Origin of the sequence: Kaistella jeonii (assembly GCF_000812865.1) — a bacterium.
In the GTDB taxonomy this organism is placed as follows: Bacteria; Bacteroidota; Bacteroidia; order Flavobacteriales; family Weeksellaceae; genus Kaistella; species Kaistella jeonii.
This window is the reverse complement of sequence record NZ_JSYL01000002.1, coordinates 346029-403699: the sequence shown is the minus strand read 5'-3', so window position 1 is coordinate 403699 and position 57671 is coordinate 346029. Positions and strand designations below refer to the sequence as shown.

The following is a 57671-nucleotide window of genomic DNA, read 5'->3' as shown; positions in this document are numbered from 1 at the left end:
TGGATTAAGCGTTTCGGAAACAGCAGAGATTTTAGGAATTACCGAAAGTAACGTGAAAGTTCGCCTAAACCGAGCAAAAACTTTTCTTAGAGCCGAGATCGAAAAATCTTACAATAAAGAGGAGATTTTCGAATTCAATCTAATTTATTGTGATGATATGGTGAATAGAGTCATGAATAAGATCGCTTCAATTTGAAGATTATTTATCTGAGCAGTCCTTCGCCTTTGATTCCTTTTAAAATTTGATCAATTTCTTCAGGAATATTTTCGGGTTCGAGCCAGCTTAAAAATAATCCGTTATGAAGCGTTAATTGTTCCAGACTTTTATTCTGGATGATTTGTTTTTCAACTTCTTCAAAATTTTCTCTCAAATCTAAATAGTAATCTGGATCTAATTTCTTGGTTAAAACTAAAGACCGAAAAATTTTATTGAGGAGATAAATGTACAATTTATAGTGATCACCAGTTTTTGGTACGTTTTTTAAAGTTTCGCTGATCAATAAAAGCGTTAAAGAAACTTCACCAAATTTATCAGTTGTTATTTTTACGTGTTCTGTTATTTTAGCGCTAATTTTCCGAATTCCTGGAAGGAAATATTTAGTTCGTCCAAACCTTTTTGCAACAATAGAAATTTCTTCTTTAATTGAAATCTCCATCTGATTTCGTTTATCATCGGCAGTTTCTGGGTCGATCAATTCGAAATATAATCGGTGTGATAAAATCCGGTCTTTTTTAAGCAAACGGATGATCAGTTTGTCTTTTTCGCCAGAAGTAAAATTGGAGATCGCCTCTTTAAATTCTTTTGAATACTCCATTAATTAAACATTTTAGAATATTTCATAAATCCGTTTAAAGCCCAGTTTATGGTGTAATACCAGGATTTCAAAGTAGAAAAATGCATGTAATCCTTGTAAACTAAATATTGATCTTTCATTATATTGGTCTTCTTTCTGGAGATGCTGCTTGAATGCATTCTGTATTTTGCCATGGTTTTGTTAAGCGGTTTTCCGACGGGAATTTTCTTTAATAAATTCAACCACATTACGTGATCTTCTCTTTTGCTTCCGGCTGGAAAAAATTCTTTTCCTACTCTTTCAGAATCGTACATTGAACTTAATAATGACAGACGACAAGTTTTCAATAAATTATTAAAAGTCACCTCTTTATCAGCGTTGAAATCTGCAATTTTCGGATTTAAATTTTCATCACATCGCGCATAGTTAGAATAGGCGATTTCAGCCTTTTCTTTTTTCATGAATGCGATCATTTCCTTTAAAAAATTCGGTTCCCAAAAATCATCAGCATCTAAAAAGGTAATATATTTTCCTGAAGCTTTTTCTAATGATAAATTCCGTGCGTGACCTGCACCGCCATTTTCTTTTGCGACGGTGAGAACAATTCTTGGATCATTAATTTTCTTAATAATTTCAACAGAATCATCCGAGGAGCAATCATCGGTAATAAGCCATTCCCAATCAGTAAAATTTTGAGTGAGAACCGATTGAATGGTCTCATCTAAAAATTTTCCAGAATTATAACAAGGCGTGATGATCGAAACTTCGGGCATTTTAAATTGGTCTTTTGTGGCACAAATTTACAATATTTAGTTACATTCAAAAATTCGTTGTAAAACCTTAAATTTGTGACTTATTTAAATTTAAGAAATGTTTTACGACCATAAAAAGATAGAAAAAGACTGGCAGAAATTCTGGGAAGAAAATCAAACCTACAAAACTACAGACAAGACTGATAAACCGAAATTCTATGTTTTAGATATGTTTCCTTATCCTTCAGGAGCAGGTTTGCATGTGGGACATCCATTAGGTTACATTGCCTCAGATATTTATGCACGTTATAAAAGACATGAAGGATTCAATGTTTTGCACCCGATAGGTTATGACTCTTTCGGACTTCCGGCGGAACAATATGCCATTCAAACCGGTCAACATCCTGCGGTAACAACCGAAGAAAATATTGCGCGCTACGAACAGCAGATGCGTAAAATTGGTTTTTCATTTGACTGGAGTCGCGAATTGAGAACTTCCGATGCTTCTTATTACAAATGGACGCAATGGATATTCATTCAGCTTTTTGATTCGTGGTATAATAAATCGACCGATAAAGCGGAACCGATCTCTGAATTGATGCAACATTTCGAAAATGAAGGAAGTCAAAATTTATTAGCATTTCAAAATGACCAGTTAAATTTCACTTCAGAAGAGTGGAAGAGTGCTTCTGAATTAGATCAACAAAATATTTTATTAAATTATCGTCTGGCTTATCGAGCTGAAACAACTGTGAACTGGTGTCCAGGATTGGGAACTGTTTTAGCAAATGATGAGGTAAAAGATGGAAAATCTGAAAGAGGAAGTTTCCCTGTTTTCCAAAAGAAAATGATGCAGTGGAGCATGAGAATTACTGCTTACTCTGAAAGATTGTTGAAAGGTTTACAAAATTTAGACTGGCCACAACCTTTGAAAGATGCGCAGGAATACTGGATCGGAAAATCTCAGGGAGCGATCGTAACTTTTGATGTTGAAGATTCTGTAGAAAAAATTTCAGTTTTCACCACGCGTCCGGACACCATTTTTGGAGCAACCTTTATCGTTTTAGCGCCGGAAAATCCTTTAGTTGAAAATTTAACGATTGAAGGTCAAAAAGAAGAAGTTGAAAATTATATTGAACAAACTTCGAAGAAAACGGAGCGGGATCGTATGTCTGACGTGAAAAACGTGAGCGGCGCCTTCACCGGAACTTATGCTTTGAATCCCTTTACCAATCAGGAAATGCCAATTTATATTTCCGATTATGTTTTGATGGGTTATGGAACTGGAGCGGTAATGGCGGTTCCTGCGCATGATGAACGGGATCATCGTTTTGCGAAGAAATTCGATTTGAATATTGTAAACGTTATTGAAAACGATAATGATATTCAGCAAGAGTCTTTTGATTCGAAAGATTCGGTTTGTGTGAATTCAGAATTTTTGAATGGATTAAAATATGATGAAGCCAAATCATTAATTATCGCCGAAATAGAAAAGAAAAATATCGGTCACGGCACAACAAATTACAGACAGAGAGATGCTATTTTTTCCCGTCAAAGATATTGGGGAGAACCTGTTCCTATTTATTATAAGGATGGAATGCCGTATTCTTTGCCGATTTCTGCGCTTCCTTTAGAACTTCCGGAAGTTGAAAAATATTTGCCGACTGAAGATGGCGATCCACCTTTAGGAAACGCTAAAACATTTGGTTGGGATGAAGCGAATCAAAAAATTGTGTCCACAGACTTAATTGATGATGAGAATGTTTTCCCTTTAGAATTATCGACAATGCCTGGTTGGGCAGGAAGTTCCTGGTATTTTCTAAGATATATGGATCCGAATAACAAAGAAGTTTTCACCGATAAAAATCTTTCAGATTATTGGGGACAAGTTGATCTCTATATTGGCGGAAGTGAACATGCGACCGGACATTTATTGTATTCCCGTTTCTGGAATATGTTTATGAAAGACCGAGGTTACATTAATCATGAAGAACCATTTAAAAAACTCATCAATCAAGGAATGATTTTGGGGATGAGCGCGATGCCAATTATCGCGATTCCAAAAATTCACAATTTAGATGTTGAAAAATTTTATGAATTCAATGCAAAAAATATATTTGTATCAAAAGATTTAATTCCAAAAGTCGACCATGAATATTTGTTGTCAGAATTAGATATTAATCTAGTTGATGAATTAAAGGATTTGATGGGATTAAATAATTTTAGTGAAAATGAATTGTATGCTTTTGCGTTTCAGCCATTAGAATTACATATTCCAGTTGAATTTCTGTCTTTATCAAATGAGATTGATTTTAATAAAACTAATTCAGATTACAGACTTTTCAATTTAGAAAAAAGTTGTATTAAAAATTTAGAAGGCAAATTTATAGCACATCGTGAAGTTGAAAAAATGTCCAAATCAAAATATAATGTGGTCAATCCGGATGATATTTGTGAGGAATATGGTGCCGACTGTTTGCGTTTGTACGAAATGTTCTTAGGACCTCTAGAACAGTCAAAACCCTGGAATACGCAAGGTTTGAGTGGAGTTTATGGCTTTTTGAAAAAGTTTTATAATCTTTACTATAATGAAGATGTTCTAGAAATTTCCGAAGAAGAACCAACCAAGGAAGAATATAAAATCCTGCACACTTTAATTAAAAAAGTAGTTGCCGATATTGCGAATTTCTCCTTTAATACTTCGGTCTCTTCATTTATGATCGCAGTGAATGAATTTCAGAAACTGAAAACGAACAAGAGGAAAATTCTGGAATCTTTGGCAATCGTCGTTTCTCCTTACGCGCCTCATATTTGTGAAGAGTTATGGCGCAATTTGGGACACAACACTTCGATTGAGTTTGAGAAATTCCCTGAATTTGAAGGCAAATATTTGGTAGAAGATGAAATTCAATATCCGGTAAGTTTTAATGGGAAGATGAAATTCAAACTGGCGCTTCCTTCAGATTTAACTGCCGTCGAAATTGAAGAAATTGCTTTAAAAGAGGAGCGTGTTTTACAACAACTTGCCGGAAATCATCCTAAAAAAATCATCATAGTCCCAAAAAAAATCATTAATATTGTTTTTTAAACAAATAATAAAAAATATTTTACTGTAAGTAATCGTAAAATAAAGTCTATTATGCTTTCAAATTTTTAAAAGTATTTTTAAAATCCAAAATTATAATCAAAATTCAATTCATATTTTACAAATTCTGTAATGTTAATGAATCTTAACGTTAGAAAAAATGACTGTAATAGTTTTGAAAGACTTGCATTATTAAATATTTTGACTTTATTTTACAACTCGAAAATTAAAAAAATAACAATTATAATTTAGTTAAGTATGGAAATGAATGTTTCAAACAACGAGGAGCAAGTAGTTGCTAAAAAAGTAGGTGGATTAAATCCCGCATTAATAATTCCTATTCTAATTTTAATAGGTATTGCCATTTACATATTTGTATTGGGTAATCCAGGAAATTTCAAGGCTGATCCAAGGCTAAATGGTCTTTCATCTGTAGCATTTTCAGGTTTAGAGACCAAAGAATTGCATCCGGGTGGTGGTTTTATGGGAGTTATCTATATGGGTGGACCAATCGTTCCAATCTTGATTTCCTTCATGATCATCGTAATCGTGTTTTCTATTGAAAGAGCTTTAGCATTGAAAAAAGCAGCTGGAAAAGGAAATGTTGATACTTTCGTTTTGAACGTAAGAAGATTATTGAACCAAAATAAAGTTGATGAAGCAATCGTAGAATGTGATAATCAAGAAGGTTCTGTGGGGAATGTAGTAAAAGAAGGTTTAACAACTTACAAAGCTTTAGCTCACGACTCATCAATGAATAAAGAGCAAAAAATGGTAGCACTTAACAAGTCAATCGAAGAAGCTACAACTTTGGAGATGCCAATGCTTGAGAAAAACATGATGATCCTTTCAACTCTGGGTACTGTTGCGACTTTGGTTGCTCTACTTGGAACTGTAATCGGGATGATCAAGGCATTTAGCGCATTGGGTTCAGGAGGAGGTACTCCAGATTCAGCTGCATTATCTATCGGTATTTCTGAAGCGTTAGTAAATACTGCTTTGGGCATTGGTACATCTGCTGTTGCAATTATTCTTTACAACTATTTTACTTCTAAAATTGACGGATTAACGTTCAAAATTGACGAAATCGCAATGTCAATTCAGCAGTCTTTCGCAGAATTCCACTAAGAATTCTCGACCGATTGGAGGTCTTTGATTTTTAGAGGATCTCAAAAAGCAGAAGTTTAATAAAAAATAATTTACAATGGCGAGAGTCAAACCAAAAAGACATAATATAAGGGTAGATATGACGGCCATGACCGATGTATCATTTCTACTCCTTACATTCTTTATCCTCACGGCTCAGTTTGCAAAACCTGATGTTGAGACGATTACCACGCCATCTTCTATATCTCAAAAGCTTCTTCCAGATGCGAGTTTGATGACTATTTTGAGCACAACGGACGGGAGATTCTATTTCACACCAGTTGAGAACGGAACCGAAAGAATCGCTCTGTTAGATAAAATGGGAGAGAAGTATGGTATGAAATTTACTGACAAAGAAAAAGTAGCTTTTTCTAATGCGCAGTCAATAGGAGTTCCTATGAATCAGTTGAAAGGTTACTTAGACCTTTCAGATGAAGACCGGAAAGCTTATAAAAGCAAGACCGGAATACCAATGGATAGTACCAATAAACAATTAATTGATTGGGTACAGCAAAGTTTAACTGTAAACCCAGATTACAAATTAGCGATCAAGGGAGACGTTCAGACAAAGTATCCTAAAGTTAAATCTTTATTTGAAGGATTAAGAGATATTGATTTCTTGAAGTTCTGGTTAATAACAAGTCAAGAAGTGGCACAATAATTAAGAAATGGCAGAAGTACAAGTAAAAGACAACGGCGGGAAAGGCGGAAAGGTACGCTCGAAAAAAGCGGTACCTCACGTAGATTTAACTCCCATGGTGGATTTGGCGTTCCTTTTGATCACATTCTTTATGTTAGTGACAACTTTCAACAAACCGAATGTGATGGATTTAGGACTTCCGGCAAAACCGAAAGACAACGTAAAACCACCTAATACAGAAATTGATTTATCGAATTCGATATCATTAATTATTGGAAAAGACAACAGAATTTTTTATCATCAGTTAGATCAGGCAGGATTGAACGATCAAACTTTGCAGGAAACAACTTTTGATAGAAATGGAATTACAAAAGTAATTGAGCAAGCAAAAGCCAACGCGAAAGATCAAACCAAATTTACGGTGATCATCAAGCCAACGGACGATGCAGTATATAAAAATTTCGTAGATATGTTAGATCAAATGGCGATTACCAAGAATGAAATATACGGTATTACCGATATTAAGCCTTGGGAAAAGCTGGTTTACGAAAGAAAAGTAGGTGGTTCAGCAGCAACTCCAGCAGCGCCTACTAATTAACTTTTAATATTTAAAAGAAAGAATAATGGCAGATGAAAACGCTTACAATCCGAATCCAACTTTGGATGAGATTGTATTTGAAAATAGAAATAAAGCTTACGGCGCATTTGATCTAAGAACGCAATATCGTTCCGTGCTTACTAAAGCGTTCATACTTGGTACTATTTTATTCGTGGTTGTTGTATTGACACCATTCATAATTATGAAGATCAAGGAGATGAATGCCAAAGATACTACTGAGGTAAATGCAAAGTTGATAGATATTCTTCCAGACAATGTAATCATTGAGCAACCTAAAGAAAAGGAACCACCTCCACCACCGCCACCAAAAGAAGAACCTAAACAAGAGGTTATTCAGAATGTGGTACCGGAGCCGGTAAAAGCGCCCAAAGTAGAAACTCCACCGCCGCCAATTTCAAAGCAGCTGGAAACTACAACAGGTTTGAATAATCAGGAAGGTGTAAAAACCCCTGCTTATACACCACCGCCGCCACCTCCAGGTCCAGGTAAATCTACAACAGTAGAGGTTAAGCCTCAAGTTTCAGAAACTCAGGTTTATACAGAAGTTGAGCAATTAGCAGAATTTCCAGGAGGGATCAATTCCTTTAGAAGTAAAGTTAATGGCAGTTTCGATACCTCGGTAATGGACAGTGATGCGGGAACGGTGAAAACAGAAGTGATCTTCGTTGTTGAAAGAGATGGTAGTATTACTGATGTGAAAGCAAATGGTCCTAATAAAGACTTTAACGCAGAAGCAGTAAGAACTGTAAAATCGATTAAGAACAAATGGGCTCCTGCGAAAATTAATGGTCAATCTGTTCGATACAGATTTAGAATGCCATTAACAATGCAGTTCGAGTAACGAAAACTGTTTATTATACTACAAAGAGAAGCGAAAGCTTCTCTTTTTTAATTTTTTTGTATTTTTGCTTTTATGATGTTTAATTGGTTGTCTTTAGTTACAGGTTTCTTTTATATGGTATTAGGAATTGTGGTAATAATTTACAAGTTCTTTGTTATTTTTTTAGAACCCAATATCGCTTATCCTTTAGGCGGTCTTTTAATCCTGTACGGAATGTTTAGAATCGGTAGAGCTATTTATAAAATTAGACAAGACAAAAATGAATTATAAAGTATTCTTTGTAGCACTGTTCTTTCTTACAGTGTTAGTATCATGTAAAAAAAAATCGGAGCGAATTGCAGATGATCCACAACAAGGAACAATAACTATATCTGCCGATGAGTCATTTCGTAGTGTTTCGGAAGCGCTTACCGAAAGATATATGGCATTAAATCCTAAAACTAAAATTAATTTGGTGATCAAAAAAGAAGATTTAGGCTTCCTGGATTTACTGGAAAATAAAGTGCGCGTAATTGTGATGTCACGTGAATTGAGCGCTGAGGAAAAAGAAGCTTACAAAAAAAAGATAGACATGAAGATGGAGCCAGGAAAATTTGCAGCTGATGCCGTAATTTTCATCGTTCCTAAAAATTCTGCCAGAGAAAGCATATCGATGGAGGAGCTTAAAAACGAATTGAACTCAGATCAAAAGAGAATTATATTTGATGGAACCAATTCCAGTAATTTAAATTTTGTAGCCCAAAAATTAGGTAAAGTTCCTAATCAATTGAAATTTTCGGTCATTAGTGGAAATAAAAATGTAGTTAAAGAAATTAGTCAGTATTCAGATAAAATCGGGGTAATAAGTTTAAATACGATCAGTCGACCTTACGATAAGGAGTCTGAGGAACTAAAGAATTCCGTCAAAATTCTTCCTGTCATTTCAAAAAATAAAACCTTTGAGCCTAACATCACGAATATCAAAGCGATGACTTATCCATTTACCAGAGTTTTATATTTTCTTACCAATGAGCCCTATTATGGATTAGGAAATGGTTTCATCCGTTTTTCTTGTCAACAGTTAGGTCAGATCGTAGTTGAAAAAGAAGGCTTGCAACCTTATACTATTTTTAATAGAGAGGTGCAAATGCGCTAAATTTTATTAAGAAAATTTCGATATTTAAAAAATTGGAATATTTTGGTATAAAAATTGGGTTAAAAATTACTCGTAAACATTAAACAAATAAAAATGAAAGATATAATGAATTTATCAAAGAAAATTGCATTCGGTGCAGCAGTAGGATTTTTTTCGAATTTTGCTTTTGCACAAACTTTACAAGATGGTGTAGCAAATGCAGATAGTCACAAATACGCAAAAGCAAAAGAAGTTTTTACGGAAATGATTGCAAAATCTCCTACAGCCGATAATTTTTTCTATCTAGGAAACGCATATCTTACTCAGTTTGAGCCAAATTTTGAAATGGCGCAAGAAAATTTTAACAAAGGATTAGCAGAAGATAAGAAAAGCAATCTTAATAAAATAGGTTTAGCCTCTGCGAAATTAGGAAAAGGAGATAAGTCTGCGATTACCGAAATCCAAAATATTGTAAAAGATTCACGAGATAAAGATGCAGAAGTTTTGTACAGAGCCGCTGAAGCTTTAACTCTTTTTGGTGGACCGCAAAATGCAGACCTTGCAATCGATTATTTAAATAGAGCTATTGATAAATCGCAAAAAGGAGGAACTCCTGCCTATTATTATTACACTTTGGGTGATGCTTACCGTTTAAAATTGACGAACAGTCCACAAGTTGCAGGTTCTGCGATGACCGCTTATGACAAAGCCCTACCTATTGCCAAAAATAAAGCTTCAGTTTATACCAGAATTGGAACACTTTGGATGCAAGCTCAGCAATGGCAAAAAGCAAAAGAAAGTATTGAGCGAGCCATTGCATCAGATTCAACGTATGCGCCGGCTTATAAAGCAAAAGCAGGATATGATATTAAATATCAGCAAAATGCTTTAGCAACACAAGATTTGGTTAATTATGCAAAATATGCAGATGAAGATCCTGATACTCAATTAGAGATTTCTAAATTATTCTTTACTAATGAAGACTATGGAAATTCAAAAATGTATTTAGACAAAGTATTTGATAAGGTAAATGATCCTATTAAATACAAATTGAGATCTTATTTATTATATGCAGATCATGATTATGACAATGCTAAAATGAATATGGATCAGTTTATTTCTAAAGCTGAAAAAAGTAGAGTTCAGCCTGCAGATCAAGGTTTGCTAGGATTGATTGCTGCTGGTTTAGCACAAAAAGAAACAGATGCAACAAAAAAAGCAGCTTATATGCTGGAATCTCAACAAAAAATTGCGATTGCTAAAGCTGCAAAAGATGAAACCCTAAACTGGGACGAGGAACTTGTGAAGATAAAAAGTGGTGGCGGAGTTACTCAAGCCGCTGTTGATGAAGGTCCAACAACCCCTGAAATTGATGCAGCTAAAGTAGAAGTAGCAGCAAATCCTCAGGATACTAATGCGCTGTTTAAATTAGCTAATGCTTACCAAGCAGCTAAAAATTATAATGGTGAAATACAAGCATGGAAAAAAATGAGCGGATTATTGCCAGATTGGGCACCAGCTTATTATAGCCAGGGAATTGCATACCAACAATTAAAAAATTACGAATTGGGAAATATTGCTTTTGAAAAATATGTTTCGGTTGTTAAGCCAACGGAGGAAGCTACGAACAAGCAAGCTTTGGCTTATGCATATTATAGCATAGCTAGCTATATAAAGGATAAGGACCCAGTAAAAGCTAAGGAATACATTGATAGATCAGTAATGTTTGATTCTACATCACCAAATGCAGTGAAATTAAAAGAACAACTCGATAAATAAAATTTTTATTTAAATTAAATCCCACTTTTTTAAAGTGGGATTTTTTTTGGTGTTTTCTTCATTTTTTTGCATCATAGATGTTGTTTTGTGGATAGCTCTTTTCCATTTTGGCTCAGAGGATAATTTCAGATATCTCGATGCATTTGAATTTTTTTCATATTTCTTATTGCAATATATATGTAGATGATACATTTTTATTTTACAAAAGAGGTTTGATTTTATCATTTCAAGATTTTTCCGATCTAATTATATCACATCAGTAAATATTATAGCATTATAATTATTTAAATAAGTACTTATTTAAAATAGGTATAGTCAACAGCTTTGTAATTTTTATAAAAAATTTTGTTGACTTTTTGATTTATAGCGTAAGATATTTTTGATTATTTGGCAATTCCGTATCCATTTTAAAGCTTTATTAAAATGCAAGGTGCTTTGTACTGGCCGTTTTCTGATGATTAAAACCACCTAAAAAGATGATTTGACATAATGTGGATAACTTATATGTAGTATTAGTTGACTATGAATCAATTTATTAGAGGGCATTTTTTCGAGCGGTTACAAATAACATGAAAAAACATTTGCGAGATAAATAGTGTAGGTATATCTTTGCACCACTTCAAACAAGAAGTAGCATAGTAGAGCGTTTCAGGTAGATATGATGTTAAATAATAGGATCGAAAGTTTCTAAAATTTTTTTTCAAAAAAGCTTGTAGATTAAAAAAACCTTCTTATCTTTGCAACCCCAAACGAGAGTAACGGGAAGCGAAGTAGAAGCAGATTGAATGATTAGAGATGGTAATTTTTAAGGCTTAGAAAAAAGTTTTAAAATTTCTTCAAAAACATTTGGTCAATTAGAAATAAGTTTATACTTTTGCACTCGCAATTCGGAACCAACGACAGAAAGAGTTTCCGAAAATAAAGCGAGAAGAATAGAGATCATTGACATACAAATAACAACCAAAAAAGTAAGGAAAAACTAAAGCGTAAATAACTTTTGAGTGAGTCAGACAAACATACAATGGAGAGTTTGATCCTGGCTCAGGATGAACGCTAGCGGGAGGCCTAACACATGCAAGCCGAGCGGTATTTATTCTTCGGAATAGAGAGAGCGGCGTACGGGTGCGTAACACGTGTGCAACCTACCTTTATCAGGGGAATAGCCTTTCGAAAGGAAGATTAATACTCCATAATATATTAGATGGCATCATTTAATATTGAAAACTCCGGTGGATAAAGATGGGCACGCGCAAGATTAGATAGTTGGTGAGGTAACGGCTCACCAAGTCAATGATCTTTAGGGGTCCTGAGAGGGAGATCCCCCACACTGGTACTGAGACACGGACCAGACTCCTACGGGAGGCAGCAGTGAGGAATATTGGACAATGGGTGAGAGCCTGATCCAGCCATCCCGCGTGAAGGATGACGGTCCTATGGATTGTAAACTTCTTTTGTATAGGAATAAACCTAGATACGTGTATCTAGCTGAAGGTACTATACGAATAAGCACCGGCTAACTCCGTGCCAGCAGCCGCGGTAATACGGAGGGTGCAAGCGTTATCCGGATTTATTGGGTTTAAAGGGTCCGTAGGCGGACCGATAAGTCAGTGGTGAAATCTCATAGCTTAACTATGAAACTGCCATTGATACTGTCGGTCTTGAGTAAATTTGAAGTGGCTGGAATAAGTAGTGTAGCGGTGAAATGCATAGATATTACTTAGAACACCAATTGCGAAGGCAGGTCACTAAGATTTAACTGACGCTGAGGGACGAAAGCGTGGGGAGCGAACAGGATTAGATACCCTGGTAGTCCACGCCGTAAACGATGCTAACTCGTTTTTGGGGCGCAAGCTTCAGAGACCAAGCGAAAGCGATAAGTTAGCCACCTGGGGAGTACGTTCGCAAGAATGAAACTCAAAGGAATTGACGGGGGCCCGCACAAGCGGTGGATTATGTGGTTTAATTCGATGATACGCGAGGAACCTTACCAAGGCTTAAATGGGAAATGACAGGTTTAGAAATAGATCCTTCTTCGGACATTTTTCAAGGTGCTGCATGGTTGTCGTCAGCTCGTGCCGTGAGGTGTTAGGTTAAGTCCTGCAACGAGCGCAACCCCTGTCACTAGTTGCTAACATTAAGTTGAGGACTCTAGTGAGACTGCCTACGCAAGTAGAGAGGAAGGTGGGGATGACGTCAAATCATCACGGCCCTTACGCCTTGGGCCACACACGTAATACAATGGCCGGTACAGAGGGCAGCTACACAGCGATGTGATGCGAATCTCGAAAGCCGGTCTCAGTTCGGATTGGAGTCTGCAACTCGACTCTATGAAGCTGGAATCGCTAGTAATCGCGCATCAGCCATGGCGCGGTGAATACGTTCCCGGGCCTTGTACACACCGCCCGTCAAGCCATGGAAGTCTGGGGTACCTGAAGTCGGTGACCGTAAAAGGAGCTGCCTAGGGTAAAACAGGTAACTAGGGCTAAGTCGTAACAAGGTAGCCGTACCGGAAGGTGCGGCTGGAACATCTCATTTTTGAGACTCTTCGTTAGAGGAGTATAAACAAACAAAACGATACGCAAGTATCATTGTCTTACTCAAAGTTAGCTTACGTTTTTCTTTATTTGGTTGATATTTATAAAAAACATACCCACTAGGATTAGTAATCAGGGAAGAGATTGAGGATGAAGAAAGAGGATATATAATTTATTACTCATTACTTTTTACTCATAAAAGAGTCTCGTAGCTCAGCTGGTTAGAGCGCTACACTGATAATGTAGAGGTCGGCAGTTCGAGCCTGCCCGAGACTACTAATAAATAGAAGTTAGATGTTAGACAATAGAAGTTAGATACAATTCGAAAGGATTTAATCTAAAATTTAAAATTTATCATCTAAAATCTAACACTAGCGGGGAATTAGCTCAGTTGGCTAGAGCGCCTGCCTTGCACGCAGGAGGTCAAGGGTTCGACTCCCTTATTCTCCACAAACTATAGCAATATAGTGACAAGTTACATTGATGTAACAAGAACAGAAGATATTTATATTACAAAAGAACGAATGACGCCGAATGGAGGCGAGACAGATTGGGAAACCAAAATGTTTAATAGGATCGAGACCTATATATTCACAGTTTTGCGAGACTGATTTAAAAGTGACGGATGGAGCCAAAAACACATCTGTTTATCAGAAGAGCAAAAAGACATAAGATCATTGACATTAACGATAAGAACATCACAAAGAGAAAACCGCGCACTTTCGAGTGCCGAGTTTTAAAAATATCGTTTAACACTACGGTGTTAGACAAAAAATACTGAACTAATTTTATATTAGGAAAGAAATCGTTAAGGGCGTATGGCGGATGCCTAGGCTTTCAGAGGCGAAGAAGGACGCGGTAAGCTGCGAAAAGCTGCGGGGATCGGCACACACGAATTGATCCGCAGATGTCCGAATGGGGCAACCCGGCTGGTTGAAGACCAGTCACTCTAATTTATTAGAGAGCAAACCCGGAGAACTGAAACATCTAAGTACCCGGAGGAAAAGAAATCGAAGAGATTCCGTAAGTAGCGGCGAGCGAAAGCGGATTAGCCCAAAAGTCTTTATATGTTTAGAAGAATGTTCTGGAAAGAACAGCCATAGAGGGTGATAGCCCCGTAATTGAAAGGCATATATAGATGATAAATGAGTAGGGCGGGACACGTGAAATCCTGTCTGAATATGGGGGGACCATCCTCCAAGGCTAAATACTCCTGAAAGACCGATAGTGAACAAGTACTGTGAAGGAAAGGTGAAAAGCACTTCGAATAGAAGGGTGAAAGAGAACCTGAAACCGTACGCCTACAAGCGGTCGGAGCCCACAAGTTGGGTGACGGCGTGCCTTTTGCATAATGAGCCTACGAGTTAATTTTACTAGCGAGCTTAAGTACTTCAGGTACGGAGGCGGAGCGAAAGCGAGTCTGAATAGGGCGCTTAGTTAGTAGGATTAGACGCGAAACCTTGTGATCTACCCATGGGCAGGTTGAAGCTTTGGTAACACAAAGTGGAGGACCGAACCGGTTGACGTTGAAAAGTCTTCGGATGACTTGTGGGTAGGGGTGAAAGGCCAATCAAACTGGGAGATAGCTCGTACTCCCCGAAATGCATTTAGGTGCAGCGTTGCAATATAGTTTATTAGAGGTAGAGCTACTGATTGGATGCGGGGGTTTCATCACCTACCAATTCCTGACAAACTCCGAATGCTAATAAATGTTCTGCAGCAGTGAGGGCATGGGTGCTAAGGTCCATGTCCGAGAGGGAAAGAACCCGGACCAACAGCTAAGGTCCCCAAATCTATACTAAGTTGAAATAACGCGGTTGAACTGCATTGACAGCTAGGATGTTGGCTTGGAAGCAGCCATTCATTTAAAGAGTGCGTAACAGCTCACTAGTCGAGCGGTTCGGCATGGATAATAATCGGGCATAAGTATAGTACCGAAGCTATGGATTTATAACTTTTGAGTTATATCTGGTAGGGGAGCATTCTGTTTGCACAGAAGCTGCATCGTGAGGTGTGGTGGAGCGGACAGAAAAGAAAATGTAGGCATAAGTAACGATAAAGCGGGCGAGAAACCCGCTCACCGAAAGACTAAGGTTTCCTCAGCCATGCTAATCAGCTGAGGGTTAGTCGGGACCTAACGCGAACCCGAAAGGGGAAGTGGATGGACATAGGGTTAATATTCCCTAACTTGCTCACATTAAAAAGGGGACGGACTGCCGTACTTACTGGAGACTGACGGAATAGTCAAGACCTAGCCTTCGGGCGAAGTTGTTGTAGGGAAAGCGGTTCCAAGAAAAGCCGAAGTGAAGCAACCCGTACCAAAACCGACACAGGTAGTCGAGGAGAGAATCCTAAGGTGCTAGAGTGAATCATGGTTAAGGAACTAGGCAAAATAGTCTCGTAACTTCGGGAGAAGAGACGCCAGCAGCAATGCTGGCCGCAGTGAAGAGGCCCAGGCGACTGTTTATCAAAAACACAGGACTCTGCTAAATCGAAAGATGCTGTATAGGGTCTGACACCTGCCCGGTGCTGGAAGGTTAAGGAAGGTTGTTAGCAGCAATGCGAAGCAATTAACTGAAGCCCCAGTAAACGGCGGCCGTAACTATAACGGTCCTAAGGTAGCGAAATTCCTTGTCGGGTAAGTTCCGACCTGCACGAATGGTGTAACGATCTGGGCACTGTCTCAACCATGAGCTCTGTGAAATTGTAGTCTCGGTGAAGATGCCGAGTACCCGCAATGGGACGAAAAGACCCTGTGAACCTTTACTATAACTTCGTATTGACTTTGAATAAACAATGTGTAGGATAGGTGGGAGACTTTGAAGCTGGCACGCTAGTGTCGGTGGAGTCAACGTTGAAATACCACCCTTTGTTTATTTGGAGCCTAACTTCCTAACGGAAGGACATTGCGTGGTGGGTAGTTTGACTGGGGTGGTCGCCTCCAAAAGAGTAACGGAGGCTTTCAAAGGTACCCTCAGCACGCTTGGTAACCGTGCGTAGAGTGTAATGGCATAAGGGTGCTTGACTGTGAGACCTACAAGTCGATCAGGTGCGAAAGCAGGACATAGTGATCCGGTGGTTCCGTATGGAAGGGCCATCGCTCATAGGATAAAAGGTACTCCGGGGATAACAGGCTAGTCTCCCCCAAGAGCTCATATCGACGGGGAGGTTCGGCACCTCGATGTCGGCTCGTCACATCCTGGGGCTGGAGAAGGTCCCAAGGGTTGGGCTGTTCGCCCATTAAAGTGGCACGCGAGCTGGGTTCAGAACGTCGTGAGACAGTTCGGTCTCTATCTATTGCGGGCGTTAGATGTTTGAGAGGGCTTGAATCTAGTACGAGAGGACCGATTTGAACAAACCTCTGGTGTATCTGTTGTATTGCCAAGTGCATCGCAGAGTAGCTACGTTTGGAAAGGATAAGCACTGAAAGCATATAAGTGCGAAACCTGCCTCAAGATGAGACATCTTTTAAGGGTCGTTGGAGATGACAACGTTGATAGGCTATAGGTGTAAAGGCAGTAATGTCATAGCCGAGTAGTACTAATTACCCGTAGATTTATAGCTTAATATAGGCACTCGATCGTGCAATACGGTCTTCTCTTTGTGAACGTTTTTATCGATTTTTTAAATCAGACAAGAGATTTAAAGACACCAGATACCAGACTAAAAGTCTATTATCTATCTGTCTATTATCTATTAGTCTTATTTAATATACATATACTGTACATCCTTTTGTACAAAACCAACTTTAGGGTGGTTTTAGCAGAGGGGCTCACCTGTTCCCATTCCGAACACAGAAGTTAAGCCCTCTAGCGCCGATGGTACTGCGTAAGCGGGAGAGTAGGTCGCCGCCAGTTTTTTTAAAACCTCATACATTTATTTGTATGAGGTTTTTTTGTGCTGCAAACTTAAAAAAAATAATAGAGAAAAGACGGAAAGGTTATAGACGAGAAGGTGAAGTCGAATAGTTATGATTGATCACAAACAAAGGACGAAGATATGATATAGACGCAAGATCCGAGCGCGGAAAAAATTTCTAAGAACACTTAGAAATTCTACAGATTTTCATTGTCAAATTTTATGATGGAAAGTTTATAATAAGCTATAAGTATTTAGGAAATAGAATATTCTAAATATACGTATTATTTGATGCAGTTAGTTCTGTTTGAGTTTGTGATTATAGATATAATTTTTCTATAAATTAAAGTAAGTCTGTATTCCGTTTTGATCTCAATGGTTATCTGATTAATTTTATGGTCCTCCAATATAAAAAGGATGGGAAATTGGTGTTCCTTAGTTGAATTTGCGAAAAAGCTATTTTAATAATTTACCTTTTATTATAAATGTAAAACCTAAAGTAAATATTACTACCAAGGACTCCTTTACATTCATTGTTGCGTTTTGAAAACTTATTAATTTAGTTATTCTTTAGAATTTGAAATTATGCACTTTTGGTGAAAGAATCATGTAGGGCAAACTTTCTAAAACGAGGAAGCATTATTTGTTTGGAAGAAGAAGGAACTTTTATTCTAGCCACGATGGGAGCGGCATCCTTTTTTGCTGGTGCTAATTTATTATGATCGGAAAAATTGTAAGCAAAAAAGATAAAGTGGACAGCGTGTTTTACGGTTTGAAATATGAAAAATGCTGTTTGCTCCCAACAATTCTAAAACCTACTCAAAATTCCCCAATGGATTTTAGTATCGCCAAATTTAATCGGATTACCGAATTCATTTCCATTTGAAATCTGAAAACTCATCAGTCCAATAGGTAGAACGAAATTGAAACCCAATCCAAAACTGTAAATTTTCGGTTTTAAGTTCAAACTCTTATTGTTGAATTCGCCGTACTGTCCGAAAACATCAAAAAAAGCCTGTTCACCTACAAGATATCGGTATTCCGCTGTTCCATAATAATATAGATCTGCATAAAGCGAATTCTCATTAAATCCCCGAAAAGAATTCCAACCTCCAAAACGCAATAATTCATTTGCTGCGAACTCATTTTTCGAATTTAATAGGGCGGTTTCACCTCGTAAATTTAAATAATTATTCCCCGAAATATGAAAATTTCGTTCAGCGGAAAAGAGGAAATTATTTTGTGTAACGGTAGCATTTTCTTTTGAATAATTCGTTGAAATATAGTCGGCTTCACCTCTAATCCGCGTTTTATAGAGAAAGAGTCCGACTTCGGAAGGTTCTGTAAACTCATACCAAACACCGATTCCTTGCTTTGTAAAATCTTTTCCCTGCGTGTATAATGTATCGATAATTGCCGAAGTTTCAAACCTTCCGCGAAGTCCCAATTTTTGTCTGCTACTTAAATGAAGGTAGATACTCGGTAAAAATTTTACCGTTGCATAAGTGGAATCTTGCCTGAAAATATTCACATTGATATTGGTTCCGAAATTTGATTTAAAGAGATAAGGAATATCGGTTTGAAGATCAAAAGTTTGTCCTTGATCTGGATTTCTTTGCCAAAAAACATTTACAGTTTCAAATCGATTAAACATATTTCTGAAATTGACATTCAAACTTCCATTAACAGTAAATTTATTGGTTTTATCGTTCCCAAAACCGATGACACCATCAAAACTATTAGATCTCTTTTTTCTCAAAAATAAAAATACTTGCGTAGAATCTTTGGTAAATAAAGTTTGCGGTGGTTTATCTAGCGATATAAAAGGATGATTTTGGAGAGATTGATTGATGGCGACCAAATTTCTGTCATCATAAGTTTTACCTTGAAATTCTTTTTCTAAATTTTTGATAAATCTTGTAGGGACTTTTTCATAACCTTTAATGACGAAAGCATCTATTTTCCTTTTATTTCCTTCAACGACAGTGATCTCAACTTGCGGAATATTATTTTTCATTCCGGTGAATTTCGATTTCACACGGTTAAAAGCAAATCCCTGGTTGCGGTATTTTTCGCTGATTTCTTTTTTTAAAGAGTCTAGATTCTTTGTAAAGAATTCGGTTTTTAATTTGGATAATTTTGCAGGTTCAGCTAGAATTGTAATTTGCGCTTCGTTAAAATTTTTGCCTTTATCGAAGTAAATGTTGGTCACATTTGCCTCTTTTGTAACATTTTTAACTTCAATAAAATAGTATTTGTTTTGGGAGAGAGAGTCTAGAAATTTAACCGCAGAAAGTGAATCTTTTACTGCAATCTTTTGATTATTTTCAACATCAATTAGTTGATATTGTTTTTGCTGAGCTTTAAAAAAAACACAGATGAGCAGCAGAAATATGGCGTAAAAGATTTTCAATAAATAGATTCTTAATTGGAACTCAATTTACGCAAGTTTATTATATTTTTAAATTTATTTTTTTATTTAGTGTGATACAATTTGGGATGAATTTAAAAGAAATATAGATTTTTAAATTGCAATTTCCTGGAGATCAGGATTAATTTTTTATCTTTAAGCATTATTAAAAAGTACTTTCATCCTTTCAATTTTCGGAAGGTTATATTTGAAAATTCATGAAAAAAATAGGCTTGTTTTTCGGTAGTTTTAATCCCATTCATATTGGTCATTTAATTTTAGCCAATTATATTCTGGAGAATTCTGATATGGAAGAACTTTGGTTTGTTGTAAGTCCTCAAAATCCTTTTAAAAATAAAAAATCTTTACTCAAAGATCATAACCGTTTAGATATGGTGCAAGTTGCTGTAAAAAATTATCCGAAAATGCGGGTGTCGAATGTAGAGTTTTCTTTGCCTAAACCTAGTTACACGATTGATACATTAACTTATCTACATGAGAAACACCCCGATTATTCGTTCGCTTTGATTATGGGTGAAGATAATTTGGATGGACTTTCTAAATGGAAGAATTCGGAAACTTTAATTAAAAATAATCAGATCATTGTTTATCCCAGAAACTTTGAAGGAGAGAAGAAAGATAACGATTATTTGCAGCACGAAAATATTTCTCTGATCAATGCGCCGGTTGTAGAAATTTCTGCTACCGAAATCCGAAATATGATCAAAGATGGAAAAAATGTGCGACCAATGTTGCCACCAGAAGTTTTTGAATATTTGGACGGAAGCAGTCTCTATAAATAATACTTTAGGTTTCTCCTATTTTAAATCCTTAAATTTGCAGTCGTTCTCCTCACAAATTGTTAAATAATTCTACATGCACTTTATCGAACATTTCTTTTCAAAATATTCCAAAGAAAAACTTACCAAGTGGTTTCATCAAATCTGCTTTGCAGAAGCAATTTCCTGGTGTTTTCTTTTCAGTGCGATGGTTTGGATTCGTTATGATCGAGATGCACTTTTGCCTACTATTTATATTATTATTGTAGGAAATATTCATGGTTTATTTTTTAGCCTTTATCTTTTACTTTTAATTCCTGCGAGAAAAATTTTTAAGTGGGACGATGAAGATACGGTCTTTGCAGTAATCTCGGCATTTTTCCCTTTTGCGACGATTTGGGTAGAAAAAAAACTGGCTCGTTTTGACCGGGAATAATTTCTGAAATGTTCTAAATATCTTAATAGTAAAAATTTAAGAGTGGAGATTTTCCACTCTTTTTTGTGTTTTTGATGTAATACTTTCTAGTTTTCAGTCTCTCATTAGAAAGAGATTAAAAATTGTGAAAAGTTTTAGTATTGATTATCAGTCTGTTAATCTACAAAAGTAAATTACTTTACTACTTTGTATTGCATGATACTAATATATTAACATATCTTTGCATTGTAATACTACTAAAAAAAATATAACCAAAGAAAAGATGGAAGCAAAACTAAGGACCAAAATGATAACCAATCAAAAACTGATCACCGCACTTCCTTCTTTTTCTTTTTTAAAACCTCAACCATGAAAAAAATAATTATGATCTCCTCCTTGCTTTCCGGCGTTATTGCCTTTGCACAAGGAACTCAAAAAACCGACACTTTAAAAGTTCAAAGTATTAAAGAAGTTACGTTAACTAAAAAAGTTTTCAAGAAGTTAAGCGACCGTTTCGTTTATGATATTTCAGCTTCTCCTATAGCAAAAGGAAATACTGCTTTTGGGCTGTTGAAAGAAACGCCGCTTGTTTCTTCAACGGATGATAAAACTTTAAAAATTGCCGGAAAATCTAACGCCGTAATTTACATCAATGGAAGACCAACTCAAATGGATGCAGATGGACTGGAACAATTTCTAAAAAATATGCCCGCAGAAAATATTCAGAGAATTGAAGTTATCACAATGCCTGGAAGCGAATTTAAAGTAGAATCTACAGACGGGATTATCAATATAATTCTGAAAAAGAAAACTACAGACGGATTAAATGGAAACTTGAGATTCGTTAATGAGCAAAATTATTTTAATGCAACCGGAGCTGGAGTTAGTTTGAATTATCGAAAAGAAAAGTTAGGAATTAGTGGAAATGTAAACACTAACGAAAATATAGAGTACAAATATTATATTTTAAATAATGGAAATAAAGATGCAGAAAATCGTTCTGTCGGTTCTATGTCTGATCCCAACAAAAATTTAGGCGGTTATTTAAACATCGATTACCAGTTAAACGATAAAAGTAGTTTAGCTTTAACTTACAATTCAAGAGCGAATAGAAGTTACGATTCTACAATCGATTTATTTAATACAACGACCAGTTTACTGACCGACCAAACCCAATATTCTTTGACAAAAAGCAGTGAGAATGCTCGTTCTTACAATAATTCTGTGAATTTGAATTATGAACTAAAAACGGATTCTTTGGGAAGTAAATTAAATTTAAACGCAGCAGGATTACTTTTCAGAAGATTTCAAACTTCAACTAATTTCACTTATGGTTCCGATATCAACCAAAATCAAATTTCGCAATCTTTGAAAATTATGCAGGTTCAACCTCAAATTATCAATAATTTTTCTGCAACTGCAGATTATGTTCAGAAATTCAAAAAAGATTTAACAATTGCGGTTGGTGGAAATTTTAATAAAACCAGTACAGATAACGATACGCAATACAATGCTTTCGATTTTCGAACACAAACTTCTGAGTCAAAACCTAACCGTTTTCTCTACGACGAAAATATTTATGGAGCTTATTTAACGATTGAAAAATCATTTTCTCCAAAATTTTCCGGTAAAATTGGCGCTCGATATGAATTAACTCAGAGTGAAGGAAATTCTGATAATGCAGAAGATGAAAGGTTGAGAAGCATCAAAAGAAATTACAATCAGTTGTTGCCTTATTTAAGTGTGAATTATGCAATTAATAAAGACAATAATATTTCTTACGCTTTTTCCAGTCGTATCAAAAGACCAAATTTTTGGGAGTTGAATCCGGTAAAAACTTTATTGACAGAATTTAATTACACGCAGAATAATCCTTTCGTAAAAGCTTCTTCAGTGTACAAACAAGAATTTACTTACATGTATAAAAACTCTTACTTTTTGATTTTAAATCATGCTTTTGTGAAAGATAATATTACAGAAGTTCCTTTGCAGGGAGTAATTAATGGCGTAAATCAGGTGAGATACATCCGAACAAATTTTGGTAATAACCAGGAATATAGCGCAATGTTAGGAATGCAAAAAAGTTTTTTCAAAGGATATTTATCTACCAATTTTAATGCAGGAATTCAGCACAATAGAAATAATGGAAGTCTTAATCAGGATCCAATTACAGGAGATATTTTCCCGCTTTATGAGAACCAAAGAAATTCTACTAGTTTTACAGTTCAAACAAATAACAATATTCAGTTAGATAAGAAAAAAACTTGGTTTCTAGGTATTAATTATTTTTACATCGATAAACAAACGGTAGAACTAGGGGAACTTGATAAAATAATGAGTTTAGATTTCACCGTGAAAAAAGTATGGAATAACTGGACATTCTCAGTAGATTTAGATGATGTTTTAAATACTCAATTGATTTCTGTTACAGATTATCAAAAAAACGGAAACTACAATAATATTTCTCAAGACCGATATACAAGAAGCGTAAAATTAACGATGGTTTACAACTTTGGAAATCAAAAAGTGAAAAAAGTTAGAGATATTGATAGTGCAGATAAAGACATTAAAAACAGAACCCGATAAAAATAGTCATACTTCATATTAAATTGTAAAAAAAATCCACGACTTTAGGTTGTGGATTTTTGATTTTATTAAAAGCAGATAAAGAACACACTTTTAAAATAACTATTCATAACATAATAAATGGAAAGGTATTTGATGACGTTAAAGACAACTTTAAAAACAAAAAGATGAAAGTAATAATTTCTGCAGTAGTACTACTATTTTTTTTATCATCCTGTAACAACGACTCCGAATCAGATATTGTTTACACTAACGCAAGAAATTTAATGGATGTTTCTTACGGGCCAGATTCGAAACAAAAAATGGATATTTATCTTCCACCAAACAGAAGTAATTCCAAAACTAAAGTTTTTGTTCTGATTCATGGTGGTGGTTGGACAAGTGGAGATAAGGTAGATTTTAACAGTTACATCCCAAAACTTCAGATGAATTTATCCGATTTTGCGATTGTAAATATAAACTATCGGTTGGTGGGAAGTTCGGTGACTTACCTATTGCCTTATCTTACGGATGATGTTAAATATGTTCTTGATAATCTTGGACAAAATTCTTCAGAATATGGAATTAAACCAGAATTTGTATTGTGCGGAGTTAGCGCGGGAGGACATTTGTCAATGCTTTACTCCTATAAATATGACGATCAGAAAAGAGTGAAGGCCGTTGTAAACATTGTTGGACCTACAAATTTTGAAGATAGTTATTACACTTCGTATCCACAATATTGGGATGCAATTCCGTTTATCATTGATCCAAGTCTATTACCTCCAAATTATTCTGCGCCAAAATTTGCCAGTCCTATAACTTGGGTCACCAATTCTTCTGCGCCAACTATTTCGTTTTTTGGAAGCAATGATGAACTTGTTCCTCCAAGTCAGAAAACAATTTTAGATCAAAAGCTACAGGAAAAAAATGTTGCCAATGAATCCTATTTGTACAATGGTGGACACGGAATTGGAGGAGATTACGAAAATGAAATTATTAGCAAAACGAAGTCTTTCATTTATAAATATGTTAAATAAAAGACCTTAGTTTCTACAAAAATTTACAAATACCTGTTTTAATTCTTCGGTAAGAAAACTTCCGCCAACATGCATCTTGCGCTTCCGCCACCATTTACTTCAATGGTATTTAAATTTGCATAAATAATTTCGCAATAATTTTCAATTCTTTCGACTTGTTCTTTAGTTAAAGATTTGTAAGCGGTTTCACTCATTACCAAAAACTGCGTTCCCTCTTCATTCTGAACCTGCAGCATATTTCCCGCAAACTGCTGAAGCTGATCTTCAGAAATTTCGATCAATTCTTTATTGGTTGATTTAATGACTTCCTGCATTTTTTCTCTTTCCATTTCGTCATCGATACAATCCAGGCAAATTACCACAAACTGTTCCGCAACACACATCATCACATTGGTATGATAAATTGGTAATCGCTGATCACCAACATTTTGATAAGAATGAAAAACGACAGGTGTGAAATTAAATTTCTCACAAAATTTTCTAAATAATTCCTCATCTAAACGAAGCGAAACTGAGCCGTACGCAATTTTGTAATCGTGATCGAAAATCATACTTCCAGTTCCTTCCAGATATTTCTCTTCGTGCTCGAAATGGGAGAAATCATCAACTTCATCAATCTTGAAACCTCCTTTTTCTACGGTTTCTAAAATTTCCGGGCGACGTTCAACTCTTCTGTTCAAAGCAAACATCGGGTAGAGAGCGACCGTTCCATCTTCGTGAAAACTCACCCAGTTATTGGGAAAAATAGAATCGGGAGAATGTGGATTCAAAGTATCTTTTATAGTAATAACATTAACGCCTTTTTTGCGGAGTTTATCTACAAAATTGTTGAATTCCTGAAGTGCTTTTTCTTGAATATCAGTTTCTTTTTGTTCTTTTTGAAAATAGTTATTTTCGGCAGTTTGGGAATTGTAACCGAAAGCAATCGGTTCTACCATCAAAACGGTACTGGCTGTTTGCATGAAATATAAGTTTTAATCAGCATTGAGTTGCTATTGAACAAAAATACTTAAATTTATAGATAATAAAAAATAGATGTTAGAAATTGCTTGTTTTGAAATTACTTCTGCTGAAACTGCCATGAAATCAATGGCTGATCGAATAGAGTTCTGTGATAATTTTGAACTCGGTGGAACGACTCCCGATTTTTATGAGTTTTTGCACTTGAAACGTACTTCCAAAACTCCTGTTTATGTGATGATCCGGCCAAAAGGTGGTCCATTTTTTTATTCTGCTGTAGAATTTATTCAGATGAAAAGCAGCATGATCATTTTTAAAGAAGCTGGTGCAAATGGATTTGTCTTTGGGATTTTAGATTCACACAACGAAATCGACGAAGCAAAAAATTTAGAACTTCTGGAACTTGCGGGCGAAATTCCATGTACTTTTCACCGTGCTTTTGACCGAACTTCAGATCTAGAAAAGTCCATCAAAACTTTAATTAAATTGGGTTTCAAAACCGTTTTAACTTCTGGTGGAAAATCTGATGCTATGAAAGGAAAAGAAAATCTGAAAAATTTGATTGAGAAATATTCCGGGCAAATTGAAATTTTGATTGGTGGCGGAGTTCGTTCTGATAATATTTCGGAATTGAAAGAATTTACGGGCGGAACCAGTTTTCATTCCTCCGCAATTTTAAAATATGATACATTTGTAACAGAAGGTGAAATTAAAAAATTGAAACAAGGCTGTTCTTAGAAACTAATCTTGCTAAACACCAGACTTTCTATTCAATAACTTCAATTAAAGTTGCGATTAAAAATTCGTTTCTTAGAGTGAAAAGCTTTTGCGGCCGTAATTTGTCTGAAGGGAAGTTGTGTAATTTTTGCGTCTTTGCGTGAAAAGAAATTACTCTCTCACCAAAGGTAAAGTCGAACATCTCAACAAACCACCCATTTTCGAAATCTCACGATACGGAATTTCTTCAACGGTCATTCCCCATTCATTTCGGAGGTGATTATTCATTCGCGTAAAAGAAGAATCAGAAACTACGATCTCAGGAGAAATAGAAAAAATATTTGGATTCATTTCAAACATTTCCTGCTGCGTTACATGGAAACAGTTTTCTTCGCCGAAAATGTCCAGAAGCAATCTGTAATCACTTTCATCTACAAAACCGTCTTTATAAATAATGCATTTATCTTTTCCGATCGGGTTAAAAGTACAGTCTAAATGAAGAATTCCTTTGAAAGGATCAGAGTCGTTCTTTTTTAATTCCAGATCGATGATTCGTTTTTTAGGGAAATATTCTTTTAAAACTTCGATGGCATATTCGTTGGTTCTTGCCGTTTTAAAATTCCGGTAATCTTCAGAAAAACATGTTCCGATAAATAGAAAATCATTCCATACAATAACGTCGCCACCTTCAATATGAGCAGTATCGGGAAGATTGATGATTTTTTTCCAGCCAACTCTTGCGAAAATTTTCCGGTAAGCGTCCTGTTCATCATAGCGATCCTGGATGATATTTGAAATAATCATTTTATCATCGATCACAAAAGCCACATCGCGCGCAAAAACCTGGTTGTAATCATTAATTAAACCTGGTCGGTAAACTTCAACATCATGTTTTCGCAATACTTTTTCGAATTCCGACATTTCATGAACGATCCCTTCTTCTGTCGGATAAATCCCATTTGCAAGAGAGTGATAACTTTTTGCGTCATAACTGTCTTCTAAAGAATGCGGATGGCCCATTGAATTAGGCATTCCGAGTACGACAGATCTTAATTTTCCAGTTTCGTTAGTGATGTTGAGATTCATAAATAAGTGATTGTGTCAAATTTAAACAAAGCAATCGAGTTGCGAAAATTTTATTAATAATGAACAAAAATTTATGCTGGTTAGATAATTTATAGAATGTGACAAAATGACAATTTTCCATTCTTTATTTTGTGAATAAAAACCTAAGAATGGCTCAATATCATTAAAATATTATAAATCTTGTTAATCTTTCGTTAAAATTGAAACAAAGCATTTTTTCCGAATACCTATCTAGCATTAAATTTGTTCTGCTACTATTAATAAAGTTTTTTAAATTATATGACGATGAAGAATACTCTCAAAAAACTAATACCTTATGCTTTTGTAGGGGTAATCTCCGGAGCAACCACTTTCGGAGCGATTAATTATTTTAATGGAAATAAAGGAATTTCAGATTTTTCTTATTTCGCACCCAAAACAAGCGATGCAAAATATGCATCCTTTAATATGACCGGAGTCGGCGACGATTTCGTGAAAGCTTCAAAAATAACGGTTCCAGCTGTAGTGAGTATAAAAAATTACTCCAACAAAACTGCAGGAAGAAGTGAACAAGATATGTTTGATCTGTTTTTCGGAAACCCTTTCGGAAATAATCAACCAAAGCAACAACAGCAGCAACCGCCCAAAGATTTACCTACTGGAATGGGTTCCGGTGTAATTATTTCTCCAGACGGGTATATCATTTCTAACAATCACGTAATCGCTGGTGCCACAAAACTGGAAGTGGTGCTTTCTAACAAGAAATCTTACATCGCCAATCTGGTAGGAACCGATCCTACAACCGATATTGCTCTTTTGAAAATTGAAGAGAAAGGTTTGCCTTATTTAAATTTTGCAAATTCGGACAATGTAGAAGTTGGTCAATGGGTTTTAGCCGTCGGAAATCCGATGGGTTTAAACTCCACTGTTACCGCAGGGATTGTTTCTGCAAAAGGAAGAAGTATCGATTTATTAAGTCAGCAATCCCGAACTCCAATTGAGAGTTTTATTCAAACCGATGCCGCCATCAATCCCGGAAATTCCGGTGGTGCTCTGGTAAATCCAAATGGAGAACTTATTGGAATCAATGCGGCTATTTCTTCTAAAACAGGATATTATGAAGGATATGGATTTGCGGTCCCTTCAAATTTAGCACGGAAAGTAGTCGAAGATATCAAACAGTTTGGTTTGGTTCAACGAGGTTTCTTAGGCGTAGTTCCTTTAGATCTGTCTGATCAGAGACAAATTGCCGCTTATAACCAACAGAAAAAAACCAATATAAAAACTAGCGACGGCGTATATTTGATAGATGTTGCGGCGAAAGGTGGTGCTGAAGATGCAGGTCTCAGAAGTGGCGATGTTATTACTAAAGTTGACAATGTAGTTATTTCTACCTATTACGATTTATCTTTTGCGGTAGGAAGTAAAAGACCTGGAGATAAAGTTGCAGTAACTTATACCAGAAATGGTAAAGAAAATACAGTGAATGTTACTCTAAAAGATCAAAAAAATGGCACCTCCACAAGAAGTAAAGCTGATCTTTCCGTAACTGAAAAAATTGGATCAGATTTCGAGCCATTGAGCGATAAATTCAAAACCGACTACGGTTTAACCAGCGGTGTGATTGCCAAAAATGTTGTCGATGGCAACGAAATGTCTAAAATTGGAATTGTAGATAATTACATCGTCATCGAAGTGAATGGTAAACCGGTAAATTCTCAGAAAGATGTAGAGAAAACCTTACAGGGTTACAACGGAAATGTACAGGTAAAATATGTAGATGAATATGGAAGAATTACAACAAGAGGTTTTAAAATGCCTTAGGAAACTATAAATTATTTAAAGAAAAAACGCAACTTTTAGGGTTGCGTTTTTTTGTGATCTGAACATTTTCTTTGTGATTCCCAAATACAAATTTTTTATTTTATACTGGCGATTTTTTCTACACTTAAAATTCCTACGCGATTTAGGGTAATTCTATAGTAAGCATAGGTTGTAACCTCATTTTTATTTAGTTGCAAAACCATATCTAGAAAGTACACTTTTTCTGCCTGTATAACTTCATACGCATTATTTTCAGTTGGGACGAAAATGGGAAGATAGGCATTATCCATTTTGAAAACAAAACTGGAAATATTCAGGCGGATAATTTCATTGATTCCAGGGATTGCATAGAAACTCAATTCGTCGAGTTTTTCCCGGTTCAGCGTAATCATTTTTCTATACAGAATCAGATTATCATTTCTTAAGGTATTGATATCCTCAGAAACTGGATTTTCTTTTCGAAGTCGCATCACCATTTCGGGGATTTTTTTCGGATCAATGTAGTCAAAAGATTCTTTTTCGGTCCCGATGACTTTATCATCCATATTGATATTTATCTTCTGATCGAAAAATTTATTGGATAATTTATGGACTAAATAATATCTCGCGAATTCTTTGATGCGATCTTTCAGAATGTAACTTACGACCAATGCAACAAAGAAAGGCATCGTTAAATTCCCAAATTTTTGCTGAAAACCAAAAGCGATTGCTGTTGCAAATATCATTGAAATTCCCGCTGCAATGCTCATTGATATTTGTTCGATAAAAACTCCGTCTCGCTCTTTTAAAGTCGTAAGATATAATTCACTTTCTGCAAATTTTTTCAGGAAACCTAGTCTGGAAAGTAGATCGCGATTTTGTTTTGACTTGTTTTTTTCAAATACAGCATACTTCACTGCTTTTTTATATTCCAGTTCTTTGCTGATTAGATTTTTTATTTTTTGCGCCGCTAAATCATCTTTTTCTTGTCCGACAACTAAAGTTTGCAGCAACTTGTAATTCTGTTTTTCAACCAGATTACTCATAAATTCATCTCCGAAATAAAAAGGTTTTAAGATGTGAATTGTTACAGAATGTACGGTGAGAATATTTTTCAGGTTTCTATAATGTTCGAAAATAGTGTTGACCGAATTGTAATAACGATCTATTAAAAAATCGCGTTCTTCTTGATTATTGCTTTTTTTTATAAAAATAATTTCATTCCGAAGAGAACTTTTCAGGATCGCAAGGAACATTCGAATATTGTATTTATAATCTAAGATGAAGCTTTTGGTAGGATTATGAGCAACGGTATCAAAAGATTTTGCAAGATATTGTAGCGGAGAATTTTCAAAATCTACAATTTCATGAAGATTAAAAATAGGCGTAATTAATCGAATGTTTGACTTTAAATTTTTATAAAAATCTCTTTTAGAAAAAGAATATTCATTAATGTCGATACTTTTGGGCAGAAAAATCCAGGAGTTCATAGAAAACGAGGTTTCTTTTTGTTTTCTGAAGGGAGTTAAACGCAGTTTTATTTCCAGCGTAAAATTATCATGAATTTTTATATCTGCAGTTGCCATATTATTTTTTTAAAAAAGATTAAATACTCCGTTTGGAGTAATACCAAGAAATCTAAACCAAGTTTCTGCTGCAATAATATTAATAACCCAACAAAGCAGCATCATGGTAATTCCGTATTTAAAACTATCACTTATACTGTAATGTCCCGTTTCATAGAGTAATGCAGCGGGTTTGCTGTTAAATGGCAATACATAAACGTGCTCTATTAAAAAAGCTACAGGCAAAGCTAAACTTATTGGAGAAAATCCGAACCTGTTTGCAATTCCAAGAGCCAATGGAATAAAAATCATAGCTCTCATTGTTTTCGATTCGAAAATCATTGCGCTAAACATCATTACGCCTGTAATAATAAGATAAACGACCCAAAAAGGAGTTTCATTTCCAATGCCGATATGGGAGAAAAAAGCGTTTACACTTAATTGTGGTAAATCTGTTGCTTCCAAACCTGCTCCTAAAGTATAGGCACCTGCGGAAAAAAGCATCAAATGCCATGGAATATCTACTTCATTCCATTTTAATATTCCAATTTTTGGTAAAAGTGCGATAATCGCTCCCGAAAATGCAACCGCAGTTGGACTGATTCCGTGATATTTATCTGTTGCCCAAAGAATTAAAATACAAAGAAAAAGAACGACCGATTTTATTTCGTCTTTTTTAATTTCCCCTAATTTTAAATATTCCTCTTTCAGTCGATCCATACCACCTTCTATTTGAGGCAGTTTTTCGTCTTTTTTCAAAGGGAAAAATATTTTCATTGCGACAATATATCCTACAAACATAATGACCAACATAACGGGAAACATCGCCATTAACCAATCTGAAAAAAATATTCTGCTTCCGATTGCACCTGCAATAAGAGAGACCGCGAGAAGATTAGCGCCGGAACCAGTCATAAATCCACTTGCACCCATATTGATGTAGAATAGATTTTGCAAAACGATACTTCTACCAAAATTATTTCGGTCGGTACTTGTTCTGCCACTGCCGTAAATTGCGGCGATCACCATAAAGATCGGAAGTAAGATTGCAGCTTTTGCAGTGGTTGCAGAGATAAATGCGGATAACAATACATTAATAACGATAAAACTGAGGAAAATAGAAGATGCATTTTTGCCAAATCTTAGAATAAACCAAAGTGCAAATCTTTTAGCTACACCCGTTTTCACAAGCATACTTGCCAATACGAAAGACATAATATTAAGCCACATTACAGGATGTCCCAATTGTGCATACGCCGTTTTTTCACTCAAAACACCCGTTAATACTAAACTTATAATAATTATTAAAGAGGTTAAATAATTTGGAATTCCTTCTGAAATCCAGAGAACCAATCCTGCTAAAAAAATGGCGATCATCATCGCGTTTAACCTGGTAAACTGCACGCTGCCTACTTTTTGATAGACTTTTCGGGCTTCTTCTGTTAAACTTTCCGGATTGATATGCTCCAGAAAAGGTAATTTTATAACAAATGCAAAAAGTAAAAATACAGCAATCGCAACAAAAGGTCCAATCGTTGCTAACCATTTTTCAAATCCTTTTTTATTTCGTGTTGGAAGTTTTTCAGTACGGTAATTATCCATATTGAGAATATCAAACTCCTCTTTCTTTTGACTGTCCAAATTACTATCCATAAGTCTTTTTTTAAACTATTCCCTTTTAAATCTAAAAGGGAATAGTTTTTTTGTTAATAGAAAGGTTTTAGTGTAACCAATTTTTGTAAGGATTTTTCATCAGCATAGAATTGTAATATTCTGACTGACCTGTAACTTCTTTGCCTAACCAAGATGGTTTTTCGAAATCTTGATTTTCATCATCGAGTTCTATTTCGGCTACCGTTAATCCTTCGTTATCGCCGTGAAATTCGTCTACTTCATACCAATCTTTACCAATTTGTACATCGTGACGCACTTTATCAATTGTTCCAGGTTCCCCGATTTTCAACAAGTTATCTGCATCTTCAATGCTGATTTCTTTTTCCCATTCGAAGCGGGAAGTCCCAGAATCATTACCAATTCCTTTGATGGTTATGAAACCTTTATCGCCTTTTATTCGAACTCTCACTGTTCTTTCGGGTACGGAAGAAAGATATCCTTGTACAATTCTGGTCGATTTTTTAATGAATTCTGTAAAATCTCCTTTTACTAAAAATTTACGTTCTATTTCTGTTGCCATGATTTAATTTGCTAAAGGTTTATTGGTCATTCCGATTACTCTTTTGATGGCTTGTAAATAATTAATATTTTCTACACCATCCAATTTTAGATCAGAAATCGTTTTTTTAATGTCTTCGATTTCTGTGGATTCTGAATTTACACTTACGACTTTTGCTCCGTTGATTAAAACATTGGCCACTTCGCAAATTGTATTATTTACCATGTAACCAAATCTTTGTTTATGAATGGAAACCGCCTGTAAATCTGGATTTTCATTAATCATTTCTAAAAATTCATCCAGTGAATAAGATTCTTTCTTTAAAGGTGGCATTTCAATTTGGAAAGCCGGGAAAACTTCTTTTGTTAGAACATCTGCAGAAATTGGAAATTCTCCTTTCATTAATGGATTCCATTGTTCTAAACCATCTTGGCTTGTTACAAAAGTTTTAATATCCATTTTCCCATCGCGAATTTTGGTATTATTAATGTCGTTTGTTCGTGAGATGATGTAAGTCTCTAAGCTTTCTCTTTCCCAAACTTTTTCTGGAACTGGGACGGAAAATCTCGCCATTCTTTTGGATGCTGTTTCGAAATCTTGCCCGAAACTGCGAAATTCAAATCTTGGTTTAGAAATTTCACCAATTGTCATTTCTTCGTTTTTCATTTGATTAAATATTAATTGTTACTTGCTCCTTTGGTTGGAGTATCAAAAATTGTTAGTGGTCCGGTTGCATTTGGTTTATGTCCATATGATTTTTTGCCTGCTAAATTGATGGTCAAAAAATCTAAACTTGTCACCAATGCTCCATTTGGATTGTCTAAATAAACGGCATCTCCAGAAGTACTTAAGCCGAAATCTACTTCTCCATTGGTATATTCGGTGTTAAGAACGATATAACCTTTACTTGCGACCATAGTTCCTGGTTTAATAATTCTTTTCGGTTTAGTACCGCCAGAATTTTTAATACCATCATCATAAAATCCATATCCTCCAAGATCTACTGCAACATCAGATGCGTTATAAATTTCAACCCAATCTGGATTTGTTGCGTCTTTAGTTCCATCTGAAAAAACTTCATTGATGTAAAGACTGACCAAACTTGATGCACCTACAGTATATGTAGATAATTTATCGGGTGCTTTGTCTGGATAAGTAGTTGTAAAACTATTTATGTTTTTTGCTTCAATATAGTATTGAATTTTAGTTGTTAAAACAAATGGAGGAATTTGACCTGTGTATAAATTGTTTGTTCCTAAAACCATTGCAACGGAAGTAAAAGTAGTTGCGGTGCTTTCTTTATATTTTAAAGTAACTTCTGTTACTTGTCGCAGATCAGTTACTTCGGCTGTAATTTTTACGGGTTCTATTGAAGAAGGTGCAGCTGGAGTTGCCGTTACTTTCTGAATGATTGCAGGACCATCATAAAGGTCATCTTGAACGCATGAATTAAATGCGAAACCTGTTATTGCCAATAGCAACACTATTATTTTATTTTTCATTTTAATTAAATTATGGTTAAAAATCTATTTCACATCTAAGACCTAAAATATTGTAGTCTTCGCCAGCTTTTCCTTTTGCATCTACAACTTGTGCAGGATCTTTTGTTGGATTACCTGCTGCATCATTTCCTACAAATAATTTTCCTTTTCCATTCGCGTAACGGTCATGATTTACAATACTATAATTAAGTTGGAATTTTACATTTTTTGCTGTATAGAAGTTAATTCCAGGCGTATAAACACTTGCAGAACCTCCATAAACATCTTTGTCATTAAGGTTTATATAATCATATCTAAATGCAGCTTCTACATCGCCCCATTTTTTTCCTTTGTAAGGTTCGCTGAATTCGCCTTCTGATTTATTGTAAAATTGTTTTCCACCAAAAACCATATAAGTAGTTTGAATATAAAATCCACTAAAGTTTAAATTTTCTTTGCCATTTTTGCGATAAGTAGTATTAAAAATATATTCACCTTGCACCCCTAAACCTTTGTAGAATCCCGCCAATTCTATATTTTGCAAAATCTGGTGGGAGTAATCAGTAATAGCATCAGTATCTAAATATTTTTTTCTGTTGATCGAACTTACAGTTCTTGTGTTGTATCTTATAGAATTATAGGTTGCAGGATCTTCACTTGTTTTGGGGTTTCTGTAAGATAGTGCATATCCGATATGGATTCCTTTGTCAGGATTATCTCCAAAGGGTTGATAAACAAATTTTCCTGTAGCTGAGATTCCTTCATCACGACCGTATGTTTTGCTGTTTTCTTCTACAAATGCGCGAGTTTCGGCATTTCCCACTTCTTGGAAGAAAATTCCGGCAGAAGTTGTAAAATATTTTCCATTGTAAGCAGTCTCCACTCCGATATGTCTTGAGGGCGCGAATGCAGTTACCACAGTTGCTCTTTCCATAAAATTAAGGTAACGGGAAGAAGCTGTTTGCGACATGGAAAATCTTTCTTTAAAATTTCCTGCTCGAGCACTAAATCCATTTAAGAAATCATAGGCGATATAAGCATCATTTAAATCTAAGGATCCATTGGCGAAATCCAGATCGAGTTCTCCGTACCAATTTTTGGTAACGTTTGCTTTTACGGCAAATCTGGCTCTTCTAATGGAAGCGCCATCTCCTATATCATTATAGGTGTTTCGTGAAAAAACTTGTCCATCGATTTGAACACGGGCATCAAACCAGAATCTATATTCTTGATCTTTCGACTCAAAGACTAAAATTCCGTTTCTGTTTTCAGCATTTAAAGATTTTCTTTCTACCAATTTACCGTATTGGTTCAATCGGTTTTGGGTAGAAAGTGAATCTACTTGCGAATAGCACATTTGACTTGAGACCAGTGCTATTGACATTAACAATAACTTTTTCATAAGTTTTTTTAATTTTACTTGTTAATATTTAATTTGATATTTTTTTACCTTTTGGAATGATATCCGGAAAAAAACGGGAAGTGTTAGTAACACTAGTAGAATATCTAAGAAACCAGTGGTGTGGCTTTAAATTCTATGTAAATTTAGATATTATTATATTTTTGGGAAATATTTTGTAAATGACGTATGTCATTGTTGATATTAATCACTAGTGAATATTTAATATAAATATTATTACTATATTAACTTTTTTTAGTAATAACTTTTTCAAGTTTTAAGAAAATTTTTATTTATTTGACAATTATATTTTTTGATTATAAATATTTTTATTATTTTATAGAAATTCTAAAATTTTTACTCCAAATGAGGATACATTTTCTGAGGAAAAAGATTCTAAAAAAAGCAGATTGAAATTAAAAAAAACGCAACTTTTAGGAGTTGCGTTTTTTTGTGTGGTAGTGATTCTTTTCTACTCTTTATCGAAATTGTAAATTTTAGCTCCTTGATTCAAAATCATTTTTTTCTCACTCGGCTTAAATTCTAAAACAATCCCTGCCTGATCAAATTTGAAAATATTTTTATCTGTTGCTTCTAATGGAAAAGCAGATTGTCCCGTTGCTTGAGCCATTAATGTTTTGTCACTTTTGGTCACTGTAACTTTCAAAGGAATGTCTTTGCTGGAATAATTTCCTAGATACTGATCCAGATCTTCCGTTTTTAAATCGATATTTTTAAAAGTTGGAATTTCATAAGGTTGATTGAAAACTGCACTTAAAACTGCGATTGCAATATTATTATTGGTATAATTACTCCCATTTGAAGTAAACGCAAAAGAAACTTTTTCCGCCGGGAAATAGCCGTAATTAGAAGTAAATCCGTCTATTCCACCGGTATGACCAAAAGCTTTCTTAGTTCCAAATGGCATTTGAAAAATTCCGTAACCGTAATTGTCTTTCAGTGTTTCCATGAGTATCAAACTTTTTTCCGAGATAATTTTTCCGCCAAAAAGTGCATCTGCAAACTGAAGCAAATCGCTTGGAGTAGAAACAATTGCTCCGGCTCCAATCGGAATGCTCATGTCGGTCTCAGGTTCTTTTATCCATTCATTTTCGAAATGATAAGAATTGGCTTCATTGTTTTTTAGATTTATTTTTCCGCCATAATACGTGTTTTTTAAACCAACTGGTTTGATGATTTTCTCGGTCAAAATTTCTGAATACGGCTTTTTGTAAACTTTCTCCAAAATGAAACTTAGTAGAACGTAGTTCGAATTGCTGTAATCTGCTTTGGAATCTGGCGCAAAATCGCTTCCGCCTTTTTCTATAATTTCCAGAAGTTCTTTTTCAGATTTTTTCTGCGTATTCCATTTTAAATAATCTTCCGAGTTCGTGAAATTATGAATTCCGCTTCTGTGATTCAATAAATTGCTGATGGAGATTTTGTTTGCATTTTTAATTGAAGGAAAATATTTATCAATTTTTGTATCCAGTGAAAGTTTGTTTTCTTCCATTGCTTTTAAAATTAAAGCACTTGTAAAAGATTTTGAAATGGATCCGATTCGGTATTTTGTGGTTTCATTCGGTTTGGCTTTGGTTTCTACGTCGGAATATCCGATAGATTTGGTGTAGATAATTTTTCCGTTTTCAGAAATGGCGACACTTCCCATAAACTTGTCATTTTTTTCTAAGGCTTGAAAGTAATCGTCTAATTTTTCTTTATTAAAGGTTTGGGAAAAGATGTTTCCTGTGCATAAAGTCAGAACACCGAGAATTATTAATTTTTTCATGGTTTTATTTTTTTTTGTTAATGGATTTTTTAAATTTTAGAAGTAAAGTGATAAGGAGGTAAAAAAGAATGATTGAAAGAAGCATCACGGGAATGAACCAGTTGCCTAAAACTTCCGTAATTGCTGTGCGATCAGAGTCGTTCGACATACCTAAAACGAGAAATGAGTTATTTTTGTAGTACATTCCAACTTCTGTGGGATTCAATATTTTCGCAAAGATCATAAAGACAAATCCGAAAAGCATCACATATAAAAGGAAGAAGATGACATAAGAAATTCCGTTTGTGAAATTTAAAATAAGCGCTTTAAAAATATGAACTGGATTGAATGTTTTCGTTGCCTGTTCCAGTTTTTTGTCAGCTACTAACGGTTTTAAAACTTCTTCCGGAGTTCCCAATTTTTCCAGAATATCCAACAAAATATCTATTTCTTTTCCTTCTTTGTTGTGATTAAGAGCTTCGAAAATATGGCTGTTAAATTCCATGTAAATATCGTCTTGATTTTGCTTGGATAAAGAATTGGTTGCTTTCCTGATCCTGTTCATATAATCGTCATACACTCTTTTGGAAGCGGCTTCGGAGAATTTTATACTGGCTGTTTTCATTGTATTATTTTTTTTATTGCATTTTCTAAATCCGTCCAGTACGTATTCATTTGCTGAAGTGTTATTGCGCCAATTTCTGTGAGCGAATAATATTTTCTGGGGATTCCTGTTTCCTGTTCTACCCATTTTGATTCCACCAAATTTTCCGTTTTTAGGCGGTTCATTAAAGGATAGAGAGTTCCTTCTGCAACTTCAATTTCGGTATGTGTTCTTATTTGTTCGATGAGTTCATATCCGTAATATTCATTGTTTTTCAGAATGTTCAGCACAATAAAAGTAAGCGTACCTTTTTTGACTTGTGATTTCCAGTTAATAACAAATGTCTCATTCATTTTACAAATGTATAACAAAATACATAGCATAACAAAGTACATTGGTAAAATAATGCGATTTATTTTTAATATTTGCGATTTGGTGGGGTTTTGTGGATTAAATTTGTTTTAAAATTAATGGGTAATATTTAAGATTAATTGAATTTTCAAACTCTTTTTAATTACAAAAAACCAGTTCATAATATAAATGCGCCATCATTCTGTAATTCGCGAATAGATAATCGTTAAAAGAAATTGTTCTCAAAACTATTCTGCGATAAAACAGTTGCATATATAAAATAATATTTAGACATTTGTCTAAATAACTAATTAAATGAATTCGCTCTTTAAAGCACTCAATGATGAAACGCGCAGACAAATCGTAGATCTCTTAAAACAGAAGGATCTGAATGCTGGAGAAATTGCTGCGCATTTTAATATTTCCAAACCCAGTATTTCTCACCATCTCGATATTTTGAAACAGGCAGACCTGATTACGAGTGAGAAAAAAGGACAGTTCGTAGAATATTCCCTGAACACAAGCATTTTAGAAGATTTATTAACCTGGATACTCACCTTAAAAAAATAAGCCATGAACCTTAAAAAAGAACTTCCGCTGATTGCAATTGTGCTATTGCCTTTTGTCTACATCGCTTTGATCTGGAATAAATTACCGGAGAAGATTCCGGTGCACTGGAACTTTGAAGGTGAAATTGATCGTTATGGTGAAAAAATAGAAATTCTTCTCATTCCGATCTTGCTGCCGTTGTTGATTTATGTGATATTCCTGGTAATTCCGAAAATTGATCCCAAAAAGAAACTGAATAAAATGGGAAATAAGTTGCATACTTTAAAATTTCTTTTAACTACTTTAATGTCCGGTTTAGCTTTATTCATCATATATTCAAGCCAGACCAAAACTTCAGCAAGCCCCAATATTATCTTTTTATTCGTTGGTGTTTTGTACGTTGTTTTGGGAAATTATTTTAAAACCATCAAAGCGAATTATTTTATCGGGATCCGAACACCGTGGACTTTGGAAAGTGAATCTATTTGGAAAGAAACACACCTGCTCGGTGGAAAACTCTGGCTTATCGGTGGTTTAATGGTCATCATTTCAGCCTTGCTTTTAGATGAGAAGTTGAATAGTGGTGTGTTTTTAATCATCACAGGAATTATAACGATCGGTCCTGCAGCCTATTCTTTTTTACTCTTTAAAAGAGAAAATAAAACGGCGCAGAACTGATGTGGGAATGTTTAAAAGGAGTTGGTAACAAAGAGAAGGTCCGTATTTTAGCCCCGATTAAAACGGCATCCTTTTTCTTTTTTTAGGAAAAAAAAGGAAAAGATAGAGTGGAAAGCGGGTGAGTTTTTTGTGAGAAGCGAAAATCCTAGTGCTCCTAAAAGAAAAAGTTTTTCTATTTCTTATTCGCAAGTCTTTGCAATTTTCTCTTCTTCCGTTTGTAAATAATTTCGGTGATCTTTCCGCCCATCCAGGCGCAGGGAAAGAAGGTGAGGAAGATCAATATTTTGTAAAAAGTAGGATGATAAGGATAAATAATAATATCGAGCATGGCGATAAAAAGCAAAATAAATCCAATCAAGATCGCATAAGCAACTTTGGCATATTTCACGAGTACTGCAGTTACAACACCACCGATCGTTGCGCCAATTCCTGAGGAAATAAGGAGCGCTACAAAAAAGTAAGGTTTGTGTTCCATGGACTGGAGTAGACTTTTCCAATGCTTGAATGGAGCGTATTCGTCATACGTGATCCAGGCAGAATTTAATCTTACGCCCAAAGAAATCAGGATCCCTGCGACGGCAAGACCCACCAGAACTGCAAAAGTATTTCGAAGGAAATTCATTTAAAATTGATGTGCAATCATTGAAATTTCTATATCAACATTTTTTGGCAAACAGGAAACCTGTACCGTTTCTCTTGCCGGAAAACTTTCCTGATCAAGATAAGATGCGTAAATATCATTCATCACCGCGAAATCATCCATATTTTTTAGAAAGATAGTTGCTTTTACAACATTTTTAAAAGTCATTCCAGCTTCTGTCAGAATCGCTTCCAGGTTTTTCATTACCTGATGCGTTTCTTTTTCAATGCCTTCTACAAGCTTACCAGTCTCTGAATTCAAAGGAATCTGACCGGAAATATAAAGGATTCCATTAGCAAAATTTGCCTGTGAATAGGGTCCGATTGCGGCAGGAGCTTTCGAGGTAGAAATGAGTTTTTTCATAATGACATTATTGGGCAAATATAAAACTTATGTTTTAGTATTTAAAATTGATTTTAGAAAGGTGCGTTTGGTTGCGTAAAACTTCGATCTTTATATTTCAAAGCATCCCGTAAAATATTGGCTTTGATACCGATGAAGAAATCGTAAACTTTGTATTGTCCATACGGGATCCAGTTAAAGTTGATGGTAAAACTTCTTTGATCACGGGAGAAGCCAAGTCTTGTGTTGGCAATTTGTTTTGAAATTACGTCGTAATAAAGATTTCCACTAAGACTCCAAAACGGCGTTAATTTTAAACTTCCGTCTAAACCAACTGAAGCCATTTTGTTTCCGAACCTTGTTAAACTTCTGGTATAACTGTATTGTGCGTTAATATTTAAAGTCCAGGGTTGTGTAAATCGGGCATAATCATCATCATCAAAATAATAATTTTCATTCCGGATTTCTCCTTTTTTCGTGTATTTTTTAGAGAGGTCCTTTTTTTCTTTTCCACTAAAAGTTTCGCTGCTCAAAGGGTAGGAGAATTGTGCATTGAATCCCTGAATACTGAAGTTCCCGAAATTTTCAGTCCGAATTCCGGTGTCTGAACCTGGTGCAAAAATGATTTGATAAGGTTCCAATGTCAAACTCGTGTTTAAATTTAATTTATCGAATAAAGTGGTTTGACCATTAAAACTGAAAATAGACCATTTGTACTTCGGTGCTGCAAAATTATAATTGGTGTTGAAATTTAAACTTTCGAAAATTTTAATTTTTCTAACGCCGGTAGAATCTTTTTTAGATTTCACTTTCATCTCCAGATTATTATTGATGGCAAAACTTAAAGCTTCAACCAAAGATGAATTCGGCGAACCGATAATTCCTCTGTCAAAAATAGAGTAGGGCGTTAATTCCCCGCGATCGCTGTAGTAATTTTTATAATATCCAAAACCCGGAGAAGAAAAATCTGGCGAATAATTGAATCCAATTTGAGGCGTCATCATGTGACGGATCGCTTGAACTGCGGAACCTTTTTTGAAATTTAACATGCCATAAAGTACAGTTTGTAAACTAGCACTTGTAGAGAAAGAAGAGTATCCAGCAATTTTTTTATTAAAAACATCTTCCACTTTATTGCTTACTGGATTGTAAAATCGCGTTACCGTTTTCGTTGTTAACGCATTATCAATATTGGCAGAAAGTGAAAATGTGAAATATTTTGCAACCGTCGTGTTGGTTCCCAGTGCGATGTTATTTTTCAAACCTGTCTGCAGTTTGTCAAACATGGCTTTCGTGAAAAGCTCGCCTTCATTGGTCTGAACGTAATTGTTAAAATTTACTCCGGTGTTTACAGTGATGTTTTCCAGAAGTCCTTCGCGAATTCCGGTTTTAGGCTTGAATAAATAAAATTGATTGATCGCGACATTTAAAACAGGCAATTTCAAATCGGCTAATCCTGTGGAGAAATTCTGGGAATAAGAAGACGTTCCCGTAATGGTGATCGGTAATGTAAGAAACCTTTTCACAACACTTATGCTTGAATTTTGCTGGGCGTTTAGATTATTTTGGTTAAAGGCGTAGTTATTATTTACGGTATTGTTGTAAAATTTATTACTCACCACATCTACCGACGCTGCGAAAGTCAGGAAGGGGTTCGCTTTGCTGTCCTGTTGGTGTCGCCATGCAATTCGATACGTTCCGGTTTTGGAGTAGTCAGAAAGACCCTTAATCCCCCGGATCGTGGTTCCAATATCTGCTGAAAAACTTCCGGTATATCTATAATTTTTCTTATAATTCATTTCTGGCCGAAGATTCCAGCTTCCTTTCGTATAAATATCGGTGAGAATTTTCAAATCGAAATGTTCTCCGATCGGTTGATAATAACCAAGGGAATTCAGGAAAAATCCGACATCTTCCCGTTCTCCAAAACTTGGAATTAAAATACCGGCGCTCCTCTTATCTGAAAAAGGTAAAATGGCGAAAGGCATGATCAAAGGAGTCGGAACTTGCTCAATATATAATTGAATTGGACCAGTAATTACCTGTGATTTATTTTTTCCCTTAATGAGTTTAATGTTCGGCGCGAGCAAATAATAATCTGCGATCGTATCTTTTTTCTTGATGAAATATTCGTCGGTGGTATATTTTCCACGTTTCATGAAAAAGACAGAATCATTGTATTTTTTTGTTTTTTCAGCGACGATCACACCTTCACTTTCCTCGGTTCTGGCGTTGAAAGCAATTGCCTGCTTCGTTTTCAAATTATAGGAAAACTGATCGGTTTCGTACTTTTTTCCTCCTTGCGTCGTTACTACAGGAACTTTTACTTTCCCTAAAGAATCTAATTCCCCGCGGGCGAAGATCAAAGATTTATCCCAATCGATAGAAATGTAATCAGCCTCGATTTTCATATCCTGATATTTGACTTCCGCCTTTTTGTTGAGGTAAGTCATTTTTTTAGGAATATCGTTCCGGATATTGTCGGCTTTGGTTTCTACAACCGCTTCCAGCTGTTCTTTTTTTACCTTAATGGTATCAGATTTGCGGACAGGAGCAGTAACTATCTTATTTTCAGACAATTTTTGAGCATTCAATAGTGCTAAAAAATTGTTAAAAATTAGGATAATTAGAATTAGTGATATATTTTTGAAGCCGGTTTTGACCAAAGCGATTTTTTCTGTAATTTGTGGTCAAAATTAATACAATTTTTAAAATTTAAAGATGATTACCCACAGTTTTTCTATTAAAAAATATTTTTTATTATTTTTCGTACTGTTATTCACGTTGAGTGGCGCTCAGAAAAAATTTACCATTGTTCTGGATGCAGGTCACGGAGGAACCGATATAGGGACCAACCGAAAATACAGCGATTTAGGAACCGTTCGCGAGAAAGATATCACTTTAGCGATCGTATTGAAGTTGGGGAAAATGCTTGAAAAAGATAAAGATTACAAAGTGATTTACACACGTAAATTTGATGAATATCCTTCTCTTTCAGAACGAACAACTTTAGCAAATCGCAGCAAAGCAGATCTATTTTTGTCGATCCATGTGAACGCATCACCATCGTCTTCCACAGAAACGAATGGGACGGAAACTTTCATTCAGGGACCTAATCAGAACCGAACCAATTTAGAAGTTGCCAAAGCGGAAAATGACGTGATTTATCTGGATGAAAAAGATCGGGAAATGTTTGCTTCCTATGATCCAAAGTCTCCAGAATCGTTAATAGCGCTAAAAATTCAACAGAGTAAATATTTAGAAAGCAGTTTACTGATCGGAAGTTTAGTAGAAGAAAACTTTTCGGGGAAAGACAAAAGATTTTCGCGCGGTATAAAACAAGCCGATCTGCACGTATTGCGGATGAATGCGATGCCTTCAGTTCTTATCGAAACCGGTTTTGTGAACAATTATGAAGACGCAAGTTATCTGTCTTCAGAAAAAGAGCAAAATGATATTGCAAACAGCATTTTTGATGCGATTCAAAAATTTAAAAAGGCGCTGGAACGAAACGGCGGAGAAAAAGGACATCCTAAGCTTGCAGAAAAACCAGAAGAGAAACCACTGAAAAATGATTTCAGAATTTTGCTAATGTCATCTCCTGCCAAATACAGTAACGATGATCCTGCACTAAAAGGATTGAATTATATTCTTACCATTAAAGAAAATGGATTTTACAAATATTATTACGGCACAACCAATTTAGCGTCAGTAAGAGATGGCAACTTAAAAACAGCGAGAGATGCCGGTTTCAAAAATGCAACATCGATCTCTTTTATCCCGAATCAGAAACTGGGAATGGGTTATTATACTTTAGAAATCGCAGTAACCGATCAGAAATTAAGTTCCAATTCTTACATACTGAATTCATTGAAAGACGTGAACCGCGATAAAGAAAATAGCAAGTTTTATTACACCTATGGTAAATTTACAAGTTTAGAAGAGGCGATAAAAACTCAAAAGGATTTAGAGGGAAAAGGCGTAAAAAATACTGTTGTTCAAAAAGTTTTCAAATAAGAAGGAGAGATTGTTGCAGAATCAAAACATAATTGATATTTTTGCAGTCCTCAAAGCAAAGGCCTATTCGTCTAGTGGTAAGGACTCAAGATTTTCAGTCTTGCAACAGGGGTTCGATTCCCTTATAGGCTACTTTTATTGAAAGTTTTGAAAAGTTTTATAAATAATATTTTGTAATCAAAAAAAGATTATTATCTTTGCACCCAAGTTTTTAGAAAGATATGGCAAATCATAAATCAGCTCTGAAAAGAATCAGACAAAGCGAAAAGAAAAGATTAAGAAACAGATACTACCACAAAACTGCGAGAACAGTTTTGAAAGTATTGAGAAGTGAAGAAGATAAAGCTGCTGCTGCAATTCAGTTGCCTTTAGTAATCTCATTGTTGGATAAATTGGTGAAGAAAAACATCATCCACAAAAATAAGGCTGCAAACCTTAAAAGCAAGTTGACAAAGCACGTTAATAAGTTAGCGTAATTTTATAAATTTCAAAGACGCTCTGGCCCGTTCGTCTATCGGTTAGGACCTCAGGTTTTCATCCTGGTAAGAGGGGTTCGACTCCCCTACGGGCTACTCAACTTCCGAAATTAATTTTTCGGAAGTTTTTGTTGTATATCATATCTATGTTTTTATTAATTCATTAAAGGATCAAATATAAAAACTGCGTGGTTTTCCGTACAGTAGAACTGTAGAGAAATTTTGATGTAGAGTTCTTCAATAAAAAAAACCGAAGCAGAATAATTTCTACTTCGGTCCCTTTCATCATTTGTGTTCTAATTGTCTCTGAGAATTGTGATCAGCTTATCTAATCTTTTTTGATTATTTTGTAAACTTCTTCCCCTTCCGTTGTTCGGGTTTTCATCATATACATTCCGGCACTCAATCTTTCTAAATTGATCGACGGATCTTTTTGATTAGGTTTTGTTTCTATTACCTTTCTTCCGGTACCATCATATATTTCAATATTTAAAACGTTTTGAGTTGATTTTAAATAAAGCATACTTTTCGTAGGATTAGGATAGATCTGCATTCTAGTTTTCGTCAGCGCAGTTGTTGTCAATGTCGTACAGTCTGCCAATACCGTAATATATGCTACTTTTATCTTGGTATCATTACCAATATAATTGGCTGCGATCAATTTGACCTGATAAGTTCCCGGAGCACTATAAGTCACATCTACTATTTTAGTAGAAGCAGTTTCCGGTGTTCCTCCCTGGAAAGTCCACGTCCAACCCGTTGGTTTATTGGTAGAGGTGTCAGTAAATTTAACAGGACGACCTACACAAGTTGTAGTTTGATCGGCTGTAAAATCAGCAACAGGTGCAAGGATCGGACAAGTATCTGCCGTTTTCCCCATTGAAGATCCATCACCAGTTCCGCCAAAGTAAGCAAAGAAATGGTACGGTGTCGCACAAGATAAGCTCATCAATGTTTCTACCGCCGCGCCATCATTAATCCCACCGAAGTAGGCAAACTGATTAAACGGGGTGCCGCAACTTGCATTGTCAGCAAGTGTTTCTACGGCTGCTCCATCTGCATTTCCGCCAAAATAGGCAAACTTATTAAATGGAGTTTCACAGGATAGATTCTCTACCTTTTCCGTTGCAAACCCGTCTGCATTCCCACCTCTAAAAGCATATTCTTCAAAGGTCTGGGCGATCATAATAGTTTGAAAGAGAAAGATGAGACCCAAAACCTGTATTTTGGTTATAATTGTTTTCATCTTCTAATTTGATTTAATTGTTAAAATAATTTTTGTTGAAAGTTGCCTTTCGTTTCAAATTAGAATAGATTATCTTACTCCTCTTGCACCGTAAGCTGGACTTCTAGTTGCAAGTGCAGTTTCTCCCCTGTCAGAAATCATTAAACGAACGCTGTTATTTTCATAATATCCAGGTGTAAAAAAATGACCGCCTCTTACAAGAACACCTGTATTGTCTGGCCAATTTAATTGATTGGAATCTCCATCTGTTGCTGCATTTGTAGATAATTCGCCATCACCTAAAACACCGGTGTAAGTACTTCCACCAGAAGTTTTTGCTGCAACTGCAAACTCACCTACATTTCCACTCATTTCCATCGCACCGTAGTAAGCAGCGGATGCCGATAAACGTCCGGAAGCATTTGTTGCAGTAAAGCCAACTTTTACTGGAGCACCAATATTTAAATTAGAATATTGAGAATTGTCTCCATAATTAGCGGTTCCATTTGCAACTGTGTTATAGCCTTCGTTCGCCTGTCCGCCACTTAATACATTTACGGCAGTTATTACGTTTAAATCAATTGTTCCCCACGCATATTCTTTTAAAACTGGTGCTAGAGGACCACGGCAAATTTTTTCATACTCAATTTCACTCATCGGTCGTAAAGCAGCCCAATCTAAATAAGCTGTTGCATCTGCATAACTTAAATAATCCATAGCGATATTTTGTCCGTCATTTAAATCATCAAAATCACCTTCAGTAAAGTCACATCCATAAACTGCGGGAACTGCTGCATTACTTCCGGGTACTTTTATTTTAATTCCATTTCTTACACTATTATCAAAGGCGTAAGTTGCCATCGCCGCATCTGGACTAGCAATTGATCTTCTCGCTTGTTGTCCATATGTAAGTGTATTTAAGAATTCTACGTATTGTTCTTGTGAAACTTCATATTTCATACTGTAGAAAGAACTGTAACCTTTTGGAAAAGCAGAGGGCGCAGAATTTCCCGTTCCGATTGCCGCAGAACTTATAGAGCCATTTCCGGTAATTTCATATTTTGTGAAAGCACTCGCAGCGCCGCCGTCGCCAATAAAGAATGAAGAAACCTGTGGCACATTTACCATTTCGATTCCCATTACTTTAAAATTATAATTTTCATAGTTAGCCGCTGCAATGTTCATTTTTAATGTTACAGAAGTAGAACCAATGTTTCCACCGCCATTTGCATTTCTATGAACAAAAACGCCTTTGCCATCGGTTACCGCATCTATTTTTAATAGGGTTGCAGTGGTGTGATCTCCGGAAGATGCACTAAGATCTGCGTGTTTCCATAATTTGTCTGCACAGTCCTGATATTTTACAAATACCCAAACTGCATCGAAGTTTGCAGGTGCGATCGTTGTTTTCCAACTATTGTCCCATTTGATGTTGAAGGTAATTTTACCTGTAGCAGTGTCAACTGACGTCCCCGTAATTTGCACATTGTTTGCCTGCGTACTAATAGCAAATAGTCCCATTACAGCGATTGCAATTTTCTTAAAGTAGTTTTTCGTGATCATTTTTTTAAGTATTTAATAGTTATTAATTATTTTAAAGATTTTTGATCGATACTTACAATCTAAATCTTTTTGTTTGATGTAAACCAAAGGTATACGACCTGTAAAAAATTGATATACCCAGAATTGGGTATATTTTAAAAAATTTCAGTTTTATAAATGGGAAAATGCTTTTAGAAATTTTAGCAAGAATTATAATCTTCTTTCCAGAAATTTGAATTTTAGTGGAAACTTAAGCAAACTTGTAAAATTTTTTAGAAATTTTCTCGGAGAGAAGTAGAGAAGTCTCACCAATATTCTTTATTTCAAACTCAGATTTAGTACGAATTCCAATAGAAGAACTTTTCCCAGATAGTGAATTACTATGATGAGCTTTTGAAGAACTTAGAAGGCTTTTTGAAATATTTTGAATGCATGTTGAAGAGCTTAGAATGCTCAGCGAAATACTTAGTGAGCGCAGTGAAGAACTTAGTGAGGTCTGTGATTTACTTAGTGGGCTCTTTGAAGTGAAATTTGACCCGTCGTAGTGGGGTTTACACAAAATTTAAACCTCCTGAAAAAGTTCAGGAGTTTTATAAATATTTTTAAAGTAGCGGTTACGAATTATTTTCCGGAACTGCTTCTTTATTAACCAATGAGTCTTCGTAAAGCTTTTTAGCACTCCATTTTGCATGTCGGGATGGAACTATTTTGTAACCTTTCTGTTGAGAATAGATCTTTGTGAATTCGGCACCGAAGAAAATAAGCATACAGGAATAGTTGATCCAGATCATAATTAAAACGATGGTTCCTGCAGTTCCGAAAGCGGAAGTAGGTTTTAATTCTGAAAAATAAAGACTCAATAAAAATTTACCGATCGTAAAAAGGATGGCAGTAAGAAGTGCGCCGGACCAGACGGCTTTCCAGGAAATCTCCGCGTCGGGGAGTACTTTAAACATAAAGGCAAAAACCAGTACGACTAAAACAAATCCGACAGAGAAATTCACGACTTCCATTAATACATAAGTTTCTAAACCCAATCTTGAAGTGATATAGTTGTTTAATAAACTGATGGCGGAAGAAAGTATCATGGTAATCATTAATAAAAAACCGATAACTAAGATCATTCCGAGTGAGTTTGCGCGATCCAGCAGGAATTTGATCACTGCTTTTTTTGGCGCAGATTCAACGTCCCAAATATCGTTCAAAGCTTTCTGAAGTTGAAAAAATACGGTAGTTGCCCCAAATACTAGAGCAAAAACGCCCACCGTTTTCATGAATATATTGTGTTTGTCGACGAGTGCTCCTGCTATAATATCTTCAATACTTTTTGCTGCGTCTTCCCCCATCATCGAATTAATCTGACTGCTGATTTGTCCCTGAATTGCTTCCTGTCCGAAAAAATTTCCTGCAATCCAAATGATAATTATTAATAATCCCGGGATCGAAAATATCGCATAATAGGCTAAACTCGCAGAATCTTTCGTCGCAGAAGAGTTGTTCCACTCCGTAAAAGTTTCTTTCAAAGTTCCCCAGAAAAATTTTAATTTCTTCATGAATAATCGTTTTTTAATTAAAAGGGATAACCAATTGCGATGTTTAGGATCAGATTGTCTTTTCTCCACGCGCCACTTCCAAAATTTATTTGATCAAAAGTCCATCTTTTTCCCTCTTCATAATAAGGTATTCTTAGAGGGATTGCTAAATCTAACCTTAGTATAAGGATGGAAAAATCTAACCGTACTCCAACGCCGGCGCCAACAGCGATTTCTTTTGCAAAATCTTTAGAGAATTTTCCGCCTGGTCTTGTTGGGTCTTCATTGACGAGCCATACATTCCCGGCATCTGCAAAGGCTGCAACATTCAAAAATTTGTAAATATTGGCTCGGTATTCTGCGTTGAATTCTAACTTAATATCTCCTGATTGATCGAAGAAAAAAGTAGCATTTTGTTTTCTTGGGTCATAACTTCCGGGACCTAAAGTTCTCGCACGGAAAGCTCGGATACTATTGCTTCCGCCCACATAAAACTGTTTTGTATAAGGCATATAAACGGAATTTCCGTAAGGGAAACCAATCCCCACAATTGCTCTTGTTGCAATCGAACTTTTAGAATTTACCTTTCTGTAATATCTGAAATCATGTTCCATTTTAGCATACTGACTAAACGGAATATTGAAAAATTCTTTTTGCTTACCGGCTTTTGCATCTGCGCCACTTACTAAACCTGCGATTGTTCCTGCGATATCTACGCTTCCTTTATAATAGAAGGTGTTTTTCTTTGGAAGCATGGTATTCGTATAAGTGAAACTGTAAGCTGGGCCAAAAATTAACTGCTTATCTACAACTCTTTGCAGAGACGGATTTGGCGGAATTATATTGTTGGGGTCAGAATCATCACCTTTTATTTGGAGCAAATACTTATCAGTTACATTTTGAGGCGCAACCAAAGTCACATCCAAAACTTTTAGATCATGTTCTTTTCTTTCATTTTCTTTCCAGAGATATCCGAAAGAAGTATTGAAATTATGTAAAGTGTACAATGCGGTGCGACTCAAAAATTCATAACCAATATTGAAATTCGTTCGCGGAACATAAGCACTGGAAGAATGAAATTTAAACGGCGCCACAATTCTCGGAATAGAAAGTTGGGCATTTGCACCAAATCTAATGATGTTGTTCGCATCTTTCGGACCACCAACCTGCACATCAAACGCACCATAAATGGCACCTTTTATTTGCTCAGCACCTCGGAAGAAATTTCGGTTCGTCCAGTTCAGGTTTATTTCGCCACCCGTATAATTGGCGGAATTTGTTTTCCCTAAAGTCTCCAGGCGTAATGATTGAAATGGTCGCGGTGTCAATAAATAATAGGCATCAAATTTATGGTTCAAAGAATCTGAAACAATAAATTCATTTTTTACAAATTTAAAAACACCCAAACTGATCAATCGGTTCAACGATAAATTATGATCTGTTCGATTGTATAAATCACCTTTTTCAAAATAAAGCGTTCGGTCGAAAATTTTCGGCTTAAATTTATTTTGTGGATCAATGATATAGAGGTTATTGTAAACTTTTACAGAATCTGTGTTATAAGGAATGCCATATTTTCCCAGTTTCAGATCTGCGATATTGTAATCTGCAAAAACAATGGTCTTATCAATGGTAAATTGTTCCTTTGAAATTTGCGGCGTATTTTTTTTCAGTTTTACAAAAAGCTCAACTTTAGGTTCTTTCTGCACGGTAGAATCGGCCTGAACAATAATATTATCCGGACTGAAATAGTAAAATCCTCGGTTTTTCAAATGTTCATTAATTCGTTCTCTTTCTGCTTTAATGACATCCAGATCAAAAGGATTCCCAGCTTTCAAGAAGGTCTTGTCTTTAATATTTTGAATTTCAGAATTGATCACCGTTGAATCTTCAGGAAAATTAACTTTGCTGATCAAATATCTCGCTCCAGGTTTTACAGTATATAGAACGGAAGCTTTTCTGTTTTTAGAAATGGTGTCTGAAGAAGCTTTAGCATTAAAGAAACCTTTATTCTCCGAATAGTTAACAATAATTTTTTTATTGAATTCCCGATCAACATCGCCTAACAAAACCGGTTTCTCCCCAATTTTATATTTGAGCCAGTACCGAATTCCTTTTTGTTTTTTTGGTTCTTTCGTTATATTATAAATGTAAAGTCGAGGTCTTAAACCTAAGAAAGAAGAATTTGGTTTCGGTCTCAACTGATCTTGAAGCGCTTCTTTTAAATTCGATTTTTCTTTCTTTTTGAGCGTATCATTTTTAATGGTAATTTTTGCGCCGGTGTATAACATTTGTCCTTCCTGCAAAAATTTGGTATTGCAACACGAGGAGATGATCAACATTAATGAAAATGCCGCAAATATTTTATAATAGGATGTTTTCAATTTTATCATTATTTTGAAGACGTATTTTGTTTTCTAAATTCTTTATTTTTCTTGGCTCTTTCAAATATTTCCCGGAATTTATCGTAATCTAAAGTGATGATAAATCCGACGCCAGTTTCGATGATCTGTCCTTGTAAAGCCACTTGATAATCATTTTTACGATAGGCTCTCAACATATATCTTCCATCTTTCGACAAGCTGTAATCCAAAGTGATATCGCCTGCAATATTCGTCATCTGTTCATTTTGTCGTGCATCACCTTCGAGTGCGAAATTATTTCCAACGGTTACTTTCAATCGGTCATCAAATAATCTTTTAGACAAACCGACATTGAGATCTGTCCTTTCGTTTTTACTTCCGGTTGAATAATCTTCTGTAGAATTTAGATCAAAATTCAGTTCTACACCGCCAATTAAATCTTTCGCTAAATTATTCAGCTGTTCCGATAAAATTCGACTCACACTTTGTTTTGCCAGTGTTGAAGCGGATAAACCTGTTTCACTTTGGAAAGGATTTTCCCCGATAAATCTGTTCAGCAATAACAAAGCAAAAACTTGTTTGTTCATTTCAGATTCTTCTCGTCGCAGCTGATCCAGTTTGGCTTTCGTATTGTCTAAAACCGTTGCTGAAACTGAATTGTTTTCTTCAGCAGTCGTAATATCGAAAGTGATAATTGGTTTCATCAGTTCACCTTTCATGATCAATAAAGTATTGAAAGGAATTCTCTGTTTATATTGATTCAACTCTGCGCCGGAAACTCCCGTTAATTGTTGTTGCAGTAAATCGAGTGGTGCAGCGTCGGTTTTATAAATTGCCGTGATGTCAAGATTTGCCGTCATCGGTTCTCCAGTCCAGGTAATCGTACTTCCCTTTTGGATCTCAAATTTTCTTTTCAGTAAACTCACCGACATTTCATACGCTCCTTGTTCCACCTGATAAACGCCGACCAAAGTTGTTTTTCCCGAAGGATCAATTCCGCCTGTTAATTGTGCTTCTCCTTGAAGTTTTACAAAATCACCGTTTGCTTTATCGATAATTAAAGAAATTTTGGCTTCCTTATTCACATCGATATTTACATTGACGTCCATGCCTTTAATTTGGCTTTGGTTCGTCAGAGAATCTGCATTTATAGTTTTCTGCAAAGCGATTTGGTCTTGATCAATGAATTCTACAATTCCTTCTCTTTCCTGTAGACCAGGCGAAGATTGGGGCAAAACAAAAGTAAAATCAGTTTTATCGGTTATAGACAAATTCCCATCAACTTTTGGCAAATCTAAATCTCCGCGAATTCTTAATCCAGCGTCAACTGCCAAAACGCCGTACATTATTCTGTCGTTGTTTTTCTCAGAATCTACAACTTTGAAATTTTTTGCATTCACATCTAAGTTAAAGGCAAAATCTTTATAAGTTTTGGTCAGAACGGAACCATCAATAACAATTGCGTTCCCTGATTCGTCTTTAATTTTAAAGGCATTGAAATCAATTCCACGGTTTGTAAATTTAATTTCGTCGTTGATATTTTTGAATTTACTTCCGAGCTGTGTAATTCCTAAACCGACGTCATTAAATTTTACGGCACCTAAAACATTCGGTGCTTTTGTATTTCCTCCGATTTTTAAATTTCCGGAAAGATAACCTTCTGCATTTTCGATGGCATTCATAGAAAATCCTTGAACCGTCTTCATTTGAAGTTGGTTCATATTCAAATTCATATCTAATCCGCTCGATTTCGTGTTGTACGTTCCCGCTAATTTTACATCATTATTAAAGCCGGAAAGTGTGATGTCCGCACGAATTAATTCTGAAGTTTGATTGTTTGCTTTTACATCTAAATTACCGACCGGACTTCCATAAAAGAATAAATCGGTAATATTTAAATCGGAAGTGAACGTCATATTGTTTTTCAAATCGCGAAGTTGTGCCGTTCCATTAATGTTCCCTTTTGCGAGAAGAGAATCTTTTTTTACCAATTCGGTCAACGTTTCAATTTTAAAATCTTTCAGCGTAATGTTGAGCGGACTGTTTGGAGTATTGTTTTCTGACTGAACATGAATTTCACTTCCTGCGTTTGAAATTCCGAAATTATTAGCTAAAATTCCGCGACTGCTTAATTGGATAAAATTGTCGGGCGTCACTTGCCAATCGGTATAATTTAATTTTAAACCATCCTGATTTAATTTGATTTTGGTCAGATCACCCATCTTTTCCACATTTCCGGCGATCAAAAATTTCGTCGCATCTTTTTCATCTTTCGTGGAAGCGTTGTAAGTGATGAGGTTGTTTTTTACATCACCATTTACGCGAACCTTCATTAAAGCAATACTTTCATTATTAAACTGTCCCAGATTGACGTCATAAACTAAGGCGTCATTCAAATTATTAATGGTTAAAGTTCCGTTTCTAATGATGTTTTTTCCATAAGTAACTTCCGGAATTTGTCCGTTAACTTCCAGTTTTTTAGAATCTGCGTCGTAATTGCCGGTAAAAGTAATTGGTTCAAAACTCGTGAGTTCAGGTACGAACTTTCGTAGTAATTTGTCGTCTTTTACTTTTGCATTAAAGGTGAAATATTGTTTAGCATCAACTTTTACCGTTTTTGTTCCAGGTTTTTGAAACTGATAATATTGATTAATGGTTTGCTGCAAAGAGCCGAAAATCTGCGTCAATTTATATTTTCCCTTCAGATCGACATCTGCAATTTGAGATTTCAGCTCGATTCGGTTGCTGTCTAAAGTTGAAACGGCTTTTAGATAGACTTCCTGCAAAGGAAAAACATCTTTCGTATCAGAAATTGCAAAATTCTTTAAGTTCAAATATCCATTTGGTGCGTCAAGATTTAGACTGGAAAAATCACCATCGATATCTCCGGCAAGAATCATTTGATCCTTATAAAAACCTAATTTGTTTAGATCCAATTTATTGATTCGTCCGTTTACTTTTACGGTCGGATTTTTATCGGTGAAATTTCCGGAAGCTAATATTTTCAAATTGGCATTTGGATCTTTAGAATCTAGATTTATGACATAATTACCTTGGTTAATTTTGCCGTTCAAAGCCATATTTCGGTAGGTGTAACCATTGTAATAAACCGAAGTAATGTCTCCTTTGATATCTGCATTCGCTTTTTTCGGATCGAAACTTTGACCTTTTACAGAAATTTGTCCGGTAATTGAACCTAAATCCTTATTGTGAATGATGGCTCCAATTTGTAAATTCTGAAGATTTGCCAAAACATCATACTTTTCCTGACCTTTCTGTTTCATATTGACAGAAGCTCGAACTGCAGCGTTGCCTAAAGTAGAATTGAGTTTCAGATTAGCGTTTACAATTTGCGTCGTTCCTTTCGCAGTTCCTGCAATTTTAAAATAAGAAGGCAGAGAAATATTGCTTGGAATTGTATTTTTTGGAACTAAATTGAAGATCGTTTTTGCAGTAGATGATAATTCGCGAATATTCAAATCATAATATAAATTCTTCGGATCCATTGCATTTTTGATAGTTCCGGAAGCATTTACGATTAATTTATCCAGGCCCGAAACTTCTAAATTTTGAATCGTTAAATCATTCAAAGTTCCCTTTAATCTCGTATTTACATTTAAAGTTGAATTTGGATATTTATTAAAAGGCGCCGTGTTTCGCAAAGACGGAACCAACATTAAAATATCGCTGAATCCTACTTTAGAATTTTTGATATTGGCTAAAATTTTGATCGCGCCCGGATTTGCTGAAAGTTGCTCGATTGAATTATAATTCAACACCACTTCATCACGCAAAATAGTTTTCGGTGTTTGCAAATACAGATCTTTCAGATAAGCCTGTTTGTCTTCATAAACAAAATCGGTTTGGAATTTCTGGATATTTAAACCGCGACTTTCTTTGATTTCTGCTGAATTTACAGTTCCTGCAAAAGTGCCGTCTTTCATTTTAAAATTCCGGACTTCCAGATCCATTTTTGAAAAATTCAAATGATTAAAATCGATTCCGCTTTTCGTTGGAGCAATTGCAGTATTGTCGTAAACCACTTTTACGTCATCGAAAATAAATGTCTTCAGTAGAAGCGCGAGCGATTTATCTGTCGCAGATTTGCCGTTTGCAGAAGGTTTCGGATTGGCGTTTTTTGAAGGCAAAAATAATTTTGCATTAATATCTGCTCCTTTTAAATAAACATTGTCAACTCCAAAGTCGCTCTTTTCTAAATCGAGTTTGTTGATTTTGGTGCTGAGTTCTTTAAAAATAACTTTCGCAAAAGTCTTTGAATTATCGTCGCCGTAATCGATATTGAAATTGGTAAGATTGATTTTATTCAAACCTAATTTCATCGGTTTTTGTTTATTCAAAGAATCGACTTTTTTAACAACTTTAGTCGCGACTTCCTCAATTAGATCCTGCTTCAGTTTCAGGCGAAGTCCGTCCATATTGATGTCGTTTGCCGCGTAAGAATTATTTTGAACATCGAAAGTTTTTACACGGGTATCAAAAGACTTGAAATAAACATTAATATCATTTCGGGATTGCTGATCGATAAATGAGATCCCGATATCTTTCAAATTAATTTTATCCAGAGAAATAATAAAAGGTTTTGAAGGCGTTTTTTCTTCGTCTTTTGTCGCGAAAGCATCGATAATGTAATCAAAATTGAAAGATCCATTTGGATTTCGAACTACGTTTGCTTTAATACCTTCCAGATCGATGGACGTAATATCGGCAGTGTTATTGAGAAGTTTTGGGATATTTAAACCGACATCTAACTTTCGCGCAAACAAGAGCGTATCAACTTTTTGACCTTTCAAATAAAGGTTTTCCATGACTAAACTGTTCGGAAAATCGATGTAAACGCGATCGAGAGTTACTGTTGTATGAATTTTTTCTTGAAGATAATTTACCAGTTTTCCTTTCGCAAAGCTTTGCACAGCAGGTAATTGTAAACTTAAAACCAATGCGATCACCAACACGAGTAAACATGCGATGACAATTCCGGTGTATTTTAAGATCTTTTTGTAGATATTCACTTACTCAAATTAGATGGATTAAAATTTACAAAAAAAATACATTACGGTTGACTTTAATGTATTAGAATTGTAATAATATTATAGATTTTCCGGACTGATTAAAATCTTGGACGGGTCGTAAATATAATATTTAAAGCCTCAAAATTAATAATTTTAGGCAAACAACCTATATTTGTAAAAATTTGAAGATGAAAATTCTAATATTAAACGGTCCTAACCTCAATCTTTTAGGAACACGCGAACCCGAAATATACGGCACAGTTTCCATGGAAAAGCATTTAGAACTGTTACAAAAAGCGTACCCAAAACACGATATTTCATATTATCAATCGAATGTTGAGGGTGAAATCATTAATCGCCTACAGGAGGATAATTTCGAAGCGTTGATTATTAATCCTGGAGCTTTTACACATTATTCTTACGCGATTGCAGATTGCCTGAAAAATATTTCGCAACCAAAAATTGAAGTTCATATCAGCAATATCTACAAAAGAGAGGAGTTTCGTCAAAAATCAGTAACCGCTGTAAATGCAGACGGCATTATCAGCGGTTTTGGAATGAATGGATATTCTCTCGCAATCGCAAGTTTGATCATTCAATAAAGTTGATGCTATGAAAAACTTCATATTACTTTTCATATTCTTGTTTTCGGGAATTTTTTTGCTTAAAAGTCAAACCAAAGATCCGCGTTATCAACCGAAAGAATATGTAGAAATTACGCATCCAGAATGGTCGAAAAATGCGACGATCTACGAAGTAAATATTCGTCAATATACGCCGGAGGGAACTTTCAAAGCTTTTGAAAATCATTTGCCTCGTCTCAAAAAGATGGGTGTTGATATTATTTGGCTTATGCCAATTCATCCGATCGGCGTGAAAAATAGAAAAGGCTCTTTGGGAAGTTATTATTCTGTGAAAGATTTCTACGGAATCAATTCAGAGTTTGGAACCAGGAAGGATTTTCAGCATTTGGTTGATAAAATTCATTCGATGGGAATGTATGTGATCATCGATTGGGTG

General features: G+C 35.4%; 42 protein-coding genes, 4 tRNA genes and 3 rRNA genes (2 of these 49 cut by a window edge). 27 read left to right on the top strand and 22 right to left on the bottom strand.

The features are described from left to right. On the top strand, positions 1–196 hold the 3' end of the coding sequence (locus tag OA86_RS04495; RefSeq protein ID WP_039349470.1) for a sigma-70 family RNA polymerase sigma factor. The gene continues 446 nt to the left of window position 1, outside the view; only the last 196 of its 642 coding nucleotides appear in the window; its start codon lies beyond the left edge, outside the window; its stop codon occupies positions 194–196. Between the two features lie 7 nt (positions 197–203). Here OA86_RS04495 and OA86_RS04490 read toward each other — a convergent pair whose 3' ends face one another. Next, entirely contained in the window at positions 204–815 is a 612-nt protein-coding gene (locus OA86_RS04490) for a hypothetical protein (RefSeq protein ID WP_039349467.1), read from the bottom strand. Beyond that, positions 815–1567, bottom strand: coding sequence for a glycosyltransferase family 2 protein (locus OA86_RS04485; RefSeq protein WP_039349464.1), 753 nt, complete (start codon positions 1565–1567; stop codon positions 815–817). The genes OA86_RS04490 and OA86_RS04485 overlap by 1 nt, the downstream gene beginning before the upstream one ends. A 97-nt stretch (positions 1568–1664) precedes the next feature. Between OA86_RS04485 and OA86_RS04480 the strand changes: the two genes are divergently transcribed. From OA86_RS04480 to rrf, 12 genes are all read left to right on the top strand, one after another. Then, positions 1665–4634, top strand: coding sequence for a leucine--tRNA ligase (locus tag OA86_RS04480; RefSeq protein WP_039349461.1), 2970 nt, complete (start codon positions 1665–1667; stop codon positions 4632–4634). Positions 4635–4889: 255 nt separating this feature from the next. Continuing rightward, on the top strand, positions 4890–5759 hold the full coding sequence (locus tag OA86_RS04475; protein ID WP_039349458.1) for a MotA/TolQ/ExbB proton channel family protein: 870 nt from the start codon (positions 4890–4892) through the stop codon (positions 5757–5759). A gap of 76 nt (positions 5760–5835) precedes the next feature. Next, entirely contained in the window at positions 5836–6438 is a 603-nt protein-coding gene (locus tag OA86_RS04470) for an ExbD/TolR family protein (RefSeq protein ID WP_039349455.1), read from the top strand. 7 nt (positions 6439–6445) lie between these two features. Continuing rightward, the gene (locus OA86_RS04465; RefSeq protein WP_039349451.1) at positions 6446–7015 is read left to right on the top strand and encodes an ExbD/TolR family protein; all 570 of its coding nucleotides are present in this window, start codon (positions 6446–6448) and stop codon (positions 7013–7015) included. A gap of 25 nt (positions 7016–7040) precedes the next feature. Then, a complete protein-coding gene (locus OA86_RS04460) occupies positions 7041–7877 on the top strand; it encodes an energy transducer TonB (RefSeq protein ID WP_039349449.1) in 837 nt (278 codons plus the stop codon). A gap of 259 nt (positions 7878–8136) precedes the next feature. Continuing rightward, the gene (locus tag OA86_RS04450) at positions 8137–9012 is read left to right on the top strand and encodes a PstS family phosphate ABC transporter substrate-binding protein (RefSeq protein ID WP_039349443.1); all 876 of its coding nucleotides are present in this window, start codon (positions 8137–8139) and stop codon (positions 9010–9012) included. A gap of 93 nt (positions 9013–9105) precedes the next feature. Continuing rightward, a complete protein-coding gene (locus tag OA86_RS04445) occupies positions 9106–10770 on the top strand; it encodes a tetratricopeptide repeat protein (RefSeq protein ID WP_039349440.1) in 1665 nt (554 codons plus the stop codon). 1018 nt (positions 10771–11788) lie between these two features. Continuing rightward, a 16S ribosomal RNA gene (locus OA86_RS04435) occupies positions 11789–13305 on the top strand. A gap of 201 nt (positions 13306–13506) precedes the next feature. Continuing rightward, a tRNA-Ile gene (locus tag OA86_RS04430) sits at positions 13507–13580 on the top strand. A 100-nt stretch (positions 13581–13680) separates the two neighbouring features. Continuing rightward, positions 13681–13754: transfer RNA gene (locus tag OA86_RS04425), tRNA-Ala, on the top strand. A 348-nt stretch (positions 13755–14102) separates the two neighbouring features. Continuing rightward, a 23S ribosomal RNA gene (locus OA86_RS04420) occupies positions 14103–16868 on the top strand. A gap of 185 nt (positions 16869–17053) precedes the next feature. Further along, positions 17054–17161: ribosomal RNA gene (rrf, locus tag OA86_RS04415) — 5S ribosomal RNA — on the top strand. The 16S, 23S and 5S rRNA genes sit together here with 2 tRNA genes alongside, the layout of an rRNA operon. 809 nt (positions 17162–17970) lie before the next feature. Here the strand turns inward: rrf and OA86_RS04410 are convergent. Beyond that, the gene (locus tag OA86_RS04410) at positions 17971–19575 is read right to left on the bottom strand and encodes a BamA/TamA family outer membrane protein (protein ID WP_082017291.1); all 1605 of its coding nucleotides are present in this window, start codon (positions 19573–19575) and stop codon (positions 17971–17973) included. Between the two features lie 215 nt (positions 19576–19790). Between OA86_RS04410 and nadD the strand changes: the two genes are divergently transcribed. The 4 genes from nadD (at position 19791) to OA86_RS04390 (ending at position 24371) form a co-directional block, all read left to right on the top strand. Then, complete coding sequence (gene nadD, locus OA86_RS04405) at positions 19791–20375, top strand: nicotinate (nicotinamide) nucleotide adenylyltransferase (protein WP_039349434.1); 585 nt, start codon at positions 19791–19793, stop codon at positions 20373–20375. Between the two features lie 73 nt (positions 20376–20448). Further along, positions 20449–20787: a DUF3817 domain-containing protein gene (locus OA86_RS04400; RefSeq protein WP_039349431.1), complete on the top strand. Its 339-nt coding sequence runs from the start codon at positions 20449–20451 to the stop codon at positions 20785–20787. Positions 20788–21135: 348 nt separating this feature from the next. After that, positions 21136–23352, top strand: coding sequence for a TonB-dependent receptor domain-containing protein (locus tag OA86_RS04395; RefSeq protein WP_039349428.1), 2217 nt, complete (start codon positions 21136–21138; stop codon positions 23350–23352). Positions 23353–23519: 167 nt separating this feature from the next. Next, positions 23520–24371, top strand: coding sequence for an alpha/beta hydrolase (locus OA86_RS04390; protein ID WP_126340452.1), 852 nt, complete (start codon positions 23520–23522; stop codon positions 24369–24371). A 38-nt stretch (positions 24372–24409) separates the two neighbouring features. Here OA86_RS04390 and ctlX read toward each other — a convergent pair whose 3' ends face one another. Further along, on the bottom strand, positions 24410–25333 hold the full coding sequence (gene ctlX / locus OA86_RS04385; RefSeq protein WP_039349422.1) for a citrulline utilization hydrolase CtlX: 924 nt from the start codon (positions 25331–25333) through the stop codon (positions 24410–24412). 73 nt (positions 25334–25406) lie between these two features. Here ctlX and OA86_RS04380 point away from each other — a divergent pair, with 73 nt between their 5' ends. Further along, entirely contained in the window at positions 25407–26069 is a 663-nt protein-coding gene (locus tag OA86_RS04380; protein WP_039349418.1) for a copper homeostasis protein CutC, read from the top strand. Positions 26070–26219: 150 nt separating this feature from the next. Here the strand turns inward: OA86_RS04380 and OA86_RS04375 are convergent, their stop codons facing one another. Then, on the bottom strand, positions 26220–27134 hold the full coding sequence (locus OA86_RS04375; protein WP_039349414.1) for a dimethylarginine dimethylaminohydrolase family protein: 915 nt from the start codon (positions 27132–27134) through the stop codon (positions 26220–26222). Positions 27135–27419: 285 nt separating this feature from the next. On the opposite strand from OA86_RS04375, the gene OA86_RS04370 reads away from it, so the two are divergent. Beyond that, positions 27420–28937: a S1C family serine protease gene (locus OA86_RS04370; protein WP_039350455.1), complete on the top strand. Its 1518-nt coding sequence runs from the start codon at positions 27420–27422 to the stop codon at positions 28935–28937. Positions 28938–29032: 95 nt separating this feature from the next. On the opposite strand, the gene OA86_RS04365 is transcribed toward OA86_RS04370, so the two are convergent. The 9 genes from OA86_RS04365 to OA86_RS04325 form a co-directional block, all read right to left on the bottom strand. Beyond that, positions 29033–30502 (bottom strand): hypothetical protein, encoded by a 1470-nt coding sequence (locus OA86_RS04365; RefSeq protein ID WP_039349412.1) that lies wholly within the window; start codon positions 30500–30502, stop codon positions 29033–29035. A gap of 9 nt (positions 30503–30511) precedes the next feature. After that, entirely contained in the window at positions 30512–32134 is a 1623-nt protein-coding gene (locus OA86_RS04360; RefSeq protein ID WP_039349409.1) for an SLC13 family permease, read from the bottom strand. Between the two features lie 67 nt (positions 32135–32201). After that, positions 32202–32675, bottom strand: a complete 474-nt coding sequence (locus tag OA86_RS04355) for a CYTH domain-containing protein (protein WP_039349406.1) — start codon at positions 32673–32675, stop codon at positions 32202–32204. A 3-nt stretch (positions 32676–32678) separates the two neighbouring features. Then, positions 32679–33320 (bottom strand): hypothetical protein, encoded by a 642-nt coding sequence (locus OA86_RS04350; protein WP_039349404.1) that lies wholly within the window; start codon positions 33318–33320, stop codon positions 32679–32681. Between the two features lie 11 nt (positions 33321–33331). Next, positions 33332–34156, bottom strand: a complete 825-nt coding sequence (locus OA86_RS04345; RefSeq protein WP_039349401.1) for a lamin tail domain-containing protein — start codon at positions 34154–34156, stop codon at positions 33332–33334. A gap of 16 nt (positions 34157–34172) precedes the next feature. Then, positions 34173–35537 carry an OprO/OprP family phosphate-selective porin gene (locus OA86_RS04340; protein WP_039349399.1) on the bottom strand — a complete coding sequence of 455 codons (1365 nt, stop codon included), beginning with the start codon at positions 35535–35537 and terminating at the stop codon, positions 34173–34175. A gap of 469 nt (positions 35538–36006) precedes the next feature. Continuing rightward, positions 36007–37323, bottom strand: coding sequence for a serine hydrolase domain-containing protein (locus OA86_RS04335; protein WP_039349396.1), 1317 nt, complete (start codon positions 37321–37323; stop codon positions 36007–36009). 4 nt (positions 37324–37327) lie between these two features. Beyond that, positions 37328–37927 carry an HAAS signaling domain-containing protein gene (locus OA86_RS04330; protein ID WP_039349394.1) on the bottom strand — a complete coding sequence of 200 codons (600 nt, stop codon included), beginning with the start codon at positions 37925–37927 and terminating at the stop codon, positions 37328–37330. After that, positions 37924–38259 (bottom strand): PadR family transcriptional regulator, encoded by a 336-nt coding sequence (locus OA86_RS04325; protein ID WP_039349391.1) that lies wholly within the window; start codon positions 38257–38259, stop codon positions 37924–37926. Before OA86_RS04325 ends, OA86_RS04330 begins: the two co-directional genes overlap by 4 nt. A gap of 313 nt (positions 38260–38572) precedes the next feature. On the opposite strand from OA86_RS04325, the gene OA86_RS04320 reads away from it, so the two are divergent. Next, positions 38573–38827: an autorepressor SdpR family transcription factor gene (locus tag OA86_RS04320; RefSeq protein WP_039349388.1), complete on the top strand. Its 255-nt coding sequence runs from the start codon at positions 38573–38575 to the stop codon at positions 38825–38827. A 3-nt stretch (positions 38828–38830) separates the two neighbouring features. Beyond that, positions 38831–39484, top strand: a complete 654-nt coding sequence (locus OA86_RS04315) for an SdpI family protein (RefSeq protein WP_039349385.1) — start codon at positions 38831–38833, stop codon at positions 39482–39484. A gap of 172 nt (positions 39485–39656) precedes the next feature. On the opposite strand, the gene OA86_RS16210 is transcribed toward OA86_RS04315, so the two are convergent. Genes OA86_RS16210 through OA86_RS04300 form a run of 3 tightly spaced genes read right to left on the bottom strand, consistent with a single transcriptional unit; the run spans position 39657 to position 43132 of the window. Then, positions 39657–40106 (bottom strand): hypothetical protein, encoded by a 450-nt coding sequence (locus OA86_RS16210; RefSeq protein ID WP_039349383.1) that lies wholly within the window; start codon positions 40104–40106, stop codon positions 39657–39659. Next, positions 40107–40487: a RidA family protein gene (locus OA86_RS04305; RefSeq protein ID WP_039349381.1), complete on the bottom strand. Its 381-nt coding sequence runs from the start codon at positions 40485–40487 to the stop codon at positions 40107–40109. Between the two features lie 53 nt (positions 40488–40540). After that, positions 40541–43132: a putative LPS assembly protein LptD gene (locus OA86_RS04300; protein WP_082017290.1), complete on the bottom strand. Its 2592-nt coding sequence runs from the start codon at positions 43130–43132 to the stop codon at positions 40541–40543. A 55-nt stretch (positions 43133–43187) separates the two neighbouring features. On the opposite strand from OA86_RS04300, the gene OA86_RS04295 reads away from it, so the two are divergent. The 4 genes from OA86_RS04295 to OA86_RS04280 all read left to right on the top strand — a co-directional run bounded on the left by OA86_RS04295 (position 43188) and on the right by OA86_RS04280 (position 45055). Continuing rightward, the gene (locus OA86_RS04295) at positions 43188–44483 is read left to right on the top strand and encodes an N-acetylmuramoyl-L-alanine amidase family protein (RefSeq protein WP_039349377.1); all 1296 of its coding nucleotides are present in this window, start codon (positions 43188–43190) and stop codon (positions 44481–44483) included. Between the two features lie 60 nt (positions 44484–44543). Further along, positions 44544–44615, top strand: a tRNA-Glu gene (locus tag OA86_RS04290). 89 nt (positions 44616–44704) lie between these two features. Beyond that, positions 44705–44959 (top strand): 30S ribosomal protein S20, encoded by a 255-nt coding sequence (gene rpsT / locus OA86_RS04285; RefSeq protein ID WP_039349375.1) that lies wholly within the window; start codon positions 44705–44707, stop codon positions 44957–44959. A 24-nt stretch (positions 44960–44983) separates the two neighbouring features. Further along, positions 44984–45055 (top strand) — tRNA-Glu (locus OA86_RS04280). 232 nt (positions 45056–45287) lie between these two features. On the opposite strand, the gene OA86_RS04275 is transcribed toward OA86_RS04280, so the two are convergent. From OA86_RS04275 to OA86_RS04255, 5 genes are all read right to left on the bottom strand, one after another. Further along, the gene (locus OA86_RS04275; RefSeq protein WP_039349372.1) at positions 45288–46205 is read right to left on the bottom strand and encodes a T9SS type A sorting domain-containing protein; all 918 of its coding nucleotides are present in this window, start codon (positions 46203–46205) and stop codon (positions 45288–45290) included. A 69-nt stretch (positions 46206–46274) separates the two neighbouring features. Beyond that, entirely contained in the window at positions 46275–47747 is a 1473-nt protein-coding gene (locus OA86_RS04270) for an SUMF1/EgtB/PvdO family nonheme iron enzyme (RefSeq protein WP_039349371.1), read from the bottom strand. A gap of 593 nt (positions 47748–48340) precedes the next feature. After that, a complete protein-coding gene (locus tag OA86_RS04265) occupies positions 48341–49279 on the bottom strand; it encodes a YihY/virulence factor BrkB family protein (protein WP_039349369.1) in 939 nt (312 codons plus the stop codon). Between the two features lie 17 nt (positions 49280–49296). Beyond that, complete coding sequence (gene tamL / locus OA86_RS04260; protein ID WP_039349365.1) at positions 49297–51651, bottom strand: translocation and assembly module lipoprotein TamL; 2355 nt, start codon at positions 51649–51651, stop codon at positions 49297–49299. After that, the gene (locus OA86_RS04255) at positions 51651–56645 is read right to left on the bottom strand and encodes a translocation/assembly module TamB domain-containing protein (protein ID WP_407928551.1); all 4995 of its coding nucleotides are present in this window, start codon (positions 56643–56645) and stop codon (positions 51651–51653) included. Before OA86_RS04255 ends, tamL begins: the two co-directional genes overlap by 1 nt. 194 nt (positions 56646–56839) lie before the next feature. Here OA86_RS04255 and aroQ point away from each other — a divergent pair, with 194 nt between their 5' ends. Together aroQ and OA86_RS04245 are read left to right on the top strand one after the other, a co-directional pair. Beyond that, entirely contained in the window at positions 56840–57253 is a 414-nt protein-coding gene (aroQ, locus tag OA86_RS04250) for a type II 3-dehydroquinate dehydratase (RefSeq protein ID WP_039349359.1), read from the top strand. 10 nt (positions 57254–57263) lie between these two features. After that, positions 57264–57671, top strand: partial view of an alpha-amylase family glycosyl hydrolase gene (locus OA86_RS04245; RefSeq protein ID WP_052257379.1) — the 5' end (the start) only. 963 nt of this gene lie beyond the right edge of the window; the window shows 408 of its 1371 coding nt (coding positions 1–408); it begins with the start codon at positions 57264–57266; its stop codon lies off the right edge, out of view.

Coding starts and splice junctions, on each gene's coding strand:
- OA86_RS04335 (WP_039349396.1), bottom strand. CDS start 37,323: ATGAAAAAATTAATAATTCTCGGTGTTCTGACTTTATGCACAGGAAAC.
- OA86_RS04330 (WP_039349394.1), bottom strand. CDS start 37,927: ATGAAAACAGCCAGTATAAAATTCTCCGAAGCCGCTTCCAAAAGAGTG.
- OA86_RS04305 (WP_039349381.1), bottom strand. CDS start 40,487: ATGAAAAAACTCATTTCTACCTCGAAAGCTCCTGCCGCAATCGGACCC.
- aroQ (WP_039349359.1), top strand. CDS start 56,840: ATGAAAATTCTAATATTAAACGGTCCTAACCTCAATCTTTTAGGAACA.
- OA86_RS04490 (WP_039349467.1), bottom strand. CDS start 815: ATGGAGTATTCAAAAGAATTTAAAGAGGCGATCTCCAATTTTACTTCT.
- OA86_RS04390 (WP_126340452.1), top strand. CDS start 23,520: ATGAAAGTAATAATTTCTGCAGTAGTACTACTATTTTTTTTATCATCC.
- OA86_RS04325 (WP_039349391.1), bottom strand. CDS start 38,259: ATGAATGAGACATTTGTTATTAACTGGAAATCACAAGTCAAAAAAGGT.
- OA86_RS16210 (WP_039349383.1), bottom strand. CDS start 40,106: ATGAATTTCCTTCGAAATACTTTTGCAGTTCTGGTGGGTCTTGCCGTC.
- OA86_RS04355 (WP_039349406.1), bottom strand. CDS start 32,675: ATGGCAACAGAAATAGAACGTAAATTTTTAGTAAAAGGAGATTTTACA.
- OA86_RS04375 (WP_039349414.1), bottom strand. CDS start 27,134: ATGAATCTCAACATCACTAACGAAACTGGAAAATTAAGATCTGTCGTA.
- ctlX (WP_039349422.1), bottom strand. CDS start 25,333: ATGCAAACAGCCAGTACCGTTTTGATGGTAGAACCGATTGCTTTCGGT.
- OA86_RS04275 (WP_039349372.1), bottom strand. CDS start 46,205: ATGAAAACAATTATAACCAAAATACAGGTTTTGGGTCTCATCTTTCTC.
- rpsT (WP_039349375.1), top strand. CDS start 44,705: ATGGCAAATCATAAATCAGCTCTGAAAAGAATCAGACAAAGCGAAAAG.
- OA86_RS04445 (WP_039349440.1), top strand. CDS start 9,106: ATGAAAGATATAATGAATTTATCAAAGAAAATTGCATTCGGTGCAGCA.
- OA86_RS04460 (WP_039349449.1), top strand. CDS start 7,041: ATGGCAGATGAAAACGCTTACAATCCGAATCCAACTTTGGATGAGATT.
- OA86_RS04485 (WP_039349464.1), bottom strand. CDS start 1,567: ATGCCCGAAGTTTCGATCATCACGCCTTGTTATAATTCTGGAAAATTT.
- OA86_RS04320 (WP_039349388.1), top strand. CDS start 38,573: ATGAATTCGCTCTTTAAAGCACTCAATGATGAAACGCGCAGACAAATC.
- OA86_RS04450 (WP_039349443.1), top strand. CDS start 8,137: ATGAATTATAAAGTATTCTTTGTAGCACTGTTCTTTCTTACAGTGTTA.
- OA86_RS04345 (WP_039349401.1), bottom strand. CDS start 34,156: ATGAAAAATAAAATAATAGTGTTGCTATTGGCAATAACAGGTTTCGCA.
- OA86_RS04350 (WP_039349404.1), bottom strand. CDS start 33,320: ATGAAAAACGAAGAAATGACAATTGGTGAAATTTCTAAACCAAGATTT.
- OA86_RS04265 (WP_039349369.1), bottom strand. CDS start 49,279: ATGAAGAAATTAAAATTTTTCTGGGGAACTTTGAAAGAAACTTTTACG.
- OA86_RS04340 (WP_039349399.1), bottom strand. CDS start 35,537: ATGAAAAAGTTATTGTTAATGTCAATAGCACTGGTCTCAAGTCAAATG.
- OA86_RS04380 (WP_039349418.1), top strand. CDS start 25,407: ATGTTAGAAATTGCTTGTTTTGAAATTACTTCTGCTGAAACTGCCATG.
- OA86_RS04315 (WP_039349385.1), top strand. CDS start 38,831: ATGAACCTTAAAAAAGAACTTCCGCTGATTGCAATTGTGCTATTGCCT.
- OA86_RS04270 (WP_039349371.1), bottom strand. CDS start 47,747: ATGATCACGAAAAACTACTTTAAGAAAATTGCAATCGCTGTAATGGGA.
- OA86_RS04470 (WP_039349455.1), top strand. CDS start 5,836: ATGGCGAGAGTCAAACCAAAAAGACATAATATAAGGGTAGATATGACG.
- OA86_RS04480 (WP_039349461.1), top strand. CDS start 1,665: ATGTTTTACGACCATAAAAAGATAGAAAAAGACTGGCAGAAATTCTGG.
- nadD (WP_039349434.1), top strand. CDS start 19,791: ATGAAAAAAATAGGCTTGTTTTTCGGTAGTTTTAATCCCATTCATATT.
- tamL (WP_039349365.1), bottom strand. CDS start 51,651: ATGATAAAATTGAAAACATCCTATTATAAAATATTTGCGGCATTTTCA.
- OA86_RS04475 (WP_039349458.1), top strand. CDS start 4,890: ATGGAAATGAATGTTTCAAACAACGAGGAGCAAGTAGTTGCTAAAAAA.
- OA86_RS04360 (WP_039349409.1), bottom strand. CDS start 32,134: ATGGATAGTAATTTGGACAGTCAAAAGAAAGAGGAGTTTGATATTCTC.
- OA86_RS04400 (WP_039349431.1), top strand. CDS start 20,449: ATGCACTTTATCGAACATTTCTTTTCAAAATATTCCAAAGAAAAACTT.
- OA86_RS04295 (WP_039349377.1), top strand. CDS start 43,188: ATGATTACCCACAGTTTTTCTATTAAAAAATATTTTTTATTATTTTTC.
- OA86_RS04395 (WP_039349428.1), top strand. CDS start 21,136: ATGAAAAAAATAATTATGATCTCCTCCTTGCTTTCCGGCGTTATTGCC.
- OA86_RS04370 (WP_039350455.1), top strand. CDS start 27,420: ATGAAGAATACTCTCAAAAAACTAATACCTTATGCTTTTGTAGGGGTA.
- OA86_RS04365 (WP_039349412.1), bottom strand. CDS start 30,502: ATGGCAACTGCAGATATAAAAATTCATGATAATTTTACGCTGGAAATA.
- OA86_RS04465 (WP_039349451.1), top strand. CDS start 6,446: ATGGCAGAAGTACAAGTAAAAGACAACGGCGGGAAAGGCGGAAAGGTA.